This is a genomic window from Pedobacter sp. JCM 36344 (genome assembly GCF_046546555.1).
Lineage (GTDB): Bacteria > Bacteroidota > Bacteroidia > Sphingobacteriales > Sphingobacteriaceae > Pedobacter.
This window is the reverse complement of record NZ_JBKHKK010000005.1, coordinates 173,015-222,558: the sequence shown is the minus strand read 5'-3', so window position 1 is coordinate 222,558 and position 49,544 is coordinate 173,015. Positions and strand designations below refer to the sequence as shown.

37 protein-coding genes (1 of these 37 cut by a window edge) are annotated in these 49,544 nt (G+C 40.0%); 18 read left to right on the top strand and 19 right to left on the bottom strand.

All coding sequences use genetic code 11. The features are described from left to right. Window positions 1-311: 311 nt before the first annotated feature. The 5 genes from ACHFIZ_RS07165 to ACHFIZ_RS07145 form a co-directional block, all read right to left on the bottom strand. Window positions 312-1,109, bottom strand: a complete 798-nt coding sequence (locus ACHFIZ_RS07165) for an ice-binding protein (RefSeq protein WP_410884291.1) — start codon at window positions 1,107-1,109, stop codon at window positions 312-314. A 125-nt stretch (window positions 1,110-1,234) separates the two neighbouring features. Continuing rightward, a complete protein-coding gene (locus tag ACHFIZ_RS07160; protein ID WP_410884289.1) occupies window positions 1,235-1,669 on the bottom strand; it encodes a response regulator in 435 nt (144 codons plus the stop codon). Further along, the gene (locus ACHFIZ_RS07155; RefSeq protein ID WP_410884287.1) at window positions 1,656-4,562 is read right to left on the bottom strand and encodes an ATP-binding protein; all 2,907 of its coding nucleotides are present in this window, start codon (window positions 4,560-4,562) and stop codon (window positions 1,656-1,658) included. Before ACHFIZ_RS07155 ends, ACHFIZ_RS07160 begins: the two co-directional genes overlap by 14 nt. A 39-nt stretch (window positions 4,563-4,601) precedes the next feature. Further along, window positions 4,602-5,180, bottom strand: coding sequence for a helix-turn-helix domain-containing protein (locus ACHFIZ_RS07150; RefSeq protein WP_410884285.1), 579 nt, complete (start codon window positions 5,178-5,180; stop codon window positions 4,602-4,604). A gap of 602 nt (window positions 5,181-5,782) precedes the next feature. Next, window positions 5,783-7,852, bottom strand: coding sequence for a hypothetical protein (locus ACHFIZ_RS07145; protein WP_410884283.1), 2,070 nt, complete (start codon window positions 7,850-7,852; stop codon window positions 5,783-5,785). A gap of 152 nt (window positions 7,853-8,004) precedes the next feature. Here ACHFIZ_RS07145 and ACHFIZ_RS07140 point away from each other — a divergent pair, with 152 nt between their 5' ends. Then, complete coding sequence (locus tag ACHFIZ_RS07140) at window positions 8,005-9,078, top strand: hypothetical protein (protein ID WP_410884282.1); 1,074 nt, start codon at window positions 8,005-8,007, stop codon at window positions 9,076-9,078. 470 nt (window positions 9,079-9,548) lie between these two features. Beyond that, entirely contained in the window at window positions 9,549-11,420 is a 1,872-nt protein-coding gene (locus tag ACHFIZ_RS07135; RefSeq protein ID WP_410884279.1) for an ATP-binding protein, read from the top strand. A gap of 420 nt (window positions 11,421-11,840) precedes the next feature. On the opposite strand, the gene ACHFIZ_RS07130 is transcribed toward ACHFIZ_RS07135, so the two are convergent. After that, window positions 11,841-12,617: an SDR family NAD(P)-dependent oxidoreductase gene (locus ACHFIZ_RS07130; RefSeq protein WP_410884277.1), complete on the bottom strand. Its 777-nt coding sequence runs from the start codon at window positions 12,615-12,617 to the stop codon at window positions 11,841-11,843. 30 nt (window positions 12,618-12,647) lie between these two features. Continuing rightward, window positions 12,648-14,336, bottom strand: coding sequence for a gamma-glutamyltransferase (gene ggt, locus ACHFIZ_RS07125; protein ID WP_410884275.1), 1,689 nt, complete (start codon window positions 14,334-14,336; stop codon window positions 12,648-12,650). Between the two features lie 234 nt (window positions 14,337-14,570). On the opposite strand from ggt, the gene ACHFIZ_RS07120 reads away from it, so the two are divergent. From ACHFIZ_RS07120 to ACHFIZ_RS07110, 3 genes are all read left to right on the top strand, one after another. Next, window positions 14,571-16,025, top strand: coding sequence for a phytoene desaturase family protein (locus ACHFIZ_RS07120; RefSeq protein WP_410884273.1), 1,455 nt, complete (start codon window positions 14,571-14,573; stop codon window positions 16,023-16,025). 2 nt (window positions 16,026-16,027) lie between these two features. Then, window positions 16,028-17,284: a YeiH family protein gene (locus tag ACHFIZ_RS07115; RefSeq protein ID WP_410884272.1), complete on the top strand. Its 1,257-nt coding sequence runs from the start codon at window positions 16,028-16,030 to the stop codon at window positions 17,282-17,284. A 231-nt stretch (window positions 17,285-17,515) separates the two neighbouring features. After that, complete coding sequence (locus ACHFIZ_RS07110) at window positions 17,516-17,692, top strand: histone H1 (RefSeq protein WP_410884270.1); 177 nt, start codon at window positions 17,516-17,518, stop codon at window positions 17,690-17,692. Window positions 17,693-17,750: 58 nt separating this feature from the next. On the opposite strand, the gene ACHFIZ_RS07105 is transcribed toward ACHFIZ_RS07110, so the two are convergent. Next, window positions 17,751-19,085, bottom strand: coding sequence for a MutS-related protein (locus ACHFIZ_RS07105; protein ID WP_410884268.1), 1,335 nt, complete (start codon window positions 19,083-19,085; stop codon window positions 17,751-17,753). A 111-nt stretch (window positions 19,086-19,196) separates the two neighbouring features. On the opposite strand from ACHFIZ_RS07105, the gene ACHFIZ_RS07100 reads away from it, so the two are divergent. The 5 genes from ACHFIZ_RS07100 to ACHFIZ_RS07080 all read left to right on the top strand — a co-directional run bounded on the left by ACHFIZ_RS07100 (window position 19,197) and on the right by ACHFIZ_RS07080 (window position 22,938). Continuing rightward, entirely contained in the window at window positions 19,197-20,513 is a 1,317-nt protein-coding gene (locus ACHFIZ_RS07100; RefSeq protein WP_410884266.1) for a DUF3887 domain-containing protein, read from the top strand. A 54-nt stretch (window positions 20,514-20,567) separates the two neighbouring features. Beyond that, window positions 20,568-20,930, top strand: a complete 363-nt coding sequence (locus tag ACHFIZ_RS07095; RefSeq protein WP_410884264.1) for a response regulator transcription factor — start codon at window positions 20,568-20,570, stop codon at window positions 20,928-20,930. 58 nt (window positions 20,931-20,988) lie between these two features. Continuing rightward, window positions 20,989-21,597 (top strand): hypothetical protein, encoded by a 609-nt coding sequence (locus tag ACHFIZ_RS07090; protein WP_410884262.1) that lies wholly within the window; start codon window positions 20,989-20,991, stop codon window positions 21,595-21,597. A gap of 78 nt (window positions 21,598-21,675) precedes the next feature. Next, window positions 21,676-22,173, top strand: coding sequence for a phosphoheptose isomerase (locus ACHFIZ_RS07085; RefSeq protein WP_410884260.1), 498 nt, complete (start codon window positions 21,676-21,678; stop codon window positions 22,171-22,173). A 36-nt stretch (window positions 22,174-22,209) separates the two neighbouring features. Continuing rightward, entirely contained in the window at window positions 22,210-22,938 is a 729-nt protein-coding gene (locus tag ACHFIZ_RS07080; protein WP_410884258.1) for an acyl-CoA desaturase, read from the top strand. Between the two features lie 263 nt (window positions 22,939-23,201). Here ACHFIZ_RS07080 and ACHFIZ_RS07075 read toward each other — a convergent pair whose 3' ends face one another. After that, a complete protein-coding gene (locus tag ACHFIZ_RS07075; protein ID WP_410884256.1) occupies window positions 23,202-24,545 on the bottom strand; it encodes a DEAD/DEAH box helicase in 1,344 nt (447 codons plus the stop codon). Window positions 24,546-24,663: 118 nt separating this feature from the next. Next, window positions 24,664-26,022 carry an APC family permease gene (locus ACHFIZ_RS07070; RefSeq protein WP_410884254.1) on the bottom strand — a complete coding sequence of 453 codons (1,359 nt, stop codon included), beginning with the start codon at window positions 26,020-26,022 and terminating at the stop codon, window positions 24,664-24,666. A 106-nt stretch (window positions 26,023-26,128) separates the two neighbouring features. On the opposite strand from ACHFIZ_RS07070, the gene ACHFIZ_RS07065 reads away from it, so the two are divergent. Then, window positions 26,129-28,051 carry a DNA topoisomerase IV subunit B gene (locus ACHFIZ_RS07065; protein WP_410884252.1) on the top strand — a complete coding sequence of 641 codons (1,923 nt, stop codon included), beginning with the start codon at window positions 26,129-26,131 and terminating at the stop codon, window positions 28,049-28,051. On the opposite strand, the gene ACHFIZ_RS07060 is transcribed toward ACHFIZ_RS07065, so the two are convergent. Genes ACHFIZ_RS07060 through ACHFIZ_RS07050 form a run of 3 tightly spaced genes read right to left on the bottom strand, consistent with a single transcriptional unit; the run spans window position 28,048 to window position 36,510 of the window. Then, window positions 28,048-29,058 (bottom strand): YihY/virulence factor BrkB family protein, encoded by a 1,011-nt coding sequence (locus tag ACHFIZ_RS07060; RefSeq protein WP_410884250.1) that lies wholly within the window; start codon window positions 29,056-29,058, stop codon window positions 28,048-28,050. The genes ACHFIZ_RS07065 and ACHFIZ_RS07060 overlap by 4 nt on opposite strands. Window positions 29,059-29,066: 8 nt before the next feature. Then, window positions 29,067-31,361, bottom strand: a complete 2,295-nt coding sequence (locus ACHFIZ_RS07055; protein ID WP_410884248.1) for a BamA/TamA family outer membrane protein — start codon at window positions 31,359-31,361, stop codon at window positions 29,067-29,069. Next, entirely contained in the window at window positions 31,345-36,510 is a 5,166-nt protein-coding gene (locus ACHFIZ_RS07050; protein WP_410884246.1) for a translocation/assembly module TamB domain-containing protein, read from the bottom strand. The genes ACHFIZ_RS07055 and ACHFIZ_RS07050 overlap by 17 nt, the downstream gene beginning before the upstream one ends. A gap of 91 nt (window positions 36,511-36,601) precedes the next feature. Between ACHFIZ_RS07050 and ACHFIZ_RS07045 the strand changes: the two genes are divergently transcribed. The 4 genes from ACHFIZ_RS07045 to ACHFIZ_RS07030 are packed head-to-tail and all read left to right on the top strand — an operon-like array spanning window position 36,602 to window position 40,699. After that, window positions 36,602-37,090: a cytidine deaminase gene (locus ACHFIZ_RS07045; protein ID WP_410884244.1), complete on the top strand. Its 489-nt coding sequence runs from the start codon at window positions 36,602-36,604 to the stop codon at window positions 37,088-37,090. 41 nt (window positions 37,091-37,131) lie between these two features. Beyond that, entirely contained in the window at window positions 37,132-39,915 is a 2,784-nt protein-coding gene (locus tag ACHFIZ_RS07040) for a DNA gyrase/topoisomerase IV subunit A (RefSeq protein WP_410884242.1), read from the top strand. A 1-nt stretch (window position 39,916) separates the two neighbouring features. Then, a complete protein-coding gene (locus ACHFIZ_RS07035; protein WP_410884240.1) occupies window positions 39,917-40,222 on the top strand; it encodes a hypothetical protein in 306 nt (101 codons plus the stop codon). Between the two features lie 45 nt (window positions 40,223-40,267). Then, complete coding sequence (locus ACHFIZ_RS07030) at window positions 40,268-40,699, top strand: tail fiber domain-containing protein (RefSeq protein WP_410884238.1); 432 nt, start codon at window positions 40,268-40,270, stop codon at window positions 40,697-40,699. A gap of 154 nt (window positions 40,700-40,853) precedes the next feature. Here ACHFIZ_RS07030 and ACHFIZ_RS07025 read toward each other — a convergent pair whose 3' ends face one another. Together ACHFIZ_RS07025 and ACHFIZ_RS07020 are read right to left on the bottom strand one after the other, a co-directional pair. Continuing rightward, complete coding sequence (locus ACHFIZ_RS07025; RefSeq protein ID WP_410884236.1) at window positions 40,854-43,181, bottom strand: M1 family metallopeptidase; 2,328 nt, start codon at window positions 43,179-43,181, stop codon at window positions 40,854-40,856. A 5-nt stretch (window positions 43,182-43,186) separates the two neighbouring features. After that, complete coding sequence (locus tag ACHFIZ_RS07020; RefSeq protein ID WP_410884234.1) at window positions 43,187-43,798, bottom strand: HupE/UreJ family protein; 612 nt, start codon at window positions 43,796-43,798, stop codon at window positions 43,187-43,189. 42 nt (window positions 43,799-43,840) lie between these two features. Between ACHFIZ_RS07020 and ACHFIZ_RS07015 the strand changes: the two genes are divergently transcribed. After that, window positions 43,841-44,317: a DUF6702 family protein gene (locus tag ACHFIZ_RS07015; RefSeq protein WP_410884232.1), complete on the top strand. Its 477-nt coding sequence runs from the start codon at window positions 43,841-43,843 to the stop codon at window positions 44,315-44,317. A gap of 218 nt (window positions 44,318-44,535) precedes the next feature. On the opposite strand, the gene ACHFIZ_RS07010 is transcribed toward ACHFIZ_RS07015, so the two are convergent. The 4 genes from ACHFIZ_RS07010 to ACHFIZ_RS06995 form a co-directional block, all read right to left on the bottom strand. Next, on the bottom strand, window positions 44,536-45,579 hold the full coding sequence (locus ACHFIZ_RS07010; RefSeq protein ID WP_410884230.1) for a hypothetical protein: 1,044 nt from the start codon (window positions 45,577-45,579) through the stop codon (window positions 44,536-44,538). A gap of 109 nt (window positions 45,580-45,688) precedes the next feature. Next, window positions 45,689-46,573, bottom strand: coding sequence for a class I SAM-dependent methyltransferase (locus ACHFIZ_RS07005; RefSeq protein WP_410884228.1), 885 nt, complete (start codon window positions 46,571-46,573; stop codon window positions 45,689-45,691). Between the two features lie 13 nt (window positions 46,574-46,586). Next, window positions 46,587-47,339 (bottom strand): ABC transporter ATP-binding protein, encoded by a 753-nt coding sequence (locus tag ACHFIZ_RS07000; protein ID WP_410884226.1) that lies wholly within the window; start codon window positions 47,337-47,339, stop codon window positions 46,587-46,589. Further along, window positions 47,336-48,070 (bottom strand): MlaE family ABC transporter permease, encoded by a 735-nt coding sequence (locus ACHFIZ_RS06995; RefSeq protein WP_410884224.1) that lies wholly within the window; start codon window positions 48,068-48,070, stop codon window positions 47,336-47,338. The genes ACHFIZ_RS07000 and ACHFIZ_RS06995 overlap by 4 nt, the downstream gene beginning before the upstream one ends. Before the next feature lie 156 nt (window positions 48,071-48,226). Between ACHFIZ_RS06995 and ACHFIZ_RS06990 the strand changes: the two genes are divergently transcribed. Both ACHFIZ_RS06990 and ACHFIZ_RS06985 read left to right on the top strand, forming a co-directional pair. Continuing rightward, window positions 48,227-48,916, top strand: coding sequence for an SDR family oxidoreductase (locus ACHFIZ_RS06990; protein ID WP_410884222.1), 690 nt, complete (start codon window positions 48,227-48,229; stop codon window positions 48,914-48,916). Window positions 48,917-48,932: 16 nt separating this feature from the next. Next, window positions 48,933-49,544, top strand: the 5' portion of a protein-coding gene (locus tag ACHFIZ_RS06985) for a PspC domain-containing protein (protein ID WP_410884220.1). 42 nt of this gene lie beyond the right edge of the window; the window shows 612 of its 654 coding nt (coding positions 1-612); the start codon lies at window positions 48,933-48,935; its stop codon lies beyond the right edge, outside the window.

Below are 49,544 nucleotides of genomic sequence, written 5' to 3'. Positions count from 1 at the left end.
AACTCATTCTAGACCGGAGCTCAGAGGTATCTCCTAGGATACTCCTTGCGGTATTAGTGCGTAAAGGCCGCCCTTATCCCAACGAATGTACTCTGAGTATGCTTTGAGTACTATGGATATTACGAGGATCGGTCTACCTCTACAATGGCTATTTTAACTTATTTAAAAGTAGGATCGAAAATTCCTCCGATTTCTCCTTTGAAGAAATCACCGGTAAACGACAAATTGCAACCATAAAAAAGACGGATAGTACTAACTATCCGTCATAAAACAAGTGTATTGCCAGTTTTTTCTATTCTATGTGACTTAGCTTACTGTGGTTGTGTTACCGTATTCATTTGAAGAGTTGCCGCAGTCTGCGCCAACAGTCTTCCGTTGATGGATGCTCCCGTTTTCAAATGAATACCCGTTTGACCTAAAATATTTCCTTCAAAATGGCTTGTTGTGCCGAAGGTTACGGCTCCAGCTACTTGCCAGTAGATATTTTTTGCTTGTGCGCCGCCGCTTAATGTAACATTCACTGCAGAGCTCATATTAAGATTTCCCGAAACCTGAAATATCCAAACATCATTGGGTCCGCCTGCAATAGCGATATCGGTTGGTATGGTTACAGAACTTGTCCATTTATATAATCCTGGTGTAAGTGTTTTTCCACCAATTGTTCCGGCACCTAAATTTAAAAAATCTGGATTTATACGCCCGGCTGCATCAGTGTATGCAGTTTGCATATCGCCGATGGCTGCTGTAAGCATTGTAGCGCTGGTTGTTTTACAAGCAGGGCCTGCAGCATCAACAGAGAATACGTTACCTGTTACTTCTCCGCAACTAACTACCATTGCTGCTCCAGTAATCGGACTAGTTCCGATATCTCCAGTAATCGTTGATTTATAAACACTTGTAATTCCGGTTTTGGATAGGATTGCAAAATTGCCAGCAACCCCAAGATTTATCCCTTGTAGCGGTGCCAAAACGGTTTCTTCATTTGTTGATGCCACTGATAAAGATTTTGTTTCAGTGGGGATCTGGGTAAGATCGTGGTTTTTTGCACAGCCTCCCATAACCGCAACTATGACTATTGCCATGGCTGCTTTAAGTAAGTTATTTTTCATTTTGTAGTTGAAAGTGTGACAGTATTATCACTTAACAAACATGGCGTGTTTTCTAATGCGTATTGTTGTGTAATTCTGGGAATAAGTTGCGTAATTCACACATTTTCAAGAAAAAGATAAATGGGCTACATTCTTTCCATATACCACTTCAACTCTTTTTCCATTTTTTTGTAGCCGAAGATGGTAGAGATAGTTTTTTGCAGGCGTATAAAGGCAGTTTCACTTTTTACTATATAATCAAAAGCTTTATGATGCATACAGCTTATGGCTACCTCAATTTTATCCTGAGAAGACAACATGATAACCGAGGTATCTTGATCATAGGCCTTGATTTTATCGAGTGTTTCAATGCCGTTCATGGCAGTTTTATTAATACCATCCAGGTGAAAATCCAGGATAATCACATCAGGATTATGAGATAAATTCTCTATGCAAAGTTCACCAGTGGAAAATGTTTCGATATCAAAGTCAGCATGTTCCAGAAACTCTATCTCAAGAGATTTTAAAAATACGGCATCATCATCTACCAGAAAAAGTTTTATTTTTTTATTGCTTTTCATTGTTTGTGTTTTTTAAAAGCAGTAACTCTTTGGCTAGTTCTGTACATGCTTGCTCAGATACCTTTGCTAATTCTAAAACCAAATCGTTTAGCACACTAAAATTTATTATTTGCTCCGGTCTTGCTTCGCCGGTGTTGTCAATCTTTCGGGCATATTCCTGAACCTTTTTTGCTTTATTTTCGAAATCTGCACTAATACCCATTATCGAAAATGAGGGAATCATCTTGTGTACAGCAGCTTGTAACAAATTCCAGTCTTGATTTAACAACCCTTGTTTCATAGCTGTTAAAAGGGAGGGAGTTTGTTCCAGATAGAGAGAAATCATTTCGATCATCAATTTCGGGTTAGACTTAGTTCGGCGGTTTAAATATTCTAAGTTGGTACACTTGGCTTCAAGCAGTTGCCCGCCATCCGCCTCAGTTGGCGTCAAAACATCTTTATATTCTTCAGAAGAAGGAATGGCAGTTGCATATTTTTTTACAAAATGCATTATTTTATTATATAATATCCTTTCGTCAACAGGCTTTGCCAGATAGTCATTCATACCAACTGCTTTACATTTAGCCAAATCAACAGTTGTCACATCTGCCGTTAGCGCAATAATAGGTATCTGAGAATTCATCTTATTGCGGATGTACTCTGTAGCTTCAAAACCATTCATCTCAGGCATTTGCAAATCCATTAAAATAATATCATAAGGTTTGCTCTCCTCGTTAAAGTTTTGCCGGGATAATTTTTCAATGGCTATTTTCCCGTTTGGAGCAATATCGCTTTCAAATCCGAAATCATCTAAAAGAGTTTTCATTAGTAATTGATTAAGTGTAATATCTTCCACCACCAATACTTTCAGGTTTTTGATAGCCATATCCAATTCCACTATGTCCCTTTCAAGTACCGCCTCTGCTTTAGTTTTTTGAAAACTTAGTATAAAACTAAAAGTAGAACCTTCATTAATTTTACTTTTTACGCTAATTTTTCCTCCCTGATATTCCACTAACTGTTTAACAATGGCGAGCCCCAACCCAGTTCCGCCAAACAACCTGGATGTGCCGCTCGATGCTTGCTGAAAGTTTTCAAAAATGCGATCAAGCGTATCTTCTTCAATTCCGATACCGGTATCTGTTACTGCAAACTCGATACTTACTTTTTCTGAATTATCGTCTGATAACAGGCGTACACTTACAGTGATTTTTCCTTTTGCAGTAAATTTTACTGCATTACTAACCAGGTTTAAAATAATTTGGTGTAGGCGTACCGGATCGCCAACCAAAACTTCCGGAATGTTGTGGTCATATTCTTTGACGAGTTGTAAATTCTTTTCTTGAATTTTTGTCTCGAATAAATGGAGCATCGAAGAGAGGGAAGCGGCCATTTTGAAAGGCGTTTTCTCGAATGACATTTTCCCTGCATCAACTTTCGCCAAATCAAGTATGTCGTTAATAAGTACTATCAGTGCATCACCACTAACTTTTATAGCTGTCAAATAAGTTTCTTGCCTTACCGATAAATCGGTTTTCAATAACACTTTTGTAAATCCGATTATGGCATTCATCGGAGTACGAATTTCGTGGCTCATGTTCGACAAAAACTGCTGTTTGGCCTTCACTGCATCTTCCGCTATTTGGGTAGCACTTTCCGCCTTTCTTTTAGCAACTTCTGCAATTTCTGTTGCTGTTTCAGCAAATATCTTTGCCTCGGTTAATTCTGTAGCAATTTTCTTCTGTTCAGTAACATCCCGGGCAACAATCACCACGCCAAGTACATTTCCGCAATCATCTTTATAAACCGATCCATTAAATAATACATCGGTAAGTTTCCCGTCCTTATGGCGGATAGTAAGTGGTGAATCGGCTACGGAACCTTTAGCGAATACTTTCAGATAAACTTCACGTGCCTTTTGCGATTCTGTGAAGTAATCAAAAAAGTCTGTACCTGTCAGTTTTTCGCGGGCAATACCGGTAATGTTTACCGTCGCCTGGTTCATGTCGGTAATCTTACCTTCAGTACTGATTGTAACCAGAGGATCGAGACTGGCTTCAATAAGACTTAGTGAATATTGAGAGGCTAATTTTGCAGAATAACTAAACGCTTCCAGTTCTTTATTGGCAATCTCCCGTTTCTCTTTCTCTTTGTTCTGAAAGTCGAGTTCTATGTCGGCAATTACCAATTCTGCCGCACGCTTTTCCTTTTCACCAGTTTGAAAAATAAGTTCAGTATTGGCAATGAATAACTCTGCTGCTCGTTTTTCTTTTTCATCATTCTGGAAGGCAAGCTCTTTGTTGGCTATGATTAACTCGTTGGCACGTTTTTCCTTTTCATCGTTTTGAAATACCAATTCTTTATTCGCAATACTTAGTTCTGCAGCGCGTTTCTCCTTTTCGGCATTTTGAAATACCAACTCTTTATTGGCAATGATCAGTTCTGCAGCACGTTTCTCCTTTTCGGCATTTTGAAATACCAATTCTTTATTGGCAATAATCAGTTCGGCAGCACGTTTCTCTTTCTCTTCATCCTGAAAAGCGAGTTCCAGATTTGCAATACCCAATTCGGCTGCACGTTTTCCCTTTTCTTCATCCTGAAAGGCGAGTTCTTTGATAGCAATAACTAATTCGTCGGCTCGTTTTTCTTTCTCTTCATCTTGGAAAGCAAGTTCTATATTCGCGATAATCAGTTCATCAGCTCGTTTCTCTTTCTCTTCGTCCTGAAAAACAAGCTCTTTATTTGCAATACCAAGCTCAGCGGCACGTTTGCCTTTCTCCACTTTCTGAAAAGCAAGTTCCTTCCGGGCGAGAAATAACTCGGCTTCCAATCTTTCCTTTTCTTCTATTTGAAATGCAAGTTCTTTTTGGGCAATGAATAATGCGCCCTCTTCAGATTTTTTTATTTTAGCCATGACCTTTCTCTACCATACGTTTCTACAGCGTTTTATTTTCTATCTATCATCCTGATTGCCAATTTCTTCAATCGGACTTCTTCTTTTAACTTTCAACTTTTTAAAATGAGATGGCGATAGCCCCGTAACTTTCTTAAACTGATTAGATAAATGTGCCACACTATTATAATTCATCTTCCATGCAATCTCTGTTATATTGAGTTCATCGTAAATAATCAACTCTTTTATCCGTTCAACTTTATGGGAGATGACAAATTGCTCTATCGTAGTCCCCTGTACTTCCGAAAAGAGATTTGCCAGGTAGGTATAATCGTGGTTTAACTTGCTGCTTAAAAAATCAGAAAAATTGATTTTGATCAGTTCATCCGTATGGTGTACCATTTCAATAACTATTTTTTTTATTTTTTCAATTAGTACGGATCGCTTATCATCCATTAATTCAAGTCCGGAACTAAGCAGAGCAATCTTTACTTGCTCTCGTTGCTCAGCAGAAATATTTTCCATAATTTCCACTTCCCCTAGTTCTACAATAATAAAATGGAGGCCCAGTTTAAATAGCTCTTGTTTAACTATCATGGTGCAGCGGACGGAAACCATATTCTTTATGTGCAGTTTCATTTTTAACGACTTCCCTTTTCTCGATGCGGATATCTAGTGCAAGATAGACTAATTAAACAGCCCAATTTTTTATTTTTATCGCTCAGTGTCTCTTCCTTTTGGGAAGTCATAAAGAGGTTGATCTTTTACCTTTATCTGAAGGTAATAATAGCCATCATGGACATTAAACCCTTTTTCATAGGAATATAAGAGATGTCGGTTTTGCCATTGCAAATCTGTTTATTTAGATGAACTATTCTGGTTGATATGAAGTTTGTACTGAAGCTTTTCGAATACCGCTCAGTTATGTGCTTTAAGGCTGTTTGCTAGGGGCCACGCGCAAGCAGACACGAAGCAGACACGAAGGAGACACGAAGCCAGGACCTAGGAGAGGCAACTAGTAATAAACTGCTGAAGCTGTTCTTTAGTGCCTGAAATAGGGAAATGCTGAATATATATATTACCATGATTAGGAGCAGCATTGTTTAATTGCTGAAACGAACCTACAATGTGGTATTTAGAGAAAAGAGGGTTTTGCACTTAACCTGAGGGGAGTGTACAGATAAAATGATAAGTGTACGCTTAATTTGATAAGTGTACACTTAAGTTGGTAAGTGCACACTTTAGTATTTAAGTGCCGCTATTTTAACATTTTTAATACCAGTTTCTTTTGCTCTTAACAAGAGTTTCTCAACCTTTAGGCCTGGGCGGAAAGCTATCATAGTGCGTTGACCTGCAATCTCCGTGTCGATCTGTGAGCCGCCAAATTTATCTTCGTACTTAACGATCATGCGAACGGTAAACGGTTTATCTGTACCGGCCAAATTTTCAATAGCGTAATTGCGTGCAGTACTTGGAGAACCTCCTTCACGTAAAGATTTCTCCATACCGGAGAAATTCTGAAGTTGTCCTTTTCCATATTGTGCTTTTTTCGCCTTAGGGCTAAATTGGACTTCGCAGGCATTATTTTCTTCATTTGCTCCCCAAAAAAGTGCACCTAATTTCCCATCGATAGCTGTACCTGGCTCTACATTAAATGTTAGTAGGAAAGAGGAGGATTCTGTATTAAAAGTGAGGGTCTCTTTAATTTCTTTCGCCAATAATTTTTCTTTTTGTGTAGCAGGAATTATTTCCTTCATCCATTTAGTTCCAATTCTGCCGTCAGGAGATTGTATCATTTCATGGATAGTCAGCGCTCCCCCCCAACCGGCCATAGGGATCCAGCCAGCCAGCAAGAAACGGCCATCGTTTATTTCAGTTACGGCAGGTACGTTCATCCCATTGTAAAAGTCTAACCCTGCTTTTACCCCATCTACAAATTTATCTTCTGATGCATTGTCTGGTTTTGACCAAAAGCCGGTAAAACCACCGATCACGTAATCATAATTTCCCCAGCGGAAGAAAAATGTGCAGTCTCCTCCCGGAGGAAAGCGCTCATTGATAGATCGCCAGCCTCCATCGATCGATTTAGATTCCCAGGTTCCTTTTGCTCCATAATTAGCTAACATGCGTAGGCGTCCTTGGGGATCTGTATAAACACTTGGGTTTTCACAAGGGTGAAATAAGATTTTAGTTTTCTTGAAATTGCTGATGCCATCTTGACTAATGGAATAAGTGGATCCGGCTGGATATCCCGGAATAGTATCATAGCGGAAGGAGCCTGTGAATCCGTGTTTATTATAATAATCCCATTGTAAGGGTAAGGTCGTTTCTTCCTTAGGGTAGATTCGTGTCGTGTGCAGGCCGTAACTAAGACAAAGTTTATTGTCAAAGATAAAAGGGGTGCCGGTTCCGAATGTTTCCCATTGTTCCTCTATCGGGGTAGCCGCATCGTGTTCAGTCCAAGTTTTGAAGTCTGTTGTGGAGAGGTGCTCAAAGTAATGCCCTCCCTTTCCAAATTTGCTGCCATGGCCCCGGCGATCAAATAAATAGAATATATGATAACGTCCCTGATGATAGAAAGTAGCGACGTCGCCCACCCAGGTATTATGCCCTTGAGGCGTCCAATATTGAATCTCATTTGAAATACGGGGCTTCTTTAATGCCACTTTTTGTGGCGTAATTCCTGGGAAAGAGATCTCGGCATTTGCAACTACGGAAGGATTTATTTCCCAAGTGCTTCGCTCTCCCCATTTAGGGTAGCCTAAGGCGAAGTCGTTGTCAAGAAGCTCGTTGTCGACATACAATGTCCATCGAACACCTGAGAAATTAAGTACAACTTCATGTTCTCCTTCTATTTTTTTTAACATATTCAAAGGAATGCCTATAGGCATCTCACGAGTGCCTTTCAGTTCGGTAGGAGAATGGAGCTGAAGAGCGGCTTCCAATACTGGAACAGAGCCATCGTGCATTGGATACGCGGGATAGTTCTGGCGGGTTCGATCCTTAACGGCATATTGAAAAGTATTCACACTCAGCACTCCTGGAATATTTAGAAGATTGATCCGGGACTTTCCCACTTTCAGATTAACCTTCATTTTGATTGTAAAACTACTGCTGTCAAACGGCGCCTTAAAAGTTGCACTCGTTTTTTTCGATGAGAGAACACTCAGTGCTGTTCCTTTCGAAAACTGCCAGGGAGTAGCGCGTAGTAATAGTTTGACAGCCTTTCTTTTATCGGCACAGCCAAAAAATAACAAGCTGCCAATGATCAACAATAGTAGCGAAGAGGAATTAAGTGGTTTCTTTTTCATTGATTTTGTCAAAAAATAGATAATTTGCTAATTATATGTGATTTGTGTGCTTTTACTTTTCCTGCACTAGTATACTAATGCCGACAAAATACCAAAAGCGTTCTGCAAATTTGCATAAAGGAAGACCATACTCCTTCAACCAAATATAACAGATGAAGCTAAAACTTAAAACTGCATGCCTAAGCAAGAACAAGATTCGCCAAACCTTGATCACTGGAAAAATGAAAAATGTGAACAATTTGATGCGTTTCGCATTGGCAATAGTACTGATAGCCGGTCTTAGTCAGCCAACCATAGCGCAAACTGCCGCTATTAATAAATCAGCACCGGATGCATTGCCGGGCGATGGCCTTAAACGTTATGACTTTTTTTATGCAGGTGAGGCCAAGGCACGCAATATGTACATTGTTCGCAATGGTAAAATTAATTGGAGCTATATTGATACTACTGGAAAAGGCGAAATAAGCGACGCCATAATGATGGCTAGCGGCAACGTATTGTTTGCACACCAGTTTGGCATTACTTTGATCAATAAAGATAAAAAAGTGCTTTGGCATTATGATGCGCCTTCAGGTTTTGAAACCCATACCGCGCAGATGATAGGAACCGACAGGGTAGTTTTTGTACAAAATGGCAACCCAGCGAAGGTGTTTATTACCAATATAAAAACTAATAAAGTTGAGAAAGAGTTTGTGCTGCCTTTTAAGAGTGGTACCCATGGCCAAGTGAGGCATGCCCGCCTAACTGCCGCAGGTACTTTGCTGGTGGCGCATATGGACTTGGGTAAGGTAAATGAGTATGATACAGATGGAAAGATACTGATGTCGATAGATGCACCCGGCGCATGGTCAGGCGTGGAGATAAAGAATGGTAATATATTGATAGCCAGTAATGATCATTATGTACGCGAAGTTACCCACAGCGGCGCCGTGGTTTGGAATTGTGATTTAAAGGAGTTGCCTGATTATAAGATAGCACCACAAGTGGCCCTACGGTTGCCAAATGGCAACACGCTTGTTAATAGCTGGTTTAATCAATGGGATGGCAAGGTTGGCGAAAGTAGCCGCACGGTGCAGGCTATCGAGCTTACTGCCGATAAAAAGATAGTTTGGGCACTCCGATCCTGGGAAGCACCTGCAAACCTGGGCCCAGCAACTATTATCCAGTTATTAAAGGACCCTAATAACGCTACTTATGAAAAAGCGTATTTCGGTAATATCAAGTGATTTTTGAGCCGACTACCTTCCTCTAAGTTTTAGCCACTAATTTGCCGGCCTCGCCACTTACACTTAGCGAAAGATGAACCTAAGTATATACATGTTTTTTATGCACACAACGTCATCAGTTGTAAGGTAATTTATAATCATTCTAAAATAACTAAGTGTTAGTTTTATAAAATTACCAAACTAAATCATTCATCCACATGAGATTAAAAGGTTTGCTGAAAACTTCGGTTTATCTTGTTTTATTATTTCTCTTCACCACTGTTTGTCTGTTAATCGTTACTTCGAAACGAATCAACCAAACACAATTGTCAGTTTTAAAAAAACAATCATTATTAGATCTTGCAGATGTGTTTAGTGCTAATTTAGGTTCATATCAGCAGTATTTTAGAACTTTTGTCGAGTCACCGTCTAGTTTCCTCATAGAAAAAATAAATTGGCATGAGAACATATCAGATTCCTCGCTAATAAAAATGATATATGTTATAAATGATGATTCTGGTACTGTAACTATTATGTCAAGGTTGAAGAAGAACTACGAATTTGAAAAGAGGTTTATTAGTTCGAACCTGAGTAAAAAAGAGCAGCTGCAAAACAGTGCTGTTCATGAAGGTGAACAGCGAATGGATTATGTTTGGACTGATCTTTTCAATTTAAGAGGATTATTGAAGGCTGGCATTTTGGCTGACAATGAATTAATATTTCAGAACTCCAGGAAATCAAATATCATTGCCGTAGTTGCTATATTGTTGCTGATAGCCGCTGGTGGTGTGTTCATAGTAGCGGAAGATAAAAGCAGAAAAGATGATTTAGCGTTACAGGCTGAAGAAAAGGCAAATCGGGAAAAGGAGCTTTTGATGGCATTCCTTCTGGATAATACTACCACAAGTATGTACATAGCCAATAAATACGGTGCAATACTCTATGCGAATAACGCTTTTAAATCATTTGTTGCACTTGAGGCGGATCAAATTATTGGAAAACAGTTTTTGCAATTGCAAACCACAAAGAAGCTACATTTTAATAATCCAAGTTTGAGGAATAATCCAGATCCTGAATATAAAGAAACAGAAGAAACCGTGACTATTGATGGGAAAGAACATTATTATTTTACCAGAAAATATCCCATTAAGAATTCTGATGGTGATGTTTTTGCTTGTGCAAATATCAGTAGGGATATTACTGAAAGAATTTTTCATGAAAATGGTCTAAAGAAATCGCGTGAAGAGGCTGAACATGCCCGACTTACCCAAGAGCTGTTTATGGCGAATATTAGTCATGAAATAAGAACACCCATGAATGGAATAATGGGCATGACTGATTTGCTTAATGGTACGGATCTTAATCTGGAGCAGCGCGATTATTTAAAAATTATACAGCAATCATCATTAAATATGATGGTATTGATCAATGATATTCTTGATTTTTCAAAGATTGAGGCAGGCATGATGGAGCTTGAACATATACCTTTCAAAATAAACGATATTGTTGATCAGGCTTTTGACGCAATAAGGGCAAAATCAATTCAGAAGAATCTAAAGCTAAGCAGGCAGATAGACCATAAGGTTCCATTGTTTGTGATAGGGGATCCTCTGAGATTGTATCAAATATTGGTAAATATTCTTTCTAATGCGGTTAAGTTTACAGAACATGGCTCAGTTGGTATAAGTATCACTGCATGTAGTTTTAGTTCGCCCTTTCTTAAAGTAATTTTTAAGATCACGGATAGTGGGATCGGAATCCCTGAAGATCGAATAGGTTATATTTTTCAGAGCTTTGCACAAACCAGTATTGACATTTCAAGAAAATTTGGAGGTACAGGTTTGGGACTGGCTATTGTAAAGCAATTGGTTGAGATGCACGATGGATCTATCACTGTAGAAAGTCGGCTTGGCGCTGGAAGCTGTTTTTCCATTGAATTACCATTCCTGTCATCGACGGCCGGTACTTGGGAAGTTACGGACTGTGAAAAATTTGCTTTATTAAAAGATAGAAGGGTACTTATTGTTGAGGATAACCTAATCAACCAAAAAGTAATAGTTAAGACGCTCGACAATGTTGGAGTGATATCTACCGTTTGTGACAATGGTTTTACGGCTTTAGAATTGCTTACTACTAAAGAATTTGATTTGATAATCATGGATATCCAGATGCCCGAAATTGATGGGAGGGAAACTACTATTCGTATTAGAAAGCAACTTAATCTTTTTACACCTATAATTGCGATGACAGCATCTGTTTCTGCAGAGGAACGAGAGAAATGTAAATTAGCTGGTATGAACGATTACATATCTAAGCCTTTTATCAAAGAAGATCTTTTTGAGAAGCTGTTACTTCACATTTGAAAGATCTATCTTCCATTTTACTAAAACTTTTTTACGTGAAATATTGTCTATTAACCGACTTCAGGATAACATCAAGACGGCTTTAAACAATTTACCAATGTTCTACGGAAATAATTTAAGATTTATTATTTTTTATCAGAAGTCACTGCCAATAAAGATAATGTGGCAATAAATAATGTGCTTAACATTATTATCGACATAGGAATAACACAAATAGCTATTTTGGTATATTCTAGAGTTTTTCTCATCGTTAGGGATTATTAAACAATAGTACGCTTTCTAAATAGTAGTTGGAAATTTATTATAGCTTCTGGCTCTACAATTTTAGTTATCAGGTCTATCATACGAAACCATTTTTTAACCAAATTAAGAAAGGTAGCGATGTCGCTACACGATGTTTATTACTTGTTTGTGAGTCATTTATAATCGGTACAAATTTGCGCTAATGCGCTCGATAAGTGCTTTTGGAAGAAATGTGGCCCCATAAGCAGATATCTTATTTAAGAATCCTGCAATGATTTCAGGCTTCTTCTTAAACATTCCTTTTACTCCAATTTCCGCTACGACTGAAGCTGGCATATTGAACTTTTCTGCCAATTCTGCGAAGGCATCCAGACCTGCGCGACTACCAAATCCTGTTGCGGTAGGACCTGGAGAAAGACAGCTTACTGCTACATTCGTATTTTTAAGTTCGTATCTAATCGCTCTGCTGTAGGAAAGCACAAAAGACTTACTTGCTGCATAAAGCGCCATGGATGGCATAGCTTGATAAGCGGCGGTACTCGCAACGTTTAGAATGTAAGCTTCTTTCTGTGTTTTCAATCCAGGTAATAAGTGATGGGTAAGCTCCAACACCGCATTGATGTTGAGCTGTAACATTTCCATCTGTGCATGAATTGGCAAAGCATCAAAACTTCCCCAAAGTCCGAAACCTGCATTGTTGATTAAAACCGATAGGGAAGTTGTTTTACTGTTGGCCCATTCTGAGACCTTCGCGGCCATTCCCGGTGTTGACAGATCTGCCGCCAAATAGAAACTACTCACGTGATAGGTGGAGTTCAGATGCTCCGATAATTCCTGAAGTTCGTTTTCAGACCTTGCTATTAGCAGTAAATCATATCCTCGTTTAGCAAGTTGAATGGCAACTTCACGACCTATACCTTTACTTGCCCCAGTTACTAAAGCGTATTTACCCATTTTTATGTTTGTTATTTAAAAATTGGGAACCTAGTATCCCCCTCCCGTGTCATTTCCTCTTGGATCGGCACCTATCTCCAACTTGCCATTAGGCTTCACTAAGATCGCATCAACACGACCAATTGCACTTCTCTGAACAATTTTATAACCTTTCAAAGTTAATCTTTTTCTGGTGGCTTCTGAGATTGCACCTGTCTCCACATATACTTCGTCGGGTAACCACTGGTGGTGGAAGCGGGGTGCAGAAACTGCCTCCTGCATGTTTTTGCCAAAAGCAAAAACGTTTAAGACGCTTTGGAAAACCGAGGTAATGATCGTTGAACCACCAGGTGTTCCTACTACCATGACCAGCTTACCATCCTTTTCGATGATCGTTGGCGTCATGGAGCTGAGCATTCTTTTACCAGGTGATATGGCGTTTGCCGCCCCACCCACCAGTCCGTATACATTAGGTGTGCCCGGCTTCACTGAAAAATCATCCATCTCATTATTGAGAATAAAGCCAGCGCCTGCAACCACTACCATAGAACCATAGGAACCATTTAAAGTAGTCGTAGCAGAAACTGCGTTGCCTTCTCCGTCAACGATTGAGAAATGTGTGGTCTCTTCGCTTTCGTAACCGGGTACTTTCCCCGGATTTACCTGGGAACTAGGAGTAGCTTTGTCAAAACTCATATCAGCTAGTCTGGAAAAGATGTAATTCGAATCCAATAATTCTTTTTCGCGAACTTTCACATAATCAGGATCGCCCAAATAGGTTGCCCTATCTGCATAAGCTCGGCGTTCTGCTTCCACTATTAGCTGGACAGTGGAGTCGGACTGAAAACCCCAACGTTTTAGCGGGTATTTACTAACCTGTTTCAACATAGTCAGCAATGCTATCCCACCACTCGATGGAGGTGGCATGGAAATAACTTTATAATTCTGGTACATTCCGGTTACTGGTTTTCTCCAAACGGCATGATAATTTTTCAAGTCTTCTTTGGAGATGACACCTTTCGTGTACTTCATTGCGGAAACTATGGCGGCGGCTATTGGGCCTTCGTAAAACCCGGCTCTACCTTTATCACGAATTAGTTTTAAAGTTTTTGCCAGCTCCGGTTGTTTCAGTAGGTCTCCTGATTTCCACTGTGCCTCTTTAACAAAGGCAACAGGTAGTTGGTTGTATTTTTGAAAATCGGCTTTGCGACTATTAAGTTCATCAGCCTGTTGCGGAGTGATGGGAAATCCCTTCTCTGCCAGGTCGATCGCCGGTTGTAGGTCCTTCTTCCAATCGAGCTTGCCATACTTAGTATGCGCTTGTACCATGCCGTCTACGCTACCAGGAACCCCGGATGCCAATGCCCCAAATAAACTTTTATCAGTTATGGCATTTCCTTTTTCGTCCAGGTACATATCTTTGGAGACGTTTGTTGGCGCTTTTTCACGATAATCGAGGGTGTTCGAAATGCCTTTGTTGTCTCGATAGACAATAAATCCACCCCCACCGATATTTCCAGCATTCGGGTAAACCACCGCCAAAGCAAATTGTACAGCAATGGTAGCATCAATGGCATTACCACCACCTTTCAAAATGTTCAAACCAACTGTTGTAGCTCCGGGGTGAGCGGTAACTACCGCTGCGTGGTCATATTGGTTAAGATTTTTTACAAAGCTACAATTGGTAAAAGACAATAGGGTGAAGCCGACGATGGTCAGCATTGCGATCTTTGTATTCATGTTTAAATGGCTCGCTAAAACTGTTATCCCAAGCCAGTTGTGAATGTACGACTTTCTGGTTTAGCTATTAGCAACCCTGACGGATATGGTTGTTCTTTGATTACCGGAAAGCTTATTGATAATGGATAAACTTGAAAGAAAATAGGTTTACCTCTGAAAGTTCCTTCAGTTTAGGAAAATATTAATGCTAAAACAAATTGTATATCTTCACGATGGCAAAACAATTTTTTATAAATGAATAATACGGAATACGATGCTATAGTTGTTGGCTCCGGCCCGAATGGGCTTGCGGCAGCTATTACTTTAAGACAAGAGGGGTTATCTGTGTTACTTATTGAAGGTAAAGATGTAATTGGGGGCGGACTTACTTCCGCTGAATTTACACTTCCTGGATTTGTACACGATGTATGTTCAGCCATTCATCCACTTGCATTAGGATCTCCTTTTTTTGAGACTTTACCTTTATCTGATCATGGGCTTATTTATATACAACCAGACTTAGCCGCAGCCCACCCGTTTGACGATGGCACCGCAGCGGTACTTACAAGTTCTGTAGAAGAAACTGCGAGGCTACTCGGGGCTGATGAGCAAGCTTACCTGGATATTTTTAGTCCGGTAGTGAGAGACTGGCCCTTAATCGCTTCAGATGTGCTTTCTCCACTTCATTTTCCTAAACATCCAATTGCAATGGCACAATTTGGTTTTAAGGCATTAACCTCTGCAAGTTATTTTGCAAAGCGTTTTAAAACTAAAGAAGCAAAGGGACTGTGGGCAGGCATGGCCGCACATGCGATACAGCCATTGTCAAACCTGAGTACCTCAGCGGTTGCGCTTGTCTTGATGACGGCCGGACATATTAAAGGTTGGCCAATTCCTCAGGGGGGATCTAAAGAGATTGCCAATTCCTTAGCTTCGTATTTCATTTCTCTGGGAGGGCGGATCCAAACCGGGCAATTTGTTAAAAGTCTAAGTGATCTTCCATCTGCCAAGACCGTGCTTTTTGATGTTACGCCGAAACAGCTGTTACAAATTGCGGGGCACAAGTTTTCGTCGCTATATAAATGGCAACTGGAGCGTTACCGATATGGTATGGGAGTTTTCAAAATCGACTGGGCGCTTAATGGCCCTATACCCTTCACTGCATTAGAGACACGAAAAGCTGGAACCGTTCATCTTGGCAATACGATTGAAGAGATTTCATTGTCGGAGAAAATAACCTGGCAAGGTCAGCATTCGGAAAAGCCCTATGTATTACTTGCTCAGCAAAGTCTTTTTGACGATACGCGTGCGCCTGAGGGAAAACATACTGCCTGGGCATACTGCCATGTACCTAATGGATCTACTAAAGACATGACAGCTATCATAGAGCAACAGGTGGAACGATTTGCACCCGGCTTTAAAGAACTTATATTGGCGAAACATTCAATGAACACGGCTGAAGTCGAGGCTTATAATCCAAACTATATTGGTGGAGATATTAATGGTGGGGTAATTGATCTGGGTCAGCTTTTTACGAGGCCAGCACTGAGGCGCTCACCGTACCGAACTTCCGCGAAAGGATTATACATTTGCTCTTCGTCTTCTCCTCCTGGTGGTGGTGTACATGGAATGTGCGGATACCATGCCGCCAGACAAGCGCTTATTGATATCTTTTCTATTGAACTAACACATAAACCACATAAAATTTAATAATGTCAGTACAAAAAAAGTTAACTATTCATGAGGACTGGGTAGTCGTCATCCTTGGTGGACTCATCATCCTTTTGGCCTTTATTGGTCTTATTTTACCTGTACCTTCTTTTAGTTGGAAAACGGGAGCAGAGCTATCAACAACTGTATGCTCTACGAGTAATTTACAAATTATAGGCTTGCAATTCCTTTTTGTACTCGTGATTTCTACTTTAGGTACCCTTTTAACAGGGAAATCTGTAGCTGCTAACTTAAGGACATTTCCTGTGGTTTATCTATTGACCATGGTAGCTCTAGTGCTTGCTGGCAATGCCCAAATTAAAGCATTGAACCTGGAGGCTGTGATTTTTAGTTTGACGATAGGCCTGATCATTGGAAACTTTATGAAACTACCGGAATGGTTTAAGTTAGCATTGTCCACCGAGTTGTTTGTAAAGATTGGATTGGTATTACTGGGAACTACAGTAATCTTCTCTGATATTCTGAAGGCAGGATCTTTGGGGCTGATTCAAGCCCTTGTGGTGGTGCTGTCGGTATGGTATTTTGCATTTTGGCTTTGTAGAAAGTTAAAAGTAGATGATGAGCTCACAATGATGATATCCAGTGCGGTGTCTATCTGTGGTGTATCGGCGGCAATTGCGACGTCTGGTGCGATAAAGGGGGATTCCAAGAAACTTTCTTACGTTATTTCCATGGTGCTCATAACCGCGATACCAATGATGATTTTCATGCCCTATATCGCCGCCTACTTTCATTTTCCTCAGGCAGTAACCGGAGCATGGTTAGGGGGTAGCATAGATACAACCGGTGCGGTAGTCGCTTCGGGTACTTTGGTTGGTGAGGAGGCCTTGAAGATCAGTACGATTGTGAAGTTTTCTCAAAATGTATTGCTTGGAATTGCGGCTTTCGCCATTTCAGTGTACTGGACTTATAAGAAACATCCAATGGGGGAGGAAGAAGCAGCGAAACCTACCTTGAAAGTGATTTGGGAACGCTTTCCAAAATTTGTTATCGGATTTATCGTGGCTTCGTTAGTATTTTCATTTTTTGTTCCAGCAGAAGTTTCTTCTGCGGTGAAAGGGAGTTTAAAGAATTTGCAAGGTCTGTGGTTCGCTTTGGCATTCACTAGCATAGGGCTGGAAACCAACTTTAAAGATCTTTTTGGAAAGAATAGCAAGAAACCGTTTTACGCGTTCTTAATTGCTCAGGGATTCAATGTTATTGTCACCTTGATTATTGCCTTTTTTCTATTTGGATAAATTAAAATTGCAAAAAGCCCGGATTGTCAATTGTTTGATATCTATCATTACTTTTAGGACCTCACCCAATACGCAATCCGGCCTGCTGCTTACACCCATTTTGGATTCCATCGTAGCCTAAGCTCGAGAGTAAATGGCCGGCTAGACTTTATTAAAAAAAATACTTTTTAGCAAGAAGTGCTTGTTTCAATGATAAAAACCTATATTCGACACACTTATAAAAAAATAAACATGGAAAATTTCACAAAACTTAAAGAGCTGGTAGCATCGGTTGAAGCAGATGCAGCTAAATTTTACAATTCTGGAAACGGTGCAGCTGGAACCAGAGTAAGAAAAGGGATGCAGGATTTGAAAAACCTTGCTCAGGAAATCCGTACTGAGGTTACAGAAAAGAAAAATACCAAATAGACACGAGTATTATTTGTGAGGCGGGAGTGTTCTGTGGAATGTTCCCGCTTTTTTGTGCTTAATGATTTCTTGCAGCTTCCTGAATTATTTCCACAATCCCTTCATTTTTAACTATATACATACCTAGTCTTTCTTTAGAAATCCCATCCATCAATTTGTAGGTAAAGACGGGCCGGTCGTGTTCAAAGAAAGTGTCCATGTATTTAAAGGATACGTTTTTATGCGTCTTTAGCTCTTCGGCAAGCTCAACTATGTGGGTAGAAATCAAAAAAACCGAGCTTTTTACTTGGGTCAGTTCATTCATGATCAGTAGTGAGGCGTCAAAAGCATCTTTCACATTTGTACCTCGAAACAGTTCATCGAAGATCACGAACACTCTTCCTCCATCTCTTAATTGTAGGGCAGTTTCTTTCACGCGTCTGACTTCTGTGTAATAGTGACTCAAGCCATCGTTGATGTTATCAGGAAGATTGATTGTGGTGATCATCCCGTTAAAAATCGTCGTGCGCATCGATTTAGCAAAAACAGGAAAACCAATGTGAGCCAGATATACGCATAAACCTGTTGCTTTCAAAAATGACGACTTCCCGGCCATATTTGATCCTGTCAAAAAGGTCATATTGTTGTGCTCCTGAATTTCTACATTATTTGTTACTGCATTAATAATTCCAGGGTGATAAAGTTCCTTAATTGATAGGTTCGCGCAGTCACTCTCCGAGTAGCTAGGCAGGCTTAAACCTTTGTGCATGGTTAGATAGGCTAGCGCTTCGTAAACGTCCAGCTCGTAAACCAATCTCAATAGTTCGGTCATTTCTTTTTTATGTTGTTTTCTAAACACACCGTCCAACCTACTTAAGTGATAAAATCTAAGTTTTTGCGGTTTAATAGAGATCATCTTCCTTATTGCAGGCAATGCAAGAATCTCTACCATTCGTTTTGCTTGTAATTTCAACCCTTCGGGGGAGTCGGTATCACTGACTACCTGAAGATATTCCTCAAGAAATTGAGCCAGCTTTAAAAAATTTTTGAGCCCGCTTTCCACAATGTAGTAATCTGCCCCCGCTGAGAACTTATTCTGTATAAAATCTACTGTAGCATCTAGAATATTTCCTTTTAGGTGACGCTTGTTGTGTTTTAGGTAATGCTCAATCAAATCGAGCTGATTGTTGCTTAGTTCTAAAATAATGTGTCCTTTTAAAAACCAGGAGATCGCGGCTACTCGGTTCGAAAGAAATTTTATGTCCGACGAAGGGTTTTTCATCATTTCATAGATCATCTCTTTGCCGCCTATCGTTTTCGTGAATTTGAATATACCGACTATAGCTTCAGCGTTGGATGCAGAACTGAAAATATTCAAATCCGTTAAAGACTGCTGATCAATATTAAATTTCATACTTTGGGGGGCGTCACGCGCTATTTGGATAATTGATGCCGGAATATACTTATTAAATTTTGCTAACTTTGTTACAGTTAATTTTTAATAGCTAACCATTCAAACTTATTCATGAAGAAGACCATTCTTTTATTCTTTATTCTACTTTCCACTACATCTGCTTTTTCTCAGGGAATGCTAAATCTTTTTGGGAAAACTGAAGACTTCTTTGCACTGATGTCGGAAGAAAAATACACAGAAGCATACGTATATTTCGATGCCAGCTTTCAAGCTAAAGTGCCTGCAGCAAAGCTTCAGGAGATGTGGACTTCAATATCCGAAAAATTAGGTAAGCTTCAGACCGTAAATATTTTGAGCAGCAAATCACAGGGAGATCTTTTTGTGCTTTCAGTTGAGGGCAAATTTGCAAACGACGGTCAAAATTTTACAATTGCTTACAATAAAACTGAAAAGATTGTGGGCTTGTTCTTACAACCGAAATCTCCTTCGATGGATTACATTAAGCCTTCCTATGCGGATACTACATTATATAGCGAAAAGGAAATTTATGTTACTACCGAAAAGCATAAGCTTGTAGGCATTCTTACCACACCAAAAAAGGCAGTTAATTACCCTTTGGTGGTTTTGGTTCATGGATCAGGTCCAAGCGATATGGATGAAACTGTTGGTCCGAATAAGCCATTTAAAGATTTGGCGGCTGGATTGGCTGTAAAAGGAATTGCATCGATACGCTATGTTAAAAGAACCATTGTTTATCCTAATGAATTCATAGGTACTTTCACCGTAAAGGAAGAAGTATTGGATGATGCACTCGCAGCGATTGCGTTAGCGAGAACTATTCCCGGAGTAAATAAAAAGCAATTGTATTTGATGGGACACAGTTTGGGTGGTATGCTGGCTCCTAGAATTGCTAGTTTCGCCCCAGATTTAAATGGGGTACTTTTATTAGCTGCTCCTGCAAGAAAGCTAACTGATCTGATTGTTGAGCAGAACAACTATATTTATGCTTTAACAAAAGATACTACTGCGGCAGGTAAGCAGGTAATGACGGATGCACAAGTAGAATTTGCAAAGTCAAAACTAACGACCTTGGGAACTACTATTAAGTCAGACTCGCTAATACTTGGTTTGCCAGCATCCTACTGGGTTGATCTGAATAACTATAACCAGGTCGAAATGGCCAAAAAATTGAAACAGCGGATGTTTATTGCACAAGGGGGGAATGACTTTCAAGTTTCTATGGCAGATTTTGATCTATGGAAAGCGGCTTTTGGTCAACGCAAGAATGTTACATTGAAATCTTACCTTGACCTAAACCACTTATTAAGTACTCAAACTGAAAAGGGTTCAAGAGAACAATATTTAAAGCCTGGTAATGTTTCTTCTCTATTGATTGACGATATCACCGCCTGGATAAATGCGAAATAATGGCAAAGTTGTTGCTAGTAACTATAACTAATCCACATAAAGCCAAATCAAATTATGATTAAAAGAATACATGTACTTGAAGATGACGAAGATATCAGATACATTATTGGAGTTTTGCTCAAAGATGAAGGTTATGAATTACAACTCTCGTCAACATTTGCCGAATTAAAGACTAAATTAAAGGACTCTGTTCCTGATTTATTTATACTGGATGTGATGCTACCAGATGGAGACGGTGCCAGCATATGTAAAGATTTAAAAAATGATTTATTTACAAAACATATTCCGATCATTGTAATGTCTGCTAACGATCAAAACAAACAGATTAGCCTTGACGCGGGTGCCAACGACTACATTAGCAAGCCATTTGACATTGACTACATCGTAAGACGTATTAATGCTCAATTGTCCAAATAATAAATTTATTGTCTCGTTTAAAGGGTTTTGATTGCTATCAAAACCCTTTTTCATTAAAATGTTCTATAAAGTGGAAGAAGCCATTATCGGTTCTGTACCTCATACGCTAGGTTTTGTAGTCAATGAGCTTTCTAAAAACGCCTTTATATTGGCTTTTGAGGGAGATCTAATGGATCTTAAAGATTTAGTGGATCCTGAGTCCATTGATGCGGATGACTTCGAACTTCTGGAAAACGTAAATGATCCTGTTGTGCAGTTGCTTTTAGTATCTGTAGATCGTGTGATCACCTGTATGACAACTTATTACCTAATTAATGGTCTGGATGAGTTGGAGGTTATGGAGAATGAAGAATTCAATGAACTCGCATCAGATTATTTCTACGCCTACATTATTGATTGGGAGAGCAGAAATTACGGCGAGATGGTGACCACTCTAAATGCTGTCTATCTTTCGATAGCCCAGCTCCTTTACCACGCTACCTGTCAGCTGGATTTGAAAGTTATTGACGTTCCGGATCACATATATGACGACTTCTTTGACAAGTATTCGAGTTTTTGTATGGAAGAAGTTCCGTCGGACAATAAAAACATATCGTTGTTAAATGGTCTCATTCATCATCTTAATGGAGATTTACTAAAAATTGATAAGCTTTCTAGAAATGCCTAATCTTCAATTTTTTTAAAAGCAGTTATGAAACCTATAGCAGTTTTACCTAAGTTTGGGAATTAAATAATACCTATATAAATGGCAGATCAGAAAAAAGAAATATTTGACGGCGTGGCACAACGTTTAAAGATTGAAGGATTTAATGTTGTAAACCGCGATGAAACTCGTCCATGGGGAGGATTCTTTGTTATTGATGAAGATCAGGCTCAACAGTTTGCGAATATCTATTTTGAGGGATTGAATGTTGAAGACCTAAGAATTTCCGGAAAATTGAGTCCTAAAATTCTTATTGTTGCTCCAAATACTCGTCTATCCTGGCAATACCATCACCGTCGTGCTGAGGTATGGAGAGTAGTAAATGGCACAGTTGGTGTGATAACAAGCGAAACCGACGAAGAGGGTGCTTTGCAAAAGCTTGCTCCGGGAGCTTCAATCAAATTAAAGCAAGGAGAAAGACACCGTCTAATTGGATTGGATGACTGGGGAATTGTTTCTGAAATCTGGCAGCACACTGATCTTGATAAGCCATCAGATGAGAGCGATATTGTAAGGGTTCAAGACGATTTTGGTAGATAGAAACATCTAAACACATAAATTCTGCGTTATATATATATGATTATTTTACTATTTTTTTTAACACACTGGTTCCTTTCCCTATTCTCTCAAACTTTCTTCCTTCATCGATATGCTTCTCATAAAATGTTTAAAATGAATGGCTTTTGGGAGAAGTTTTTTTACACCATTACATTTCTATCTCAGGGATCTTCATTCTTAAATCCAAGAGCTTACGCGATACTTCACCGTATGCACCATGCTTTTAGTGATACAGAGAAAGATCCGCATTCGCCACACTTTGTAAAGGACGTATGGGGAATGATGATACAGACTAAGAATATCTATTTAAACTACGCTAAGTTTAATCACGAACCGGAGGAGCAGTTTAGGGATAATTATCCATCATGGCCAATTATTGATAAAATTGGAGACTCCTGGGTCACACGGATGATTTTTATAGGTTTTTACATTTGGTTCTATGTCACCTTCGCAACTGCCTGGTGGATGTTCCTTTTGTTGCCTATTCACTTCCTTATGGGTCCATTGCATGGCGCAATTGTTAACTGGTGCGGCCACAAATATGGGTATTCTAATCACGACAATAATGACCATAGCAAAAATTCAATTCCTTTAGACTTTCTGATGATGGGTGAATTGTTTCAGAACAATCATCATAAAAAGCCTAATAGTCCGAATTTTGCATCCCGTTGGTTTGAACTGGATCCAACTTATCCTTTAATGAAGGTGATGCACTGGATGCATATAATCCGGATACGCAAAACTTAAAGGTAAAATTAAGCATTCTCTCCGAAGTCTGCATAATTGCGCTGAAGAAGCGCAATGACGCTAGGCCTTCTCTGAGAAAACATAATTTTCTTGGCAAAAAAGGGAAGCAGCTAAAGTTAAAAATCCCTTCCCTTTCAATTTTTCCCTAACATTCCCGCTAGAGTAAAATATGTCTTCTATGGAAAGGCCTCGAAGACTTTTGCTTCCTTTTTCAGGGAGCAAAAGTCTTCAGCCTTGGAATAGAATGGCTTATTTTATCAACCTTAGCTGGAAGTCTTCTTTCCACTCCACCTCCTGCTACCACTGCTCGGCGTTCTTTTCGCTCCACTAAGGTTAGGTTGGCGGTCAGCTCTATCTGATCTTGGAGCACTCGATTTTGGCGCACCGCTACGTTCAGGTCTTGCACCTCTCTGAGGCTTAGCTTTTCCATTGGCTTTCGCCGCAGCAGCGCCACTTAAAAGGCTCTGCCAGCTCATGGCAAAAGGATGGTCTTCCGTAACAGGTAGTTTTAATCCAATCAGTTTTTCAATATCATCAAGAAACTCTTTTTCTTCACCATCACAGAAAGATAGTGCTATACCACTAAGGCCTGCGCGGCCAGTTCTACCAATTCTGTGAACATAAGTTTCCGGAACATTCGGTAGTTCATAGTTAATTACATGAGTCAGTTCATCAACGTCGATTCCACGTGCAGCAATGTCCGTAGCCACAAGAATACGTGTGATCTTCGCTTTGAAGTTGGTCAATGCACGCTGTCTCGCATTTTGAGATTTATTCCCGTGAATGGCTTCCGCTTTAACACCTACTTTGATCAGATCTTTAACGATACGATCTGCTCCATGTTTGGTACGGGTAAATACTAGCGCCGTCTGAATGGATTTATCGCCCAGAATATGGATTAGTAAGTTCTTTTTATCGTTCTTATCTACATAGAAAATTTCTTGTTGTATCTTCTCTGCTGTAGAAGATACCGGGGTAACTTCCACTTTAACAGGGTTGGTAAGAATGGTGTTAGCCAAAGTTTGAATCTCCTTAGGCATAGTCGCCGAAAAGAATAAAGTTTGTCTTTGAGCTGGCAATTTTGCAATTACCTTTTTTACATCATGGATAAATCCCATGTCCAACATCCTGTCGGCTTCATCAAGAACAAAGATCTCAACATCGCGGAGGTTGATAAAACCCTGATTCATCAAGTCTAAAAGTCTTCCTGGAGTTGCCACCAAAATGTCTACTCCTCGATGCAAAGCATCTGTTTGACTTTTCTGGCCGACGCCACCAAAAATTACCAAATGACGGATTGGTAAGTTTTTTCCATAAGCCTTAAAGCTTTCCTCAATTTGGATAGCTAGCTCACGGGTTGGAGTCAGCACCAATGCTTTAATTGATTTATGGACTTTAGTATTTAGATGTGGCTTGCTCAATAGCTGTAACATCGGGATCGCAAAAGCAGCAGTCTTGCCTGTACCTGTCTGGGCACAGCCTAAAAGATCTCTGTTTTGTAATATACTAGGGATGGATTGTTCTTGTATGGGGGTAGGTTGTGTGTAACCTTCTGACTGTAGCGCTTTTAAAATTGGCTCAATCAGGTTTAATTCTTCGAATAACAATGTTCTTATGTTTAATGAATAAAATGAGCTTTAAACAGCTCGGCGACAAAGGTACGGATTAGTTTCGGTTTTTGCTTATGAGCTCAGTACCAGCCCATCATTCCCAAACTGATCCCAATTATGGATAGTTCGTGTTGCTTTTGCGGCTATTTAAAATTTTGTTTATAAAATAGATCAGGATGAATGCCGCAAAGATCAAGAGTCCATTAGTGGCGGCCTCAGGATCGTCGTTGTAAATACTGATTGCTACAAAAAGGTAGGCAGCTATAAATATTAATGGCAATAACGGATAGAGTTTCATGGTAAAAATAGTGCTCTTGTCAATATTTGCTGTTCTTTTCCTAAGAAAGAAAATCGTCCCTACTGAAGTTGCCATCCCTATGCAATCTAAAAATATCGTATAGTTTAGGATCCTATCAAATGTTTGCGCATAGAACAATGTCAGGATCGCAATTAGTGCGAACACAGTTAAACTCACATACATAACGTCTGTTTTCTTGCTCTTTTTAGTGAAAAAGGTTGGGAGTGCCTTTTCTTCGCCCATGGCATACATGGCTCTTGGATTACTTAGCAGGTTAACGTTGACATAGCCTAGTACAGATAGGTAGATTAAGCCAGAAAGTAGCGTAAAGCCCATCGGACCAAATATTTTTCCTGCAAGTATAGCTGCAATGCTTTCTGCAGACTTCAGTTGCTCAAAGCCGATCACTTTTACATAAGCATAATTGATCGCCATGTACAAAGTGATAATGATGGCAAGGCCGATTATAATTCCTTTAGGTAATATCTTCTTCGCATTCTTAATCTCGCCACCAAAATTGATTGTTTGTTGATAGCCACCAAATGTGAAAGAAATAGCAATTAAGCAAACACCCAGGGCTTTTCCATAATCAACCCAGGTTGGGGCAAGTCCGGAGGAAGTTTTAAACATGGGAACAGCAGTCCCGGCATTTGCACCAAAAAACACAGATCCAATCAAGGTAAGTACCATCCCCATCTTGATGATAGAGAGCACATTCTGTGCTTTAGAACTCACCCTTAGACCCAGCAAGTTCAGAAAGTAAAATAACACAATGGTAACCGCTGCAATGATAATTCTAAAAGTTTCAGTTTGCATTTCCGCAGGTAAGATCACTTTGCTAAAATACTCAGCTCCGATGATAGACACCCCAGCAACAGAGCCAGCATTGGATACCACAATGATGCAGTTGATCGCAAAAGCTATGGAAGGATGATAAAACTCAGAGAAGATCTTGTAATATCCTCCAGTAACAGGAAACCTGGAACCAATCTCCGCATAGGATAACGCTCCACATAAAGCGATAAACCCACCTGCGATCCATGCTAGAAAAAACAGTTCTGGAATCTGTGCTGCTTTAGCAACATTTACAGGGGTTCTGAAAATTCCCATACCAATAACAAGGCTCACCACGATCATCGACAGGTCGAATAAGGAGAGTTGTTTTTTGCTTTCCATCAAGTCAGTTTTGATTTGTTGAATATACACGAAAATGTGTATTTGTTGAAACTTTGTGGTTGATAGCAAAGGATATTCGGTTAGTTTTGTAAAACACTCAAACATCATGGCAGAACCAATTTATAACGACGATAGTATTCGATCTCTCGACTGGAAAGAACACATTAGATTGCGTCCTGGTATGTATATTGGCAAACTTGGTGATGGTTCTGCGCAGGATGATGGGATTTATGTACTGCTAAAGGAAATCGTCGACAATTCAATTGATGAATTCGTGATGGGATCAGGCAGAATCATAGACATTACTGTTTCAGATGCTAAAGTTAACGTTCGTGACTACGGTCGTGGCATCCCTTTAGGGAAGGTTATAGATTGCGTTTCTAAGATCAACACAGGGGGTAAATACGATAGTAATGCCTTTCAGAAATCTGTAGGTCTGAACGGGGTAGGTACAAAAGCTGTAAATGCATTATCCACCAATTTTGTTGTACAGGCTTACCGTGATGGAAAAACCAAGAAAGTAGAGTTTTCAAGAGGCGAAATCATTCAGGACTATGATATTCTGGATACTACGCAGCGTAACGGTACTTCCATCACTTTTTATCCTGATGAAAGCATTTTTAGGAACTACCATTACATCGCTGATTTTGTAGAAAGCATGATCTGGAACTATGTGTTCCTGAATACTGGACTTACGGTAAATTTCAATAACCAAAAATACTTTTCTGAAAGGGGTCTTTATGACTTGCTTTCCAAGTTCAACAAGCCTGAAGAGCTGCGTTATCCAATCATTCATCTGATAGGTAATGATATTGAGGTCGCAATGACTCATGGGCAGCAGTATGGTGAAGACTACCATTCTTTTGTTAATGGTCAGCATACCACTCAGGGGGGTACACACCAGGCCGCTTTTAGAGAGGCTGTGGTTAAAACGATAAGAGAGTTTTACAAGAAAGAATTCGATGCTTCAGATGTTCGGGCTTCAATCATTGCTGCCGTATCTGTACGCGTACAGGAGCCAGTGTTTGAATCGCAAACCAAGACAAAACTCGGTTCACAAAATATGGGCCCAGATGGTCCATCTGTAAGAACATTCATCAACGATTTCGTTAAAAAGGAACTTGATGACTACCTGCACAAACATGGTAATGTTGCCGATGCCTTGTTGAAAAGGATTATGCAGTCAGAGCGGGAACGTAAGGACATCGCAGGTATTAAAAAGCTGGCGAATGACAGAGCTAAAAAAGCCTCATTGCATAACAAAAAACTGAGAGACTGTAAGGTTCATTTCAATACTACACACGACAAGCGATATGAGACCACGCTATTTATCACAGAGGGTGATTCAGCATCAGGGTCAATCACCAAATCCCGGGATGTGGATTGTCAGGCAGTATTCAGCTTAAAAGGAAAGCCGTTGAATTGTTATGAGCTGACCAAAAAAGTTGTTTACGAGAATGAAGAGTTTAACTTACTACAGCATGCGTTAAACATTGAGGATGGCCTGGAAGGTTTGCATTATAACAACATTGTAATTGCTACAGATGCAGATGTTGACGGCATGCATATCCGGTTACTAATGATGACTTTCTTTCTGCAGTTTTTCCCTGATCTTGTGCGTGCAGGGCACGTCTACATCCTTCAAACGCCATTGTTTAGGGTGCGTAACAAGAAAGAAACCGTTTATTGTTACAGCGATGATGAGCGTAAAAGAGCGATTGAAAAGCTCGGAAACAAGCCTGAGATTACACGATTTAAGGGACTAGGGGAAATTTCTCCAGATGAATTTGGCTTATTTATTGGTAAGGACATCAGATTGGATCCAGTTATTTTGAAAGACCAGACCATAAAGAACTTGCTTGAATATTATATGGGTAAAAACACTCCAGACAGGCAGCAACACATCATCAGGAATCTCAGGGTAGAAAAAGATACAGTTGAAGAACTTGTTTCAGCAACGGAAGATGCAGGCACTGCAGCCGTAATGCATGACGTGGTTGACGAGGAAAACCTGGCTGAATCTGCTTAAGTTTTGTCAGGCTTATCAGCATTAGCATTGGTCTCTTCAGGATGTTGGGGAGGCAGTACTTTAACTTCCCTCTCATCGATAATAATTCTAGTATACACTGCGTATTTACTGGGCCTCATACCTTCTTTATGATATTTTTCTGTGTATACCTGTGTAAATTCTGCCCCGAAGTATAAGATAATGGAGGTATAGTAAATCCAAACCAGAATTACGATTATGGAACTGGCTGCCCCAAATGCGGAACCCGGATTTCCTTTTTCGATATAAATGCCGATTACGTACTTACCTAGGCTGAATAGCACAGCAGTAAACAATGCACCCATAATCGCTGGTTTCCATTTCAAGTCTACATCAGGTAATACCTTAAAAATAATCGTAAATATTGCGGTAACTACGGCCAGGGTTAAGGCATTAGTGACGATTAACATAAACAGTTCAGAAACCCTCTCCACACCCACTTTTTCAGAAAGTCCTGAAAGCTTGTCTCCAATACCTACTACCAAGCTGTTTAATATTAGCGACACTAACAGCAGGAAGCCTAATGAAGCGATTAATGAAAAGGATAGCAGGCGATTGGTGAGCATTTTCAACCACCCTTTTTTAGGTACAGCTTTTACCTTCCAGATCATATTTATGCTATCCTGTATTTCTATAAATATTGCAGTAGCACCGATAATAAGCGTGCCTATCCCCACTATGAGCCCAAAAGTACCTTTATCTCTTAGATTGGATTGATCAACAAATGACTTCAATTGTGCGGCGGCATCTGAACCGACCATCTGGCTGATTTCAGAAAATAACTGTGACCCTGGATTCAATTTATCTCCCAAGAAAAGTGTTGCTCCTGAGATGACGATTATAATCAAAGGGGTTAGTGAAAAGATGGTGTAATAGGCGAGCGCAGCGCTGAGCTTCATTACCCTATCTTCTATGAAGCCCTTTCCGGCCGCAATAAATAAGTTATACAGTGATATAAAGAAGGTCTTCGTTTTTTGTAATGCCGTCATAAAAATGTCTAGAAAGGGTAACCAATACCGATGTTGTAAATTAAGTTTTCTTTTCGCCACGAACTGCTTCCAAAAGATACTTGATCAAATACCCATCGTTGTCCTTCAGGTAAGTATGGTTTTCTAACGGGAAAGGCAACATCAAGTCTGATTACAAAAATGGACGCATCAACCCTTAAACCAGCTCCAGTACCAACAGCTAGTTCGTTTAAAATGTTTTTAGCTTTAAATTCTGAACCAGGTCTTGCTGGATCTTCTTTTCTTAACCACACGTTACCTGCATCTGCAAATATGGCTCCATATAAAACACTAACAATTTTAAACCTAAGCTCTGTGTTTAACATTAGCTTTATATCTCCACCCTGATCTGCGAATCTTACGGTATCTGATACCTTAAAAATACCAGGGCCTAGCGACCTTGCTTTAAAAGCACGGATGTCATTACTACCCCCTGCGAAAAATTGTCTGACAAATGGGAGGGAGCTACTGCTGCCATAGGCATAGCCATATCCCAAGTTTAAACGGTTGGCCCAGGTAACTCCTCGGTTAACCTTGAAGTAATCCCGAAAATCTGCTTCCAGTCTTACAAATTGATTTAATGGAACATCGAATAGAGATCTTCTGCCTTGATTGTCTTTTGGTGTAAATAAGCCCCAAACGTTACCGCCTGTTTCAATCGATCCGTTGAAATACATGTTATTCCTTCTCGACTGATCCATTTGATTGGTATAGGTAAAATTATAATTACTACCAATAATCAACTGCCTTTGTAGGGTATATCTTAAACCGGGGATTGAATCAAATAAAGCAACCGTATCCTTCTGTTTGATGCTCGGCTGTACATAATTAATTGATATTGGATTAAAGATGTGTTCTTTGTATTGGTTCTCTTTAAAGCTGTAGCCAAATTCTCCCTTAAAGCTATTTAAAGTATACAAAGAACCCCGGTTTAGTAATTGGTAAGAAATAGAAGTTATTGTTTTAGGGATAAATCCATTGGTAGAACCTGGGTTAATGAAAGGGACGATAAACCTTGGGAAGGTTAACTTAGCTTCTCCAGTTAATGAGTAAGAGTTTAGGTTCTGTGCAGATTTTCCGCTAACCTGTGTCTCAAAGCCCCCACTTGCGCTAATCTCTAAAATCTCCGCGCCTCTAAATAGGTTCCTGGTAGTTTGTGTTAACTTCAGTTCAGATCCTACAAAATTGTTCGACTTACTGGTTCCAGTCACGCCAAACGATAATGAGTTCTTTTTAAGGGGGCTGAGAAAAATGTTCAGATCAAGTTGGTCGTTTTTAAAACTATCCAGGGGAAGAAACTCTACTTTTACATTTTGGAAAGCACCAATACTCACCATCCTATTCAGGGATAAGTTGTGGTCTCTTCTATTGTAAAGCTCATTCTTTTTAAAGAAAACCAATCTATCAAATACCCCCGGTTTAAACGTGTTCCTATCATCATAAATATTGAAGTCATGAAAAAGGATAGGATCAAGCTTTCTAAGCGTGCTATCCCGGCGTAAACTATAATTGGGATAGATGTTAATGTTCTTTATAGTAAAGGGTTTCAGGCTCGCATCTGGGGCGATGTTTTTTACCCTCACACGTATATCTACCAGATTTTTTCCAATAGTACTATCCACCTGTAGAATTAAATAATCAGGACTGAAATAGAAGTAACCTAGTTCTTTCAGATCGTTATCTATTCTGATACGCTCATTTTTATAGGTATCCAGATCATAGAAATCACCAACTTTCAATAGCGATTTGTCTTTGTTCTGGTTGATAATATTTGCCAGGTTGCCGCTGTCTTTCGGGAAGCTAATACTATTTATTTTGTACCTCTGTCCGGTTAGCGCCGTATAAACAGCTTTTCCCTTCATGCCTTTTACTATAGTATCGCCAGTAACAACGGATTGCAAATAACCCTGGCTAATCAAATAACTGGTCAATACGTCGTTATTATACTTAATTTTAACCTCTGATAGAAGTACTGGGGGTTCGCCTAACTTCGTTCTAAGCCAATGCTTAAAACCTTTTGGTTTCTTAGGCTCTCCAGCTAGGTTGTAAAAAAACAGCTTATACTTAAAGCCTAAAATGGACTTGTTCGGGTTAGGTCTAGTTTTTGCTTTAAGCGTGTTTCTTACGAACTTTTCATCATCTATCCTTGAAGAAGTGTCAGGGTTAATCTTAACATCTGCTCCTGTATATAAAATCTGCCCAGGCTTAAGACCCCTTGTACTACTACAACCGGCTACAACAAGGCATAGAAAGATGAATGTTAAAAGTCTAGTCTGGTTCTTCATTTTTTAATTTCTGGTCTTGTGCTTCTTTATTCTTATTCTCCTGCTCCCGTTGCTTATTCTTCTCTTTTCTGGCCTTTCTCTGCGCTTTCGACTCTTTCTTTTGAAAGATCTCTTTGAACTTATTATAGTCGACCACCAAGGCAAATCCAACTCCAGTCTCGATTATCTGGCCTTCTACAACTCCTTCGTTCTGGTTCCGTCTATAGGCTCTCAAACGATATCTTCCATCTTGAGATAATGCGTATTCAACATTTACATTACCCGCAATATTTGTGGAGTTTTGGTTTTGAGTAGGAGGGCCTTCCAGGCCGAATGAACTACCTACTGTTACAGTCAGCCTGTCGTTCAGTAGTTTTTTAGACAATCCGACTTCCAGATTAGTTTTCTGTTCTAAAGATCCTGTCGAGTAATCTTCAGAAGTATTTACGCCGAAGTTCAATTCAACACCAGTAATTAAGTCTGAGGCAAGGTTATTCAATTGCTCAGTCAGCAATTTACTCACACTAGATCTTGCCAATGAAGAAATACCGCCACCGCCGCCTGCAAGGCTTTGGAATGGATTGTCTGCAATGAATCTGCCTAGAGCAAGCAATGCGAAAACCTGTTTATTTAAATCATTTGTATCCTGATTGATCTGCTGAAGCTTTGTATATACCCGACCCTGATTGGCACCACGTTCGTTTTCAGGTAAATCTATACGGAAGGAGATTGTTGGCTTTAATAACTCATCTTTCATAATGAGGTACACCTGGAAGGGAAGTTTCGTTTTCAAGGTATTGTCTTGTGGATCGTTTAACAGATCTATAGGTGCCGCATTCACCTCATATAGCGCAGTGAGGTTGACGTTGGCCGACATCGGATCTCCTGTCCACACAATGGTGCTTCCTTTAACAAACTTGAACGCTTTTTTAAGTGGACCTACAGATAAATTGTAGGATCCGTCATTAACTTCGTACCGACCGGTTAAGCTAGTCTTGCCACTCGGATCCATGGTTGCAATCAGGTTCGCATCTCCTCTTATTTTCAGGGCGTCACCATTTGATGGATCCACAACTACGTTCAGTTCTGCTTCGTGGTCAATCAACAGATTAGCACTTAAACTTATTCCTTTGATTGGTGATCTACTTATGCTGTCGGCCTTTAATGCTTTTTGACCATTATAAGGGGCAGCGTCCGCATCAATGAACTGAACAATCCCTTCCTGATCAATAACCGAAGGGTCACTTAGTGGCATGGCAAAAAAGAACTTCGTACCTTTCTCAACCTTCAGGTTCATATCAACATTTGGCTGATTTAAGTTGCCTCGAACTTTGATGTCACTGGTCAGAAAAACAGTACCATAGATCATGTCATTGTCTGCAGATGTAGAATTCAATGCCCTGAAATTATCAGTGGCAATATTCATATTGAACTTGAAGTTCGTATAGTCAGTTGTAAGTACACCACCACTGATAGTAGCCTTTTTCCCCAATGAATCCAGGATGTTAAAGTCGTTAAAATTTATCCCCTGATTAGTAAAGCTAATGGTCTCATTTGGCATTCTAAAATATGATCCAACGTATGTAGCAGTAAAGGCAGCCTGATTGAACTTCACATCTCCAAGAACTCTTGGTGCCGCTGTAGATCCCTTCACGCTTAGCTGGCCAGTAACGGTACCCGACCCATTCCTAATCTGGCCCATCGATAGGCTCTCTAAAGCTTTTAGGTCAATCTTATCTATGTTTACAGTTAAATCTAATGCATTCTCCGTATTGGTATAATAAAAACCATTCACTCTAAGTTCATGTACGCCAGTCAACGCAATGTTTGTTTCAAATGCATTGGCCGTGTTGTTGTTTACTGCTATTCTCAGGGTTCCAAGCTGATCTTTTTGATACCTTAATTGGTCTACAGTCATGTTTGCTTCAAACTTTGGACTGCCCACCAGGTCCTTCACATCTACTGTTCCATTGATAATACCGCCAGCTAATGCACTATCTTGTTTAGCAAACTTAGTAAGGGTTTCAATTCTAAAATCTTTCAATTCAACTTTCACCGGCGAGTTTGGTGTATTGTCTGTACTATTGATTCTTAACATCTGATTGCCCTGACTAAGATTAAACTCATGCGCCAGAATTCCCGATTGCCCGAACTGTAAGTAATTATCTGGAGAAACCATCCATTTTTGGTAGTCTAACAGCAACTTGTTAGGGTCAAAGCTAAACTGAAAATCTTTGTTTATACTTTTAAATGTGCCACCTAAAACATATTTGTTTTTTCGCTGATTGTCTCTTAAAAACACATTTAATCCAAGCAAGTTGTTGGCTGCATCTCCACTGATTTCCGAGTTAAATAATGCGATCGACGGGCTTTGAACACTTTTGATCGTAAGCTTATAGTTTAACTTTTGATTGCTATTGTTGATGTTTAGCAAAGTAGTATCGACTTTGTAATCGCCGTAGACGACCTGAGGAAAAGAAGCCCTCATTAGTAAACTGTCTTTTTGTGTATCCAGCAAACCATTAATGTTAGCAGGGGCGAAGGTTTTCAAGGATGGAACAAAGTTGCTTAGGAATTTAGGGTTATAAAAGTTCATGCTAAACCTAACACGCTGATCTGGGATCTTCGTGACGACACCGAATTGATAGTATTTATTAATTTGGTTGATAACAGCGCTTCCAAGATTTGTTAGTTGATATTTACCATCTATTTTGGCACTTAAAACTTCAGATTTAAGCGTCAATAAGTTTTGTTCTGCAGTGGCTTCAGAATGTATGTCTACGGTATCGAGGTTGAATTTCTGACCTTCTTTAACTAGTTGTAAACCCCTGATGCTCACATCTCCGTTCAGATAATCAGGATCTGCAGTTTTAATATCAGCATTTACCAAGCCAGCGATTCTGAATTCAGTCGGACTAAAGTTCAGTTGCTGCAGGTCAACTTGTTTAAGGTTTAAATCTGCTTTCACTGCAGGATATTTACCCGCCATATTCACCGCAGCAATTAAGCTAAAGTTAGCGTTAGTATCTGCCATGCTGCTTTTTAAGTTAAGCTTTTCAGCAGCATAAGTTCCACTAAGCATTAGATCCCTAAATGTATATTTGTTATAATAGGCGCTGACTACTTGAGCGCTAACCTTCGCTGAAGCTTTTTTAGCATCCAGGCCCATCCCACTAACTGTTGCTTTCGCAGTGATCCTGCCCAGCTTCGGTTGCATTTTAAGTAAACGCCCAACATTGAAGTTATTCAGGCTTATATTGGCAGCATACCGCTCTCTACCTTTAGCACCTTTCATATTGGCTACTAATTTGGCCGCTCCCATGTCGGTCCTGATGTTAAAGGCAGTTTGGAAATTAGTCATTGAACCTTTGAATTTTCCATTTGCTGCAATAACATTGGGTAATTCGATCGATGCAGGTAGGGCCTTTCGTGGAATAACAATTAGTAGATCCCTTTTGGTTAATGAAAATCTTTTAATATTAAGATCGAGATAGGTTTTGTTTATGTCTGGCAAACCTTTTACTGTACCGCTAACGTCTATGAAGGTGCTTTTTAAGCCAGTAACCTGTAGTTTAGGAATAGATAGATTATTCATGTAGCCACTCAGGCTGGCACTCACTTTGACTTTTTCATTGCGGTAATTTGCAGGTACAGCATCACTAAAATATGCCACATCCTTTAAACCAATAGTTGTGTTGTTGACCGACATAGCTATTTTAACCCGTTCCGGATGCTTTGTAAGGTCCTCAAGCATTGTGTAGCTAAGCGTTGTATTATTTTGAATGAACGTATTCGGCGTCCGGGCTTCAAAGCCCTGAACTTTAATGGCCTTATCCGAATAAACTACATTTCCCTGCAATTTGGTAAGTTGGAAACCGCTCTTCTCCTTAAAGCTGCCTGACCTTACATTCACGCTGATAGATGTATCGCTATAGCCTAGCGCTTCGGCTACCAGACCTAAACTTCCAATCTTTAAATGATTGAAGTCCATGCCTTTTGTAGGTTTAGCAGTGGTGTTGTCAAACTGAATATTATTTTGGGCGAGACTTAACTTATTTACTGTCAGAGACAAAGTGGCTGACTTGACAGCTGTGTCCGTGTTTTTTGAAGATGTAGCCCCTTTGACGGGACTCATTGCAACGACAACATTTGACTTGTTTAAAACAGTTTCATTTAAACTATACTTACCGTTTTTAACATCGGCAATCAGCTCCGTTAATGAGAACTCATTCAAGTTTACATTTGTTTTATTACCGGGTGCGCTAAAGTTTAGAAGGGTATTGTTAATCTTTCCTTCTCCAACCTTATAATTGCTGTTCGTTAAATCGATAAAAAGCTTTGTAAGCTGCAAACTATTTAGTTTTACGTCAGCCGCAGTCCCAGAAGTTTGATCATCAAAATTGATGTTAATGTTGTTGAAGGCAAAGTCATTGATCTCCACGAGCGGTAATTTCCCCGATTCCGTATTTGCAGTATCGATGCTTTTTTTAAGGTTGGCAGCTAGTACAGTAAGCGGTTTTTGCTGCAGGTATTTAACGGCAGTATTCTTAAGTGAGAGCGTATTTATTACATAATGTTGGTTTGCCAGATCAAACTCTTTCAGCTTAGCTTTAAACTCCCCCAGGTTTAGCCTTAGGTCATTCCCTGCAACATCGTCACGATAAACGATGCCTATGTCTTGGAAACTGACTTTATCAATTGAAAATTTAAGGGTGGAAGTAGTATCTTTTGCCACAATCTCATCCGGCTTCTTTTGCTCGGTCATAAAAGCATCCACTAAAAATGAGAAGTTAAAAGATGTATCAGGGTCTATCCTGGTTACATTAGCCCTGATTTTTTCTAGTGAAATGCTATTTATTTCTACTTTATTGCTAAGAAGTTTTAGCAGGCTAATGTCCACCGCCAAACGCTGTGCATACAGTAGGGTGTCTCCTTTTAAGTCTTCGATGTAGAAGCCGTTCAAAACCACGTCCTTGGGGAGCGCTATTTTGATGCTTTCCAGACGAACTTCTGTCTTCGTTTTCTTTTTCAAGTAGGTTATTGCCTTGTCCTTAACAAAGTTTTGTACAGCTGGAATATTAAGCGACACGGCTACCAATACCACCAACAGGATAATACTTGCGACTATCCAAAGTATAACCTTTAAACTTTTACGTATATATTTATTCAACCTAAGCGATTTTGAAAAGTAAAACTTTTTGCATAACAACTAAAACCATGCCATCAGGTATACAACAATCCTTTTTTACGTATGTTTAAATATGGAGCAAAAAACCTTCACGATTAGTTACAAAAACTTTAGTGATATTTCAGAGCTAGAGTCTGCAGATAAAGTGCTTTGCGAACATGCTGTGCGCGCTTTAGACACATCTTACTCGCCATATTCACAGTTTAGGGTAGGTGCAGCTGTTCAGCTTAATGATGGTTCTATTGTAACAGGCAGTAATCAGGAAAATGTAGCTTACCCTTCAGGATTATGTGCCGAACGTGTGGCGCTATTTGGGATTGGTGCTTCCAAACCAACAGTAATTATTGAGAAAATGGCGATCACGGCGCAAACAAATAATTTTAAGATTATGAACCCGATTACCTCCTGTGGGGCATGTCTGCAGGTGATGGCAGAATTTGAACAAAAGCAGAAAAAAGAGATTGAAGTTCTCTTCTACTGCATCGGCGGTGAGGTTGTGAAAGTTAGCAGTATTAAGAACCTGTTACCATTTACATTCGTTGAAGAGCGGCTTGGCAAATAAGGTTTCAAACCCTTATATTTACGGAATCCAAACCATTTTTGATGAGTGACGAAATAGAAGACAACGTAAACGAAGAAAGTACGCATACTGTAATCCCTATCAATGGGCTTTACGAAAACTGGTTCCTCGATTACGCTTCCTATGTAATTCTTGATCGCGCTGTACCCCACATCAATGATGGCCTGAAGCCAGTGCAACGCCGCATTATGCATTCCCTAAAAGAAATGGATGATGGAAGGTTTAACAAGGCGGCAAACGTAATCGGAAATACCATGAAATATCACCCTCACGGTGATGCATCTATCGGTGATGCCATGGTTCAGATCGGACAAAAAGAACTATTGATTGATATGCAAGGTAACTGGGGAGATCCTGTTACTGGTGATAATGCCGCAGCACCGCGGTATATTGAAGCAAGACTTTCCAAGTTTGCGAACGAAGTGGTTTTCAATCCTGATACTACGGTTTGGCAACTGAGTTACGATGGTAGAAATAATGAGCCAATAACCCTTCCAGTAAAGTTTCCTTTGCTATTGGCGCAAGGTGCGGAAGGTATTGCCGTAGGCTTGGCTACTAAAGTAATGCCGCACAATTTTATCGAATTGCTCGATGCTTCCATCGAATCATTAAAGGGTGTGCGACCAAATATTCTTCCAGATTTCTTTACTGGTGGTGCGGCAGATTTCTCTGCTTACAACGAGGGTATGAGGGGTGGACGTATTAGGGTACGCGCAAAGATTACCGAAAAAGACAAAAGAACTTTGGTGATCACAGAGGTACCTTATAGTACTACAACAGGCTCTGTGATTGATAGTGTACTGTCTGCAAACGATAAGGGTAAGATTAAGATCAAGAAGATCGAAGACAACACCGCGGCAAATGTTGAGATTGTAATTCACCTTGCACCTGGTATTTCTCCCGATGTTACCATTGATGCCTTGTATGCATTTACCTCCTGTGAGGTTTCAATCTCTCCTAATACCTGCGTAATCAGAGATGATAAACCGCAGTTTCTGAGTGTAAATGACATCCTGATTCAGAATACAGTTCATACCAAAGGACTGTTAAAATTGGAATTGGAAATCAAACTTCATGAGTTACAGGAAAAGATATTCTTCAGCTCATTGCTGAAAATATTTATTCAGGAGGGCATGTATAAGCACCCTGAATACGAGAATTCCAACAATTTTGAAATGGTAGTGGAGGTATTGAACCGATTGTTCGCTCCTTTCAGAGAGATATTATACCGGGACATTCAACCAGAAGATTTAAAGAGGCTGATCGATAAACCGATGAGTAGCATCACCCGCTTTGACGTTAAAAAGGCAGATGACCAAATGAAAGCATTGGCCGATGAGATTAAAGTGGTTAAAAATCATTTAAGACACCTAACCGACTATGCCATTGCCTGGTTTCAAAAACTGAAAGATAAGTACGGGAAAGGTCGCGAGCGCAAAACGGAAATTCGCCTATTCGATAGGGTGGAAGCTTCTAAAGTGGCGCTGGCCAATGTGAAACTATTCATGAACCGAGAGGATGGATTCATTGGAACGGGATTAAGGAAGGATGAATTTGTCGCCGACTGCTCGGATATCGATGAGGTCATTGTGTTTAGGGAAGACGGAAAATGCATCATCACAAAGGTCGCTGATAAGACTTTTGTGGGTAAAGGAATCCTCCACGCGCAGGTTTTTAAGAAAGGCGATGAGCGAACGATTTATAACCTGGTTTATAAAGATGGAGGTACCGGAGTTTCTTACGTAAAACGTTTTGCTGTTGTGGGGGTAACCCGCGACAAAGAATACGACTTAACAAAAGGCAGCAAAGGATCTAAAGTATTGTATTTTACTGCAAATCCGAATGGGGAAGCTGAAGTTATCACCGTTCAGTTAAAGCCACATGCTAAGCTTAAGAAACTACAATTCGATCTTGATTATGCAGAGATCGCCATTAAGGGTCGGGCGTCTCAAGGAAACATTGTTTCCAAGTATCCCCTTAAAAAGGTTCTTTTTAAAAGCAAAGGCGTGTCAACATTGTCCGGCTTGAAGATTTGGTACGATGAATTGCTTAGAAGGCTTAATGTTGACAGTCGCGGTAAATATCTTGGAGAGTTTGATGGTGACGATAAGATTCTACAGGTGCACAAAGATGGATGGTATGAGTTAAGTACTTTTGAGTTGAGTAATCACTTCGACGCGGACCTGATATTGATCCAAAAGTACGATCCGGAGAAACCGTTCGCATTGGTTCAATATGAAGGCAAAGCAAAGAACTACTTCGTTAAAAGATTCGTGTTTGAAGCTATAGCGGTTGGTAGAAAGGGCGGCTTGATCAGTGAAGAAGCAGGGTCTAAATTTATATACCTGACCAGCAATCCTGCGGCAGTTCTTACCGTAGAACTTTTGAAGGGAAAGACGTTAATTCCGGAGACCATTGAGGTTGTTCTGGCCGATTTTATTGATGTCAAAGGTATCAAAGCCAATGGAAATCGTTTAAGTCAGCATGAAGTTAAAAATATCAGTATCTCAAATAACGGGGAGATTGATCCGATAATTGAACAGAAGGTTGTTATATCTGCCGCTCTGGAGGATGAGGAATCTACTCAAGAAGAAAATACTGATGAAGATCAGATAGCAGAAGAACTAAAACCTGCTGGCATAGAACTAAACGCTCCTGAAATTGTTAATGAGAAGAAAGCTTGGAAGTCTGACAAGCCGGTCGACCAGCCAAAAGCAGAGACACCACCTATTAAGGATATTAAACTAGAGATTACAAATCCTGGCGACATTGACATTGATGATAAGGGGCAGACCAAACTATTTTAATATGCAGACGCTTAAGAGATTTGTAGGTATTCTATTATTGCTGTCATTCCTGTCGGTAAAATGCACCATACTCTTCAGCCAATCTAAAGAACAGGTTAAAACAGCCTGGACACCTTCAGAAGACCAATCTGAAAACAAAAGCGAAAAGGAACAAGAAACTAAGGAAGTAAAATCACCTTTTGATGAATTGGTTTATGATGTGGACCTAATCTACGTTGATTTGCCTTCCAGAACTATTCATACGCACTATCTACAAGGTGCAGTCACTCACTATTTATCCTCCGTGTATTTGCCCCCTGAGTGTTAATTGGAAATCTAATTACAATTAATATTCATTAAACGAGCAAAAATTATGATAAATCCTATTCAAAAAAAGGGTCTTGTTACAGGACTCTTAGTAACGCTATGCGCATTTTCATTAAGCGCTCAAAAGATCGAAGAAAAGCATTTAAAAACAGGTGTTGCAGAAATTAATAATCCACTGATGTACCTGACAACACTAAAACCAGTGACTTTTAAGTATAATAGCGCTATGCTGAAAGATCTAAAGTTGTCCGACAGCATACAGCATGGTTTCCTAACCCAAGATTTCAAATTGCAACATCCTGAACTGGTTTTTGAGGCTTTTAAAACTTTCCCAGCGGGAAAAGGCAGTACTAAAACTATTCGGTATGATGAGGTATCAAGTGAAAGTCTGATCCCAGTCTTAGTGGCAGCGATTAAAGAGCAACAAGCCCAGATTGATGCCCTGAAACATCAACTCAATCAAATGACCGCGAAGTAGTGTAGAGAAAACATCGTTGTGTTTTGAACAATGTTTATGTTTTGAAACGAGTTGTGTTTTGATAAGAACGTCATGCTGAAATAAACTCAGCATGACGTTCTTTTAATACCTCAAGGTTTTTTTTATTAACAAGGTTTTTCTAACGACCAATAACCTAGTTCTTTCTCGACTGTTGCATTGGATTTCCGCCAGCAGATGCTCCTCTAGGCGGCGTTTGCTGTTTAAACAAATCAAATCTTGAGGGACTCAGCTTTCTTGGCCACGCATTGTTGTTCTCATCAATATCTGCGGTCTCGCGGTAAGGATCAAGTTGAACCGATGCCACTTGCTTGTCTTTCGCGAAAACTTTTGTTACCCTATTCTCGTTTTTTCTCCAAATGTATGCTGGTACTCTGTCAATTTCCTTAGTTCCATCTGTATAAGTCCATTCCAGAATCAAAGGCATCACCAAACCTCCAAGGTTTGAAAAGCTAAGTTCGTAGAAGTTTTTCTTGCTTTCGTAAAGCTTTTTCTCAGCATCAGATAATCCGTTGTAGTAGGTTTGAAACTCCTGATCAGCCGTTTTAGCCACCTCGAAACGCTCAAATTTATTGTAAAAGTCAAGAAGAGAAGTATCTTGTTCTACAGCAAATTTAATCCCTGAAGCTCTGTTGCGCTCTTTGCCAATGTATTTGTTGTCTCGTTCATAAGTAGCTTTCTTATTAACATTTTCTGTGGCAGCCTTCATGCTGTTCATCCTATAAGATTTCACGCTATCCAGTGAAATGTCTACCGGATCCGTACCAAAAAACCATCCCCTCCAGAACCAGTCCAAATCAACCGCCGAAGCATCTTCCATAGTTCTAAAGAAATCTGCTGGAGTAGGGTGTTTAAAGGCCCATCGCTTCGCATATTCTTTAAAAGAATAATCAAAAAGCTCACGCCCCATCACCGTTTCCCTTAAGATATTTAGTGCCGTAGCAGGTTTAGCATAGGCATTCGGACCAAAGTTTACGATTTGCTCGGAGTTGGTCATAATAGGCTCCAACTGGTCTTTAGGCATCTTCATGTAATCGACAATCTTATGCGCCGGTCCTCTTCCGGATGGGTAATTGTTATCCCATTCCTGCTCTGCCAGAAACTGGCAAAAAGTATTTAATCCCTCATCCATCCAAGTCCACTGGCGCTCGTCCGAATTCACGATCATCGGGAAAAAGTTATGCCCAACCTCATGGATGATTACGCCGATCATACCCAATTTGATAGCTTCAGTATAGGTTCCATCTTTCTCTGCGCGACCGTAGTTGAAACATATCATCGGATATTCCATGCCGTTTGATGCCTCTACCGAGATTGCGACAGGGTAGGGATACGCAATAGTATGCTTTGAATAAACTTTTAATGTGTGCGCAACTACTTTCGTTGAATACTTGTTGTATAACGGATAAGCTTCAGGACCATAGTAAGACATGGCCATGATTTTCTTACCATCTACATAAGTTGCAAGAGCATCCCAAACAATCCTCCTTGAAGAAACCCATGCAAAGTCCCGAACGTTTTCTGCAACATATGTCCAGGTCTTTTTTGCAGTAGAGTGCTTGCCCATCGCATTTTTAACCTCAGCGAGATTTACAATCTCAATAGGTGTTTTTGCGGATTGCGCTTCATTCCATCTTTTCATACTGACAGCACTCAACACTTGAGAATAGTTTTGACATTCTCCTGTACCTCCAACCACATGATCGGCTGGAACAGTCATATTAACTTTGTAATTTCCAAATGCCAGTGCGAACTCACCACGACCTTCGAATTGTTTGTTTTGCCAACCTTGAAAGTCAGAATATACCGCCATGCGAGGGAACCATTGGGTCATGGTGAACAGGTAATTATCGTCCTCTGCGAAATACTCGTACCCCCCTCTGCCACCAACTGTAGTACGGTCTGATATTTTATAGTTCCAGGAAATCTTCAACACGTACTTCTGTCCGGGTCTTAACACCGTCGGCAAGTCAATGCGCATCATGGTATTGTTAATCACATATGGAATAGATTTTCCAGCATCATCAGTTAGTTTTACGATTTTAACCCCCAGATCATTTTCTGCATTCAGGATACCTGATAATGCCTTAGACGTCATCTTATCCGTCATCTTGCTGGTTTCGGTCAGCATATTATCGCTAGTGGCCTTATGTTGATTTTCGTCCAATTGTACCCACAAGTAACTAAGAGGATCTGGTGAATTGTTGGAATAGGTAATCGTCTCTGATCCTGTAAGCAACAATTTTTTCTCGTCAAGTTCTGCATTGATTACATAATCAGCCCGCTGCTGCCAATAGGCAGAACCTGGTGCACCAGATGCTGTTCTGTATGAGTTTGGGGTTGACAAGATCGTCCCCAGTTGTTCAAACTTATTTCCATGATTCGATCCTGGATTAGTCAATAGCTGCGCATATGCACCTGAGCCGATCAGCAAGGCGGTTAAAAAAAGTAGGTATTTCTTCATAAGTTTTATAAAAGTGCCGGAAGCCGCTCAGCCGCCATGATAAACGAGATACCAAATATAGCTGAAGACAGGAAGAATGTCCAGTCCCATAGCCTAATTTTTACAATTGAAACTAAAATAAAGGCAAGGATTAGTGTGGCGATCACAATTATCACCTGCCCAACCTCTAAACCAATGTTAAAAGCGAACAATTCGGATACAATGTTAGTACTTTTTCCTAAAAGACTTTTTAAATAGTTTGAAAACCCCATGCCATGAATAAAACCAAAGGCCAGCGCCAGTATATACTTTAAATTTAAGCTTTTAGGCTTTGTTTTCTTGCTTAAGATATTAATAACTGCAGTAATTAGGATGGTTACAGGGATTAGAAACTCAATGATCTGCTTGTTGAAATGAACGATGTTTAGCACACTAAAAGCTAGAGTTATGCTGTGCCCAATGGTGAATGCCGTAATCAATACTAATACTTTCTTCCAATCTTTAAGGGTATATATCCCACACAGAGCGATCACAAACAGGATATGATCGTAACCATTCCAATCCAAAATATGGTGGAAGCCGAGGTCAAAGTACAAAGAGAAATCCTGCATTGGGGTATTATTCGTAATTTTGTTCAAAGATTGGAATCTATATCCACAAATTCTAATAGCTATTCAACTATGTTACCACGCTTGTTATTCATTTGGCTTTCCTTCTTTCACCCGTTTTACGTGAGCGTTACGGAAATTGAGCAAGTTCAAAAGACCCGGGTGGTACAGGTAAGCACCCGGATTTTTTTTGACGATCTGGAGAAGGCGATCGATAAAAAATATAAGATCAGCGTAAATATTTTGAAACCGAAAGATAGAAAAAAGGTAAATGAGTGCATTGCCGCTTATATAAACAGTCATTTAAAAGTGAGCGCCAATGGCCTGATTTTACCACTTCGGTTTATAGGTTACGAAATTGAAGAGGAGGCTGCCTGGTGTTATTTTGAATCGGATGCCGTTGCGCCAGTTAAGAAGTTTAGCATTCAGAATGATATATTGTACGAGCAGCACGATTCACAAATCAATATGATACATGCGATTGTTAATGGAAAGCGACAAAGTACTAAGCTTGATAACCCCTTCAGTAACGCAGAATTCAACTACTAATACTACAAAGTGATTATTGGCTCGATTACTAGTCTGGGTGTACCCACCCTGAATGAACACTCAAAGCGCGGTGAGGCCGCCTTTTGCCTAAGCAAAAGGCGGCCTCACCGCGGCCTCACTGCGGAAGCATGGCGGCCTCACTCAAAGCACAACCCGACTTCATAGTTACTGCGTTCGAGGCCGTGTATGTATTCTTGGAAAATATACTTAAATAATTCTTACTGATATTGAATATAGATCGGAGCAGGCTTAAGTTTTAACAGCTCCTCTGGAGTCATCAAACGGTTTGGTGCTTTCTTCAAATCGTTTTTGTAGAACAATTTAAATCCTGTAAATTGAACCGGTTCAGAGAAGATAAAATGACGGTAAGTACCAATTTTTAAATCAGGCTCACCCCATCCATCCATATGAATTACAATTTGAACTTCTGGACGCAATTTAATGCTTTTGTAGTTCGTTAGCATCTTTTTAGTGAAACGGTGTACCACAAAAACCTTTGGGGGCAGGTTATATTTCTTAACAAGATTAGTCAAGTATTCTGCGCAATAATTTACGTCAGCAGCGTCATAAGTTCCGATTTTTTTGCCCGGAAGAGTTCCGTCTTTCATAGAAAATTCGGGATCAATACCTAAGTGTACGTTTGGCAGCTGAAGGTATTTTTCTATCCTTGGTAACTCAGCTTTTAGGTTGCTTAAGGCCACTTGAAGGTCAAGAAAAACAATGGCATTATGCATCTTGGCAATTTTCATCACTGAGTCAATCTGATTGTTACCCATGCGATTAATGTATTTTCCGTCTTTTCCAGGAGTACCACTCGCCACTGCTGCGATATAATGTACACCAGCCTGAACAGGAGTTGAAGGATCTGCTTTTTCCCAATGCTTGATCTCTTTGTTTAAGCGACTCCACATTTCTTTTGGAGCATATTCTCCAAGAGCACCCATTTTTTTAGAGTGCAGGTTCCCATAATAAACAACGATTCTCTTAAATGGAAGAATTGCACCTGCCAATGGATAGGGTTGGTTTTTTACCGGCCACCTTCCTGTGGTATCACCATTGGCCAGTCGTTTGATTTTGGCGTTATATTTAGCGGTGTCAACTGGGTCTCGGGTTGTTCCAACTTGAGGTACAGCTGTTGAATCGCCTTTCACAGTGATAGAATCCTTACCACTTGTCTTTTTGGTCTCTGATGTGCAACTGGTAGATAAGCCGATAGAGATAATTCCGACCATAAGCATCGCTGCTAGTTGAGGTAACTTCATTTTAAGATTTGTTTTTTTTGGTAAAATAGTGCATCAAAACAGTTTGATGGCAGTTTAATAAATTGCTACAAGTATAACACTCCTATAACGAATTTAAAAGTGGTTCAGTTTATAAAAACTTATTGAATTTACCAAACACCCCTAAAGGCAATTTAATACCAGAGGTAGCTTGTAAATAAAGCTCACCAGTTTCCAGGTTCTGCACCTGTGGGTAAGAGGTTTTAATTAGGTTTTCTACTATTACTGATGAGAAACCAAGAGAATAGGTGTTGAGGATTAAGAAGTGTTCTTCCTCATCCAACAATTGCACTACATCATGCATCATTTCCTGAATGTGGTCTTCCAATTTCCATTTTTCTCCATTTGGACCATGACCGAAAGCAGGTGGATCTAAAATGATTCCATTGTACTTTTTGCCTCTTTTAAGCTCTCTTTTTACAAATTTAAGGGCGTCTTCCACTACCCAGCGCACATCCTTTAGTTTCGATAATTCCTGATTCTCATTGGCCCAGTTCACTACTTGTTTTATGGAATCCACATGGGTGGTATCGGCTCCGGCTGCTTTTGCTATGAGTGAAGCAGCTCCAGTATAGGCGAAGAGGTTGAGGACCTTGGGACTGGAACATTTGAATTTCTTTATGGATGAGGAGATATAATCCCAGTTTACTGCCTGCTCTGGAAATACGCCCACATGTTTAAAGGAAGTTAAGCCAAGCCTCAAATTGATGGTTACTTCATCGTTTGAGTATGCAACATTCCAACGATCTGGAAGATGGGCTGAGCTTTTTAACCATTCGCCTGAAGTTGCGGAGCGCCCTTTAAATTTGATGTGGGTTTGCTTCTTCCAATCATGCTCGGAAAGCGTCTTTTTCCAAACTGCCTGAGGCTCTGGTCTGGATAAAACAAGATTTCCAAAGCGTTCCAGCTTTTCAAAATCCCCGCAGTCAATCAGTTCGTAATCTTTCCAATGCGTGGGTGTTAACAGGCTTATCATAAATTGTGGTGTGTTAAAATTTTCCTTTCGCTGCTTTCATAAAGCGGCTAGCGAAAACAAAGTCGTTTAGTTCTTCAACATCAGTGTGGGCAATTTCTTTATTAGAGCCTTCCCAAAATTTCTTTCCTTCGTGCAAGAAAAGGATGTAATCCCCAATACCCATTACTGAGTTCATATCATGTGTTACTACAATTGTGGTGGTATTGTATTCTTCGGTAAGCTCTTTGATCAGTTCATCAATCACGATAGATGTTTTTGGATCAAGTCCTGAATTGGGCTCATCGACAAACAAATATTTTGGATTCATGGCAATTGCTCGAGCTATGCCTACCCGCTTTTTCATCCCCCCAGATAATTCAGCAGGGTACAGTTTGTTTTTACCTTCGAGGTTTACCCGTTCCAAACAAAAGTTGGCACGATCCAGTTTCTCGCTAACGCTTTGCTCGGTAAACATATTCAAGGGAAACATGATATTGTCTTCAACTGTCATGGAATCAAACAGGGCCGAACCCTGGAAGAGCATTCCAATTTCTTTTCGGATCTCGATCTTTTCTTCGAAATTCATGCTGGTAAACTCACGACCGTCATAATTTACGATTCCGTCTTCAGGACGGTGGAGGCCAACCATGCATTTTAGAAGGGTTGATTTACCGGATCCTGAACCACCGATGATCAGGTTAGTTACACCAGCTTCGAACGTTCCGGAGATGCCTTTAAGTACGTCGTTATCACCGAAGGATTTGCGAATGTCTTGAATCTCGATCATAGTAATAACTGGGTTACAAGGTAATCACAAACAAGGATAGAAATGCAACTTACTACAACTGCTCTTGTACTTGCCTGAGCCACCTCTAATGCGCCACCTTTTACGTAAAAGCCTTCATAAGCAGGAACTGAAGTGATGATGAATCCGAAAACGAAAGCTTTTGTTAAAGCAACAACAATGGTGTAAGGATTGAAATCTGTAGTGATACCTTCAATATATTCAGAAGGAGATACTGCACCCGAAAGTGTACCCCCAAGATACCCACCTGCAATGCTTAAGAACATAGACATGATTACCAATAATGGAACCATGGTAATACCGGCGATGATTTTAGGAAGGATTAGGTAGCCAGGAGAATTGATGCCCATGATCTCCAGGGCATCGATTTGCTCACTTACCCTCATCGTTCCAATCTCTGAAGAGATGGCAGAGCCGATCTTGCCTGCCAGTACGATAGCTGTAATGGTGGGACTTAACTCTAATATACTTGAATCTCTGTTTACTGAGCCAATAATAGTTTTTGGAATAAAGTCACTTACCAACTGAAAGGCAATTTGTAGCGTCATTACTGCACCAATGAAGGTGGAGATGATTGCAATTAAACCCAGGGAGCCTACACCAATGAAATTCATTTGAGTGAATATGGCTTTCATGTAAATCTTAAACTTTTCCGGTCGTCTAAATACCGCCTTTAGAAGAAGTAGGTATTTGCCAAAGTTGGTGAAATTCATTCTTGAAAAATTTAGCTATAGGTACTTGAGCAATATTATTACAAAGAAACAATAAAAACTTGAATGACCTTATAGACTTTTCTAACAAAACTTTGTTCTCAAAGTTTTTGGCTGTGGTCGTTTTTTGTATTATTGCTTTCTAAACTTAATAACCATATGAACGCAGTAATCACTGGAGGGACAAGAGGGATCGGCAGGGCTATCGCACTCAAATTAGCCGCAAAGGGATACAACCTAAGCATCTGTGCAAGAGATGAAGAAGCACTTTTTCAGTTGAAGATGGATTTGGAAATCATGGGTATTCAGGTGTTTGTATTCAAAGCGGATATGGCGGTAAAAGCAGAAGTTTACGCCTTTTGCGAAGCCGTCAAAAGCAGGATGCTTGAAGTTGATGTATTGGTTAACAACACTGGGAGTTTTTTGACAGGGAGTTTGTTAAATGAGCGTGACGAACAATTTGAACAAATGCTGCATATCAATTTGAATGCTAGCTATTACTGCGGAAAATTTTTCGGTAAAATGATGCGTGAACAGCGGTTTGGACATGTTTTTAACATCTGCTCTGTTGCTAGTAAACAAATTGCTGAAAATGCCGGGAGCTATAGTGTAACTAAAGCTGCAATGTTTAGTCTTAGTAATGTATTTCGGGATGAGTTATCAAAATACAACGTTAAGGTTACAGCCATTTTGCCGGGTTCAACACTAACATCCTCATGGGAAGGGACTTCAATTCCAGAAGGACGTTTTGTAAAGCCGGAAGATATTGCCGAAACTATTTGGAGTGTCTTAAACTTAAGCAGTAGTGCAAATGTTGATGAGATAACGATCAAACCAGTACAGTTTTAATCAAGGAGGGAAGATAATGGAAAAGAGATTATTTAGAAATGAGTACGAAAAAGTGATCGGAGGAGTATCGTCCGGAATCGCTGAGTACATGGAGGTTGATGTAACGATAATCAGGTTGTTATTTGTATTGTCGACGATTTTCTTAGTGGGTACGGGTGTATTGGTTTACATCGTGATGTGGATTGTGGTTCCCGTAAATAACGATCCTGCTAAGCGTTTCGCTAAATTTAATGAGTATAATAAAGGTTTTACGAATCCATTTGAAAACAAGTCAAATTCACAAGGGTGGACGTCACCGTCAATGAATGCTGATCCCTTTAAAACGGGAAGAGATGACGCAGAGTTCAGGCCAATAAAGAAAAGTACGGAGACCGGAAAAACGGTGGCAGGGCTTGTTCTATTGGTCATAGGAATTTATTTCTTGATGAATGAGTTTAACATCATACCTTTTTGGTTTAACGCAAGTAAAATGTGGCCATTGGTCTTTGTTGCGGTTGGCGTAAGTTTTTTACTAAAAGCTAAGAATAAAAATGCCTGGGAGGAATGGAAAAAGCAACAGGAGACTGGGGCTGCGTTTACAGAAAAGCCTGCAGAGGAACCTATAATTCCAGCTACACCTGTTGAGGAG

What these genes read in the sequence shown, in the direction of transcription:
- ACHFIZ_RS07005 (WP_410884228.1), bottom strand. Translation starts at nt 46,573, where the DNA reads ATGATAAGCCTGTTAACACCCACGCATTGGAAAGATTACGAACTGATT.
- ACHFIZ_RS07070 (WP_410884254.1), bottom strand. Translation starts at nt 26,022, where the DNA reads ATGGAAAGCAAAAAACAACTCTCCTTATTCGACCTGTCGATGATCGTG.
- ACHFIZ_RS07155 (WP_410884287.1), bottom strand. Translation starts at nt 4,562, where the DNA reads ATGGCTAAAATAAAAAAATCTGAAGAGGGCGCATTATTCATTGCCCAA.
- ggt (WP_410884275.1), bottom strand. Translation starts at nt 14,336, where the DNA reads ATGAATACAAAGATCGCAATGCTGACCATCGTCGGCTTCACCCTATTG.
- ACHFIZ_RS07055 (WP_410884248.1), bottom strand. Translation starts at nt 31,361, where the DNA reads ATGAAGAACCAGACTAGACTTTTAACATTCATCTTTCTATGCCTTGTT.
- ACHFIZ_RS07025 (WP_410884236.1), bottom strand. Translation starts at nt 43,181, where the DNA reads ATGAAGAAATACCTACTTTTTTTAACCGCCTTGCTGATCGGCTCAGGT.
- ACHFIZ_RS07080 (WP_410884258.1), top strand. Translation starts at nt 22,210, where the DNA reads ATGATTATTTTACTATTTTTTTTAACACACTGGTTCCTTTCCCTATTC.
- ACHFIZ_RS07120 (WP_410884273.1), top strand. Translation starts at nt 14,571, where the DNA reads ATGAATAATACGGAATACGATGCTATAGTTGTTGGCTCCGGCCCGAAT.
- ACHFIZ_RS07015 (WP_410884232.1), top strand. Translation starts at nt 43,841, where the DNA reads ATGTTACCACGCTTGTTATTCATTTGGCTTTCCTTCTTTCACCCGTTT.
- ACHFIZ_RS07110 (WP_410884270.1), top strand. Translation starts at nt 17,516, where the DNA reads ATGGAAAATTTCACAAAACTTAAAGAGCTGGTAGCATCGGTTGAAGCA.
- ACHFIZ_RS07165 (WP_410884291.1), bottom strand. Translation starts at nt 1,109, where the DNA reads ATGAAAAATAACTTACTTAAAGCAGCCATGGCAATAGTCATAGTTGCG.
- ACHFIZ_RS07010 (WP_410884230.1), bottom strand. Translation starts at nt 45,579, where the DNA reads ATGAAGTTACCTCAACTAGCAGCGATGCTTATGGTCGGAATTATCTCT.
- ACHFIZ_RS07095 (WP_410884264.1), top strand. Translation starts at nt 20,568, where the DNA reads ATGATTAAAAGAATACATGTACTTGAAGATGACGAAGATATCAGATAC.
- ACHFIZ_RS07135 (WP_410884279.1), top strand. Translation starts at nt 9,549, where the DNA reads ATGATATATGTTATAAATGATGATTCTGGTACTGTAACTATTATGTCA.
- ACHFIZ_RS07065 (WP_410884252.1), top strand. Translation starts at nt 26,129, where the DNA reads ATGGCAGAACCAATTTATAACGACGATAGTATTCGATCTCTCGACTGG.
- ACHFIZ_RS06990 (WP_410884222.1), top strand. Translation starts at nt 48,227, where the DNA reads ATGAACGCAGTAATCACTGGAGGGACAAGAGGGATCGGCAGGGCTATC.
- ACHFIZ_RS07090 (WP_410884262.1), top strand. Translation starts at nt 20,989, where the DNA reads ATGTTCTATAAAGTGGAAGAAGCCATTATCGGTTCTGTACCTCATACG.
- ACHFIZ_RS07105 (WP_410884268.1), bottom strand. Translation starts at nt 19,085, where the DNA reads ATGAAATTTAATATTGATCAGCAGTCTTTAACGGATTTGAATATTTTC.
- ACHFIZ_RS07085 (WP_410884260.1), top strand. Translation starts at nt 21,676, where the DNA reads ATGGCAGATCAGAAAAAAGAAATATTTGACGGCGTGGCACAACGTTTA.
- ACHFIZ_RS06995 (WP_410884224.1), bottom strand. Translation starts at nt 48,070, where the DNA reads ATGAATTTCACCAACTTTGGCAAATACCTACTTCTTCTAAAGGCGGTA.
- ACHFIZ_RS07145 (WP_410884283.1), bottom strand. Translation starts at nt 7,852, where the DNA reads ATGAAAAAGAAACCACTTAATTCCTCTTCGCTACTATTGTTGATCATT.
- ACHFIZ_RS07040 (WP_410884242.1), top strand. Translation starts at nt 37,132, where the DNA reads ATGAGTGACGAAATAGAAGACAACGTAAACGAAGAAAGTACGCATACT.
- ACHFIZ_RS07035 (WP_410884240.1), top strand. Translation starts at nt 39,917, where the DNA reads ATGCAGACGCTTAAGAGATTTGTAGGTATTCTATTATTGCTGTCATTC.
- ACHFIZ_RS07150 (WP_410884285.1), bottom strand. Translation starts at nt 5,180, where the DNA reads ATGAAACTGCACATAAAGAATATGGTTTCCGTCCGCTGCACCATGATA.
- ACHFIZ_RS07000 (WP_410884226.1), bottom strand. Translation starts at nt 47,339, where the DNA reads ATGATCGAGATTCAAGACATTCGCAAATCCTTCGGTGATAACGACGTA.
- ACHFIZ_RS07160 (WP_410884289.1), bottom strand. Translation starts at nt 1,669, where the DNA reads ATGAAAAGCAATAAAAAAATAAAACTTTTTCTGGTAGATGATGATGCC.
- ACHFIZ_RS07140 (WP_410884282.1), top strand. Translation starts at nt 8,005, where the DNA reads ATGAAGCTAAAACTTAAAACTGCATGCCTAAGCAAGAACAAGATTCGC.
- ACHFIZ_RS07130 (WP_410884277.1), bottom strand. Translation starts at nt 12,617, where the DNA reads ATGGGTAAATACGCTTTAGTAACTGGGGCAAGTAAAGGTATAGGTCGT.
- ACHFIZ_RS07030 (WP_410884238.1), top strand. Translation starts at nt 40,268, where the DNA reads ATGATAAATCCTATTCAAAAAAAGGGTCTTGTTACAGGACTCTTAGTA.
- ACHFIZ_RS07045 (WP_410884244.1), top strand. Translation starts at nt 36,602, where the DNA reads ATGGAGCAAAAAACCTTCACGATTAGTTACAAAAACTTTAGTGATATT.
- ACHFIZ_RS07060 (WP_410884250.1), bottom strand. Translation starts at nt 29,058, where the DNA reads ATGACGGCATTACAAAAAACGAAGACCTTCTTTATATCACTGTATAAC.
- ACHFIZ_RS07100 (WP_410884266.1), top strand. Translation starts at nt 19,197, where the DNA reads ATGAAGAAGACCATTCTTTTATTCTTTATTCTACTTTCCACTACATCT.
- ACHFIZ_RS07115 (WP_410884272.1), top strand. Translation starts at nt 16,028, where the DNA reads ATGTCAGTACAAAAAAAGTTAACTATTCATGAGGACTGGGTAGTCGTC.